Genomic DNA, 55,625 nt, shown 5'->3' on the forward strand with positions numbered 1-55,625 from the left:
GGCCATTTCCGCCATCCACGACGACGCCGGCTACCGCTACGTGCGCCAGCAGCTGGCCGAGCAGTACAACCTGGGCAACCGCGAGCCGAATATCCAGGTCTGGTCCGTCAATACGCGCGACGACCGCGCCTTGACCCTGCGCCACACGCAATTCCAGCGCCGCCCGCTGAACCAGCAGGCGGCCGAGGTGCTCAAGCACGTGGCGCGGCTGTGGGGCTTCGATGTCCACCTCGATACGGTCGACCCGCAGGGCGTCGTCCTGGGCACCCTGAATTGCCGACGGGAAAAACGCAACCGGCGCGACGACCCCGTTGTCCGGCCATGAAATGATTTGTTGATAATAATCAATGGCAAGAATATAAGCGTTTCCTATGCCGGCATAGGAATTCAGTATGGCCTGGCGGCCTCAAATGGGCCGCCAGGACCGCCTTTTTTGACCTGGGTGAAGTGGCTTCCGCACCCGTTTGGTGCGCGCGTGCCGCTAAGTGGTCTGGTTCCGAGTCAAAACATTTCCAAAAGGAAAGATTTTCCTCCAAATTTAGCGGTTTCCATATTGAATATCACGAAATATAATTCCGCCATATGGGCACATCGAAGAACTTAGCAGTGGTAGCCCAAAACGGCTGTAAAAAACCGATAAGACCGCCTTTTTTTCTGTCCGAAAGCGTGCAAAGATGACATAAGCAAGTACGTTTTCAGGGCGCAAAAGCGCCAAAAATTTAACCGGTTTTAGGCGTTAAAAATCTGTGTAAAATAAAGAATTCGTATGTATAATTCGGCGACGTCCCGGATACGGCTGGAGCTTTGTGTCGTCATTTTGGGGTTCAGTTGCAAGACAAGAGATGGTATTTGGAGAAAGCAGGCATGAATTTTTCGAACGAGAAAAGTCCCAAGAACTACACAGGCATCACTATCGTTGTCCTGCTGCACGTTCTCGCGGCTTACGGGATCGTGACGGGCTTGGGCAAGCGGTTGGTCACCAAAATGATGGAACCGGTTGAAACCAAGATTATCGAGGAAGTCAAACCGCCTCCACCGAAGGATCTTCCACCGCCACCACCGCCGCCAGAAATGAAAGCGCCACCGCCGCCATTCATTCCGCCAGTCGAGGTGAACGTGCAGCAGCCGCCGCCACAGCAAAACGTGATTGCAAATACGACTGCTGTGAAGCCAGCCACGAATGTATTGGCACCGCCAACACCGCCTGCACAGCCTGCGCCAACTCCTGGACCAGCCAAATCGGTGCGTACACCGGCTGTGGTTGACTTCAGTGTCTGCGAAAAGCCGGCTTATCCAAAGTCGTCGCAGCGCAATGAGGAAACCGGTGTGGTGACACTGTCGTTCCTGATCGGTGTAGACGGCAAGGTCGCTGATTCGAAGATCGTGAAGTCCAGCGGCTTCAGAGACCTGGACAAAGCCGCGGTGCAAGGTATCAGCCGCTGTACATTTAAGCCGGCAACAGTTGACGGCAAGCCGGAACAAGGCTGGCAGCAAATGCAATACGTTTGGTCGCTGGATTAAAACCCGAGACAGTTATCCCCTGTCTCACACTATGATTTCGTTGTCATTACGTTCAGCGATCTGTTATTTTTAATTTTGGAGGAAGCATGTTTAAGAATACCCGTTTGTCCGCATTTTTTGCCGCGGTTCTGTTGTCCGTTACCGCTACTACCGCTCTGGTAGCAGCTCCGGCATTCGCTGACGCGCCAGCATCGGCAGCAGCTACGGCTCCAGCGGCAGACGCTGCAGCAGCACCAGCGCCAGCTGCTGACGCAGCAGCTCCAGCCAAAACCGAAGAAGTCCACAACCCGTTCGGCCTGCAAGCAGTGTGGGACGGCGGCTTCGTGCCACGCGCCACCCTGATCATCCTGGCCATCATGTCGATCGGCAGCTGGTACATCATCATCACCAAGCTGATGGATCAAATGAAGATCTTCAAGCAAGCTAAAGAAACCGCTGCCAAATTCTGGAAAGCACCTTCGATCGCTGCTGGTTCGGCAACCCTGACCGAAGGCTCGCCATTCCGCTTCATCGCTGAATCGGGCACCAAGGCAACGGCTCACCATGACGGCGCCCTGCTGGAACAAATCGACCTGTCGACCTGGGTGACGATGTCGATCCAGCGCGCTTCGGACAAAGTCCAATCGCGTCTGCAAGATGGCCTGTCGTTCCTGGCAACCGTTGGTTCGACCGCACCGTTTATCGGTCTGTTCGGTACCGTTTGGGGTATTTATGGCGCGCTGACCAACATCGGCATGACCGGTAACGCGTCGATCGATAAAGTTGCAGGTCCAGTTGGTGAAGCACTGATCATGACCGCTTTCGGTCTGCTGGTCGCCGTTCCTGCCGTTCTGGGTTACAACTGGCTGGTGCGTCGTAACAAAACCGCAATGGAAGACGTACGCTCGTTCAGCGCCGATGTTCACTCGGTACTGATCTCCGGCGCAATGTCGACCAGCGAAGCTGGCCGTGCTGCCGGCGCTAAAAAGATCGGATAAGAATCATGTCGATGTCCGTCGGCTCCGACAGCGGAGATGAAGATCAAGTAATGTCAGAAATCAACACGACGCCGCTCGTCGACATCATGTTGGTTTTGCTGATCATTTTCTTGATCACCAGTCCGGTTGTCCTCAAATTGCAGAAAATCGATCTGCCGATCGAGGCCAACCAAGCCCTTCAAAGCAAGCCAGAAAACGTCAACATCGTTGTCAACAAGGATGGCGAGATTTATCTGGGCCAGAAGAAACTGAAAGATACGAGCGAACTGTTCGATTATCTGAAAGTTGAAGCAGTGAAAGTACCGCAGCCGGAAGTACACGTTCGTGGCGACCAAGAAACACGCTACGAATCGGTCGGCCGGGTTATTTACACGACCCAACGTGCCGGGATCCAGAAGGTCGGCTTCATCACCGAACCACCTGACAAGGGCTGATAGCAACTGGCAGCGGCGCCCCGGCAACAAGGGCGCGCCACTGCCGGAAGCTGACCGGGCGGCAGTTTCGCCCGGTGCTTCGTTGGACTTCTTAAAGGAAACACTATGAGTATGAATGTCGGTTCGGGAAGCGCTCCAGGCGCGGATCCGGAACCAATGATGGAACTGAACATGACGCCCCTCATCGACGTGATGCTGGTGCTGATTATCATGTTGATCATCACGATTCCTAAGCAAAACCACTCGGTGAACTTGAACATGCCGGTCGGCACCCCGCCGCCACCGACAACCGAACCAGTGGTCGTCACGATCGATGTCGATTTTGACGGTACGATCTTGTGGGACAATCAGGTCGTTCCTGACCGCGCTTCGCTGGAAGCCAAGCTGAGCAACGTCGCTGCGCAAGCAGACCAGCCGGAAGTGCATCTGCGTCCGAACAAGCTGGTGGAATACAAAGTCGTCGCCGGCGTGATGGCGTCGGCGCAGCGTCTGGGCGTGACCAAAATCGGTCTGGTCGGCAACGAGCAATTCCAGTAAGCTGCAGCAATCAGGTTCTCTTTACATCCGAATAGGCAGGACTTCCTGCCTATTCGCTTTTTACTGAAAGACTTTCTTATGTCCAAGTTTCGTCTCGCTCATCTCGGCCTCGTCATGGCCGCTATCGGTTTTACCGCAGCAACTCCCGTAATCGGCCTGGGCTCGCTGGCATACGCCGCGGACACCGTGCGTGCCGAAGTGGGCAAGCCACTGCAAGAAGCGCAAAAACTCGCTAGCAGCGGCAAAAACAAGGAAGCGCTGGCCAAGCTGCGCGAAGCTGACAGCGTCGGCGGCAAGACCGCCTTTGAAAGCTACCAGATCGAGCGCGTGCGCGCCTCGGCCGCTGCCGCCGCCGGCGACAATGGCACCGCCATCAAGGCGTTTGAAGCCGTCATCAATTCCGGCCGCCTGAGCGCCGCCGAAGCCCCCAAATTCACGCAAGCGCTGGCAGGCATGTACTACCGCGCCAAGGACTGGCCGAACACCATCACCTGGATCAAACGCTCGCTGAAAGACCGCGAAGATCCACAGATGCGTGAACTGCTGATCCAGACCTACTACGTCAGCGGCAACTACGCCGAAGCGGCGAAGGAACTGCAATCGCGCGGCGGCAACTCGGAAGCGAGCCTGCAAATGCTGGCCAACATCCAGTTGAAACAGAACGACAAGGCCGGCTACGTCGCCACCCTGGAAAAACTGGCATCGAGCTATCCGAAAACCAGCTACTGGGCCGACCTGCTGAACCGCGTTTCCGGCAAACCCGGCTTCTCGCAGCGCCTGGGCCTGGACGTCCAGCGCCTGCGCCTGGCCAACGGCCTGTTCACCAAGCCATCCGAATACATGGAAATCAGCCAGCTGGCCCTGCAAGCAGGCAATCCTGGCGAAGCGTTGGCCATCATCGAGCAAGGCTACAAAAAAGGCGCGCTGGGCACCGGCGCCGATGCCGCCCGCCACCAGCGCCTGAAAGACCTGGCCCTGAAGACCCAGGCTGACCTGAAGGCCAACGCCGCCAAGTCGGAAGCGGAATACGTCAAGAACAAGGACGCCGACAGCTTGAGCAAGCTGGGCTTCGCCCTGGTCTATGATGGCCAGGCCGACAAAGGCCTGGGCCTGATGAATGACGCCGTGAAAATGGGCACGGCCAAGTATCCGGAAGAAGCCAAGCTGCATCTGGGCATCGCCTACATCCACGCCGGCAAGAAAGCCAACGCATCGACGGCACTCAAAGCCGTCAAGGGCACGGATGGCGCGGCGGACCTGGCCCGCTACTGGGCCTTGATGAATAAATAAGATAATATCGTCAAGATATTGTCGGGCAGCTAGTCGAGTGCCCACCACCAAAAGCGTTGCCGACACCCTTGCCGGCAACGCTTTTTATCATTTCGGCAGGGAAATTACCCCTGCGGCTGCCCTGCCGGGTGTGCATCCCTGAAACAGTCCGTATAATCCCCCTTTTGGCACAGTTTTTCATCAGATTCCTATGAAGGTATTCCGCGGACTTCCCAATGCCCAGGCACGAGCGCCGTGCGCTCTGACCATCGGCAATTTTGACGGTGTCCACATCGGCCATCAGGCCTTGCTGGCGCGCGTGCGCGAAGCTGCAACCGAACTCGGCATCGAAGCGGCCGTGATGACGTTCGAACCGCACCCGCGCGAATTCTTCGCGCAGCGCGCGGGCGACCTGTCGAAGGCGCCGCAGCGCATCGCCAACCTGCGCGACAAGCTGCAGTCGCTGGACGACGCCGGCATCGACCGTGTCGTCGTCGAGCATTTCAGCGCCCAGTTCGCCGCCCTGACACCGCAGGAATTCACGGAAAAAGTCCTCGTCGACGGCTTGCACGTGAAATGGCTGATGGTCGGCGACGACTTCTGCTATGGCGCCCGGCGCGCCGGCGACGTCGCCATGCTGCAGGAAGCGGGCCGCCAATACGGTTTCCACGTAGAAACTTTACCGACGGTGATGAATGGCAGCACGCGCATCTCCTCGTCGGCCGTGCGCCTGGCCCTGGCCGCCGGCAATTTCCCGCTGGCCACGCAGCTGCTCGGCCATCCGTACGCCATTTCCGGCCACGTCATTCACGGCCAGAAGCTGGGCCGCACGCTCGGTTTCCCCACCCTGAACCTGCGCGTGGCGCACCGCCCCGCCCTGTCCGGCGTCTTCATCGTGCAAGTGCACGGCCTGGGGCCGCAGCCGCTGCCCGCCGTGGCCAGCCTGGGTGTGCGCCCCACCGTCGACGACAGCGGCCGCGTCTTGCTGGAAGTGCATCTGTTTGATTTCAATCAATCCTGCTACGGCAAGCTGGTGCGCGTGGAATTCCTGGAAAAACTGCGCGACGAAGAAAAGTACGACGACTTGCCCACCCTGACGGCCGCCATCGAGCGCGACTCGAACCAGGCGCGCGCCTACTTCGAGCAGCGCAGCGGCGCCATTACCGCCACCGACCGAATTTGACGCCGGCCAACTCCGCCGACTGGCGGCGCCCGCCGCCGCAAACCATTCAATATCATTAAAGAAGATTATGTCCGATCAAAACAAGCCAGCCACGCCCAAGCAGAACAAGAAGCCTGAAAGCAAATACCCGGTCAACATGACGGAAACCCCGTTCCCGATGCGCGGCGACATGGCCAAGCGCGAGCCGCAATGGGTACAGCAATGGCAAGACAAGAAAATCTACGAGCGCGTGCGCAAGGCTGCCGCCGGCCGTCCAAAATTCATCCTGCACGACGGCCCGCCGTACGCGAATGGCGACATCCATCTGGGCCACGCCGTCAACAAGATCCTGAAAGATATGGTCGTCAAGTCACGCTCGCTGGCCGGCTTCGACGCGCCGTATGTACCGGGCTGGGATTGCCACGGCATGCCGATCGAGATCCAGATCGAAAAACTGCACGGCAAGAACCTGCCGACGGCCGAAGTGCTGGAGAAAGCGCGCGCCTACGCCAACGTGCAGGTCGAGCGCCAGAAGAAGGATTTCATCCGCCTGGGCGTGCTGGGCGAGTGGGACAACCCGTATTTGACGATGGCGCACGGCAATGAAGCGGACGAATTGCGCGCGCTGGGCAAGCTGCTGGAAAAAGGCTATGTCTACCGCGGCCTGAAACCCGTCAACTGGTGCTTCGACTGCCAGTCGGCCCTGGCCGAAGCGGAAGTGGAATACGCGGAAAAACGCGATCCCGCCATCGATGTCGGCTTCAAGTTCGCCGAGCCGGCCAAACTGGCGGCCGCCTTCGGCCTGCCATCGCTGCCGACCGATAACGGTTTCATCGTCATCTGGACCACGACGCCGTGGACCATCCCGTCGAACCAGGCGCTGAACGTGCACCCGGAAGTCAAATACGCACTGGTGAAGACCGAGCGCGATGGCCAGCCATTGCTGCTGATCCTGGCGCAAGACCTGGTCGTGGCCAGCCTGGCGCGCTTCAAGCTCGAGGGCACAACGATCGCCACCTGCGACGGCGCGGCCCTGGCCGGCATCAGCTTCCGCCACCCGCTGCATGCGAGCGACGCTTTCTATGACCGCCTGTCGCCTTTGTACCTGGCCGAATACGTGACCACGGAAAGCGGCACGGGCGTGGTGCACTCGGCGCCAGCCTACGGCCTGGACGACTTCATCTCGTGCAAGGCGCACGGCATGAAGGACGACGACATCATCAAGCCCGTCATGGGCGACGGCAAGTTCGCCTCGACCCTGCCCCTGTTCGGCGGCATGACCATCTGGGAAGCGTCGAAGCCGATCTGCAACGCCCTGCGTGAAGCGGGCGCGCTGTTCGAAGTCAAGATGTTCGACCACAGCTACATGCATTGCTGGCGCCATAAGACGCCGATCATCTACCGCGCCACCTCGCAGTGGTTCGCCGGCATGGACGTGACGCCGAAAGACGGCGGCGCGACCCTGCGCGAGACGGCCTTGAAAGGCATCGCCGACACCGAATTCTTCCCGGACTGGGGCCAGGCGCGCCTGCACGGCATGATCGCCAACCGTCCTGACTGGACCCTGTCGCGCCAGCGCCAGTGGGGCGTGCCGATGGCCTTCATCGTGCACAAGGAAACGGGCGACCTGCATCCGCGCACGCCGGAATTGCTGGAGCAAGTGGCCAAGCTGATCGAAAAGGGCGGCATCGAGGCATGGCAGGCGCTCGATCTGAAAGACCTGATCGGCGACGAAGCGGCCATCTACGCCAAGAACAAGGACACGCTGGACGTGTGGTTCGATTCCGGCGCCACCCACCAGACGGTGCTGGGCGGCCCGCAGGGCCACGGTTCGCACTCGACGCAGCTGCAATTCCCGGCCGACCTGTACCTGGAGGGCTCGGACCAGCATCGCGGCTGGTTCCACTCGTCCCTGCTCGTGTCGTCGATGCTGAACGGCCGTCCGCCGTACAAGGCCCTGCTGACGCACGGCTTCACGGTCGATGGCGAAGGCAAGAAGATGTCGAAGTCGCTGGGCAATACCCTGGCGCCGCAAAAGATCTCGGACACCCTGGGTGCGGACATCCTGCGCCTGTGGATCGCCTCGACCGACTACACGGGCGAGCTGTCGATCTCCGACGAGATCCTGAAACGCGTGACGGAATCGTACCGCCGCATCCGCAACACCCTGCGCTTCCTGCTGGCCAATACGTCGGACTTCAATCCGGCCACGGATGCCGTGCCGGTGGCGGACATGTTCGAAATCGACCGCTATGCGCTGGCCAACATGGCATCGCTGCAAACGCAGATCGAGAACAACTACGCGCGCTACGAATTCCACCCGGTGGTGTCGAAGCTGCAGACGTACTGCTCGGAAGACCTGGGCGGCTTCTACCTGGACATCCTGAAAGACCGTTTGTACACCTCGGGCCTGACGTCGCACGCGCGCCGTTCGGCGCAAACGGCCCTGTGGCACATCACGCAAAGCCTGCTGCGCCTGATGGCCCCGGCCCTGTCGTTCACGGCAGAGGAAGCATGGGCCGTCTTTGCAGGAAGCGAAGCCTATGCCGCCAGCGATGAAACCATCTTCACGCAAACCTGGTGGCAGCTGCCGGAAGTGTCTGACGCGGCCGCCCTGCTGGAAAAATACACGGCCCTGCGCGCCGTGCGCACGGACGTGACCAAACAACTGGAAGACTTGCGCACCTCGGGCGCCATCGGCTCCTCGCTGCAGGCGGAACTGACGATCAAGGCCGCGCCGATGAAGTACAAGCTGCTGACCACCCTGGGCGAGGACTTGAAGTTCGTCTTCATCACCTCGCAGGCAAGCGTGGCTGAAGTGGCCGACGAAGCGGCCGAGGAAGTGGTTGTGGCCGCGTCGACGGCGCCGAAGTGCGAACGCTGCTGGCACTACCGTGCGGACGTGGGCACGGACGCCGCGCATGCTACCCTGTGCGGCCGCTGCGTCAGCAATCTGTTTGGAAAAGGCGAATCGCGCCGTTTCGCATAGACTGTCACCGCGGGGCGCTGCCTGCGTCCCACTTCCAACCGCCGCCTGCTGCCAGGCGGCGGCTTTATCTTCCCTGGAAAAATATGGCCACTAAAAACCGTTTTTCATCGAAATCGTCATCGTCGGCGTCGCTCGTGCCCTGGCTGGGCATCGCCGCCATCGTCATCCTGTTCGACCAGATCACCAAGATCACGATCCTGAAGACCTTCCGCTATGCGCAAGAGATGGTCATCACCTCGTATTTCAACCTGGTGCTCGCGTATAACAAGGGCGCCGCCTTCAGCTTCCTGTCCGACCAGGGCGGCTGGCAGCGCTATTTCTTCACCGGCATCGCCCTGGCGGCCGCCATCTACATCATCTATCTGCTGAAAAAGCACGCCGGCCAGCGCATGTTCTGCTGGGCCCTGGCGCTGATACTCGGCGGCGCGCTGGGCAACGCCATCGACCGCCTGATGTACGGCCACGTGGTCGACTTCCTCGACTTCCACTGGAAAAGCTGGGGCCATTTCCCCGCTTTCAATATCGCCGACAGCGCCATCTGCATCGGCGCGGCCCTGTTCATCATCGATGAACTGCGCCGGGTAAACAAATAAATACGCGGGAGAACGGCATGGAACTGTCCGGCAAAAAAATCGTCCTGGGACTGTCAGGCGGCGTCGCCTGCTACAAGGCGGCGGAACTGTGCCGCGCGCTGACAAAGGCCGGCGCCTCGGTGCAAGTGGTGATGACGGATGCGGCCAGCCACTTCATCACGGCCGTCACGATGCAGGCGCTGTCCGGCCACCCCGTGCACACGAGCCAGTGGGATGCGCGCATAGCCAACAACATGGCGCATATCGATTTGACGCGCCATGCGGACGCCATCCTGATCGCCCCGTGTTCGGCAGACTTCATGCGCAAGCTCGCGCACGGCGTGTGCGACGACCTGCTGTCGACCCTGTGCCTGGCCCGTCCTTCCCACCTGCCCCTGCTGGTGGCGCCGGCCATGAACGTGGAAATGTGGCAGAACCCCGCCACGCAGCGCAATGTGCAGCAGCTGCGCGACGACGGCATCAAGCTGTTCGGCCCGGCCGCCGGCGAACAGGCATGCGGCGAAGTTGGCCTGGGCCGCATGCTGGAGCCGGAACAGCTGCTGACGGAGCTGATCGCCGCCTTCCAGCCGAAAGTCCTGGCGGGCAAGCGCGTGCTGGTCACGGCCGGCCCCACGTTCGAAGCCATCGACCCCGTGCGCGGCATCACCAATCTGTCCTCGGGCAAGATGGGCTATGCGGTGGCGCGCGCGGCGCGCGAAGCGGGCGCCGAGGTGCTGCTCATTTCCGGCCCGACGGCCCTGGACGCGCCATTCGGCGTGCGCCGCATCGACGTGCAAAGCGCGCAGCAGATGCATGATGCGGTACTGGCCCACGTCGACGGCCAGCATGTCTTCGTCGCCGTGGCCGCCGTGGCCGACTGGCGCGTGGCCAACGCCAGCGACCAGAAGATGAAAAAACAGGCCGACGGCTCCGTGCCCGAACTGCAGTTCGCGCAAAACCCCGACATCCTCGCCACCGTGGCGGCACGCACCAACCTGGCCGGCTATCCGTATTGCGTCGGCTTTGCCGCCGAATCGGAAAACCTCGTGGAATTCGGCTCGACCAAGCGTGAAAAGAAGGGCATTCCCCTGCTGGTCGGCAATATCGGCCACAACACGTTTGGCCAGGACGACAACACCATCATCCTGTTCGACGAGGAAGGCCATACCGTGCTGCCGCGCGCCTCGAAACTGAACCTGGCGCGCCAGCTGATTTCGGAAATATCGAAGCGGCTGGCAAAAAACTCGCTCCTCAAGTAACCCCTTACGTTCTAAATTAATGAAAAATATCGACATCAAGATCCTCGACGCCCGCATGAAGGAACTGCTGCCGGCCTACGCCACGCCCGGCAGCGCCGGCCTGGACCTGCGCGCCTGCATCGACGAAGCGATCATCATCGAAGCCGGCCAGACCGTGCTCATTCCCACCGGCCTGGCCATCCACATCGGCGACCCGTCGTATGCGGCCATGATCCTGCCGCGCAGCGGCATGGGCCACAAAAACGGCATCGTATTGGGGAATCTGGTAGGCTTGATCGACTCCGATTACCAGGGCCAGCTGATGGTATCGACCTGGAACCGGGGCCAGAGCGCTTTCACGCTCAACCCCATGGAACGCCTGGCGCAACTGATTATCGTGCCGGTGCTGCAAGTGGGCTTTAACGTCGTCGAGGAATTCGGCGACAGCGAACGCGGTGTTGGCGGTTTCGGCAGCACCGGCAAACATTAAGGACTTTCTTATGCCAGGTTTCCGCCATCTGATCCCAGCCCCAACTTCGCTGCGCCGATTGGCCACTCCTTTATTGCTGGCCAGTGCGGCCATCCTCGCTGGCTGCACCACCCCGATGACGAATGTCAGCGGCCCGTTCAACGTCGTGCCGGCGCCCGATGCGCCCGCGCCGACGGCGCAGCAAAAGGCGGCGCAGGAAGAACTGGTGAAGATGGTGTCGCTGCAGGACCGCCTGTCGAAAGTCTCGGCGCCCCTGCTGATCAACAATGCGGACCTGTGCAAGACGTATGCGCGCAACCTGCTGGGCTTCACGGCGCAGAACAGGTATTCCTACCCCGGCATCTATGCCGACGCGGCGCAGGCGGCCCTCGGCTACGGCGAACAGATGCAGGTGTCCGGCGTCCTGCCGGGCAGCGGCGCCGCGCGCGCCGGCTTGCGCAAGGGCGACGGCTTGCTGGCCGCCGAAGGCAAGCCGCTGCCGGCCGGCCCGAAAGCGGAAGGCCCGTTCGGCGCCATCGTCGGCCCGCTGGCCTCGAAAAGCGCGAGCCTGAACATGACCATCGCCCGCGACGGCCAGCAGCAGGACCTGAAAATTCCCGTCACGCGCGCCTGCGCCTTCCGCGTCGCCCTGGGCAATGCGGACAATATCAACGCGTACTCGGACGGCGGACGCATCATGCTCACGCGCGGCATGGTCAATGCGGCGCAAAACGACGAAGGCATCGCCTTCGTGATCGCCCGCGAAATGGCGCACAACATCCTCGACCACGCGCGCAGCCAGCGCACGGCAGGCACGGCCGGCAGCATCATCGACAGCCTGGGGGCCGTGCAGCCCGACGTGTCAATGCTGACGGGCGCCGCCGGCATCAAGGCCATGCCGCAGGAACTCGACGTACAAGCCGACACCCTGGCCATCTACCTGCTGGCGCGCGCCGGCTACAACGTCGACAACGCCGCCCGCTTCTGGCAGCGTCTGGCCACGCAAGTGCCGGCGACGGTCGCCAACGGCTACACGGCCCTGCACCCGGGCACCAACTCGCGCATGGCGGCCGTCAACCGCGCCGTCATCGACGTGCGCGCCAAGCAGGCGGCGAAGAAGCCGTTGAAGCCTTAAACGCCAAAGGCGCCTGATGCAGCAGGTTTGCTCAGGCGCCGGGGAAGTTCGGGAAATAGGTGCCCATGACCCAGGTCAGGGCGCCGCAAAACACCACCGCCAGGAACAGGGCGATGAGCAGTTTGCCAAACTTGGGGATGCCGTCATCTTGCGTCTTTTGGTCGTTCGACATGAAAACTCTCCGCAGGCTATTGGAGAGCGTAGTATAGCCACAATATTGAAAAATATTCCATACTTTGCCGCCTGCCTGCGGCTTTCCTTCCGCGCCCCATGGACAGCATCGACCTTGAAGTTCTGAAAACCAGCGCCGCCTGGCTCGCCGCCGGCCACCGCTGCGAACTCGTCACCGTCATCAAGACGTGGGGTTCCAGCCCCCGCCCCGTGGGCGCCACCCTGGCCATCTGCGACGATGGCACGGTGGTCGGTTCCGTTTCCGGCGGCTGCATCGAAGATGACTTGATCGACACCGTGCGCGTGCACGGCATCGTGCGCACGCTGCCGGAAATCGTCAGCTACGGCATCAGCGCGGACGAGGCGCACCGCTTCGGCCTGCCCTGCGGCGGCACCATCGCACTGGCCATCGAACCGCTGCATGCGGACAGCAAGGTGGCCGAACTGCTGGCGCGCCTTGAAGCGCACGAACTGGTCGAGCGCCGGCTGGACCTGGGCAGCGGCGCCGTCACCCTGCGGCGCGCCACGCCAGGGGCCGTGCTGGCCCTGGAAGATGGCGTGCTCACCACGCAGCATGGCCCGCGCTGGCGCTTGCTGATCATCGGCGCCAGCCAGCTGTCGCGCTTCGTGGCGCAGATCGCCACGGCCATGGATTACCACGTCATCGTCTGCGACCCGCGCGAGGAATACCGGGGCGGCTGGAACGTGCCCGGCGTGCCCCTGCTGCACGCCATGCCGGACGACCTCGTGCTCGAACTCAAGCTCGATAGCCGCAGCGCCGTCGTCGCCCTCACGCACGACCCCAAGCTCGATGACCTGGCCCTGATGGAAGCGTTGAAATCGCCGGCGTTCTACGTGGGCGCCATCGGTTCGCGCGCGAATAACGCCAAGCGGCGCGAGCGGCTGCTGCAGTTCGACGTCAGCGCCGAACAGCTGGCGCGCCTGCATGGCCCCATCGGCCTGTACATCGGCAGCAAGACGCCGGCCGAAATCGCCATCTCCATCCTGGCCGAACTGACGGCCGTGAAAAATGGCGTGCCCGATGCCCTGCAGATCCAGCACGCGGCGGCCCTGAGCCCGCCCACCACCGACATCTGCGCGCTAAGGTAAAAAGCAAGAAACGCGGTGCGCCCGCATCGCCTCCCTGATACCGTCCCTGACTTTGGCCCACCATGACCCTGCTGCACTGGACCCTCCCCCTGCCCGCCGGCTACCGCCGCGACGATGTCATCGCCTTCCACAGCCGCGATGGCGAAGCCGTGGCGGAACAAGTCACGCCCACGGGACTGCGCAAGGGCATCCTGCTGCAAGGCATGCCGGTCGTGCTGGACGTCGCCTTCACGGACGACGCCGCCGTCTGCCGCGCCGAGATCGATGGCGATACCGATGCAGGCCTTCAGACACCGCTGCACGGCGCCTTGCTCAACATCCTCGGCCTGCGCATCGACCCGCAGCCGTTCGCGCAACTGGCCGCCGGCGACCCGCTGCTGGCGCCTCTGGTCAGCGTCAATCCGGGCCTGCGCATCGTGCAATCGGCCAGCCCGTTCGAAGCGCTGACCTGGGCCATCATCGGCCAGCAGATCAACCTGTCGTTCGCCATTTCTTTGCGCCGCACCTTCATTCTGCAGGCGGGGCGCCAGCACGCAAGCGGCTTGTGGTGCTACCCGGAGGCGCGCGACGTGGCACGGCTGGAGATCGAGGATTTGACCAGCCGCAAATTCTCGCGCGCCAAGGCGGAAACCGTGCTGCGCCTGGCGCGCCTGGTCGATGAGGGAGAACTGTCGCTGGAGCTGCCGCCCTCCGGTGACGTGGCGGCGATTTCTCAGGCGCTGCTGGCCGTGAAAGGCATCGGCCCGTGGACCGTCAACTACGCGCTGCTGCGCGGCTACGGCTATGCCGACTGCTCGCTGCACGGCGACGTGGCCATCCGCGCCGCCCTGCAAAAGCTGCTCGGCGAAGAGAACAAGCCGGACATGGCGCGCACGGAACAGTGGCTGCGCCAGTACGCGCCGCACCGCACCATGGCGGCGGCCCACCTGTGGGCCAGCCTGCATCCAAAAAATAATCCGCCAGCGCGGGAATAAACGGCGGGCGGCACGCGTCTATCCCTTGCAAGCCCCCAAAACCTCAAGGAGACCATCATGCGCTTCACCACTTTCGCCGCCACCGCCCTGTTCACCGCCTTGTCCGCCCCGCTGGCCTTCGCCGCCGACGTCATGCCCGCCAACGGCATGCTGGTCAACGCCAGCGGCATGACCGTCTACGTGTTCGACAAGGATGTCGCCGACAGCGGCAAGAGCGCCTGCAGCGGCGGCTGCCTGGCGGCCTGGCCCGCCGTCATCGCCACCGAAGCGGCGCCCGTCGCTCCGTATGGCAGCATCAAGCGCGAAGACAACGGCGCCATGCAGCTGACCTACAAGGGCAAACCCCTGTATCTGTACAAGGAAGACAAGAAGCCGGGCGACATGGCCGGCGACAATTTCAAGAACGTGTGGCACGTCGTCAAGCCGTAAGCAGCCCTTCCCGCCGCCACGATGGCCTCGCAAGACGATAGCCGCCAGCTGCAAGCGTGCCTGCCCGGCCTGCGCCGCTATGCGCGCGCGCTGGCGGGTGCCCTGCACGCGGACGACCTGGTGCAGGACACCGTGGAGCGGGCCTGGCGCAAGCTAAACCAGCGCGGCGGCGAGATGCGGCCCTGGCTGTTCTCCATCATGCACAACCTGCACGTGGATCAATTGCGCCGTCCCGGCCTGGCGCTGCGGGAACTCGACGACGACGCCCTGCTGGCCGCGCCCGAGCACACGCCGGGGCAGTCCATCGCCATCGGCGAAATGGATGCGGCGCTGGCCCGCTTGCCGCTGGGGCAGCGTGAAGTGATACTGCTCGTCGCGCTCGAACAGATGCCGTACGAGCAGGTGGCGGCTACCCTGGGCATCCCCGTCGGCACCGTGATGTCGCGTTTGTCGCGCGGGCGCGACCGGCTGCGCGAACTGCTCGACGGCCGCCCCGCCGGCAGCCATGGCGCCCCCACCCTGAAAGTCGTGAAATGACAACGCAAGCCATCAGCGAAGCGCAATTGCACGCCCTGGCCGACGGCGTCCTGCCCGAGGAACAGCGCGCGGCCATCGACGCCCACCTGCGCGCGCATCCCGACGATGCCGCCAGAGTCGGCGCCTGGCGCGAACAGAACCGGCAACTGCGCGCCCTGTTCGATCCCGTGCTGGACGAAGCCGTGCCGCCAGCGCTGCTGCAAGCGACATCGCCACCGGCGGCGAACGGCGCCTGGCAGCGCCCCGCCATGCAGGCGGCAGCGGCCGTCGTGCTGGTGCTTGCCGGCGGCATGGGCGGCTGGCTGCTGCGCGGCGACGCTGGCGACAGCATGACAGCCAGCGCCAGCCCGATGTCCCTGGCGCGCAGCGCCGCCATCGCCCATGCCGTCTACACGCCCGAAGTGCGCCACCCCGTCGAGGTAGGCGCGGAACAGGAGGCGCACCTGGTGCAATGGCTGTCGAAACGCCTGGGCACGAAATTGCAGCCGCCCGCGCTGTCGCCGCTCGGTTATCACCTGATCGGCGGGCGCTTGCTGCCCGGCGATGGCGACGGCCCCGTGGCGCAATTCATGTATGAAGATGGCGGCGGCAAGCGCCTGACCCTGTACGCGGCGAAAGAACGGGCCGGCAGGCAGGAAACGGCTTTCCGCTACACGCAAGAGCAGGATTTGAGCGTGTTTTACTGGATCGATGGCCAACTCGGTTATGCCCTCTCGGCGAACCTGCCCAAGCAGGAACTGGGCAAGATCGCCAGCGCCGTGTACGCGCAGCTGGAACAGCCGCGCTGAAGCAAGCCGGCATGAAAGCAGCCGGTGGCCGACATCGTCCCCACGCCCTGCAGCACGGGGCGGCTGATGCTACCATCCCATACTGATGAGCTAATCCGTTTGGCGGATGGCCGTCGCGCGTCCCGCACCATCCCCACCAAGGAATACACATGACGACCCTGACCATCAATGGCAAACAGCACGAGCTTGCCCTGCCTGAAGACACGCCACTGCTGTGGGCCTTGCGCGACGAACTGGGCATGACCGGCACCAAATTCGGCTGCGGCATGGCCCTGTGCGGCGCCTGCACCGTGCACCTCGACGGCGAAGCCATCCGCTCCTGCGTGACGCCGATGTCGGCCGCCGCCGGCAAGAAGATCACCACCATCGAAGCCGTGGGCGAAGACAAGGTGGGCCTGGCGCTGCAACAAGCGTGGCAGGAACACGGCGTGCCCCAATGCGGCTACTGTCAGGCCGGGCAGATCATGTCGGCCACGGCCCTGCTACACAAGACGCCCAAGCCGAACGACCAGCAAATCCGCGAAGCGATGAGCGGCAATATCTGCCGCTGCGGCACCTACACGCGCATCCACGCGGCCATCAAGCAGGCCGCCACCAGCATCAACGCAAAAGGAGCGGCCAAATGAGCATCCATGACACTCCCGCCGTCCATTCGCCCGCGCGGCGCAACTGGCTCAAGGCCGCCGGCGCGCTGGCCAGTTTGACTTTGGTAGCCGGCCCTTCCGGCCTCGTGATGGCGGCCGACGCCGTCAAATACGGCGGCGACAAGATGGCCGGCGGCGTGGTGGACGACAGCCTGGTCTTCCTGTCGGTGGCCGCCGACGGCATCGTCACCATTGTTGTGCACCGCTCCGAAATGGGCCAGGGCATCCGCACCAGCCTGCCCATGGTGGCGGCCGATGAACTGGGCGCCGACTGGGCGCAGGTGCGCGTGCAGCAGGCGCCCGCCGACGAAGCGCGCTACGGCAGCCAGGATACGGACGGTTCGCGCAGCATGCGCCACTCGTTCCGCGCCATGCGCCACGTGGGCGCCACGGCGCGCCTGATGCTGGAAACGGCGGCCGCCGTGCGCTGGGACGTGCCCGTCACGGAAGTCAAAGCCGTCAACCATGCGGTCATGCATGCGGCCAGCGGTCGCTCGCTGTCGTTCGGCGCGCTGGCCGAGGAAGCGGCCAAATTGCCGGTGCCGCCACGCGCGCGCATCAGCCTGAAAACGGCGGACGAGCTGCGCTACATCGGCCAGACCAGCACGCGCGGCATCGACCTGCGCGACATCGTCACGGGCAATACCCACTTCGGCATCGACACGCGCCTCGATGGCATGGCGTATGCCGTCATCGCCCGTCCGCCCGTCTTCGGCGGCAAGTTGAAAAGCGTGGACAAGACGGCGGCCCTGAAGGTGCCGGGCGTGCTGCGCATCGTCGAACTGGCGGGCAGCCCGCCGCCGGCCATGTTCAATCCGCTGGGCGGCGTGGCCGTCATCGCGCGTAACACCTGGGCCGCCATCAAGGGCCGCGAAGCGCTGGTGCTGGAATGGGAAGATGGCCCGAACGGCAGCTACGATTCGAAGGCCTTCCGCAAGACGCTGGAAGCGGCCGTGCGCCAGCCGGCCAGCCCGGCGCGCGACCAGGGCAAGACGGTGGCCACCCTGGCCGCCGCTCCCGCCGCGCGCAAACTGAGCGCCGAATACTATCTGCCCCACCTGGCCCACGCCACCATGGAGCCGCCCGCCGCCACCGTGCGCATCGCCGGCGGCAAGGCCGAAGTGTGGGCCTGCGTGCAGGCGCCGCAGGCAACGCGCAGCAACGTGGCCAAGGCCCTGGGCTTGTCGTACGACGACGTCACCGTCCACGTGACCTTGCTCGGCGGGGGCTTCGGGCGCAAATCGAAACCCGATTTCGCCGTCGAGGCGGCGCTGCTGTCGAAAGCCATGGATGGCGCGCCCGTCAAGCTGACGTGGACGCGCGACGACGACCTGCAGCACGACTACCTGCACACGGTGTCCGTCGAACGGCTGGAAGCGTCGCTCGATGCGAAAGGCATGCCGACGGCCTGGCTGCACCGCACGGCCGCGCCCACCATCACATCGACCTTTGCCGCCGGCGCGAACAGGCAGGCGCCGTTCGAGCTGGGCATGTCGGCCATCAACGTGCCGTTTGCCATCGCGAACATCCGCGTCGAAGTGCCCGAAGTGCCGGCCCATACGCGCATCGGCTGGTTCCGTTCCGTGTCGAACATCCCGCACGCGTTCGCCATCCAGTCGTTCACGGCCGAACTGGCCCACGCGGCAAAGAAAGACCACCGCGACTACCTGCTGGCGCTCTTGGGCCCCGCGCGCAGGATCAACCCGGCCGACCTGTCCGATGGCTGGAACTATGGCGAAGACCCGGCGAAGTATCCGGTCGATATCGGCCGCATGCGCCACGTGATCGAGCTGGCGACAGCCAAGGCGGGCTGGGGCCGCAAGCTGCCCAAGGGACGAGGACTGGGCCTGGCCGTGTCCTACAGTTTCGTCACCTATGTGGCGGCCGTGATCGAAGTGGAGATCAATGCGGCCGGCGAAGTCATCGTGCCGAGGGTCGACATCGCCATGGATTGCGGTCCGCAAATCAACCCGGACCGCGTGCGCTCGCAAATCGAAGGCGCCTGCATCATGGGCCTGTCGCTGGCCATGAGCGGCGAGATCAGTTTTAAAAATGGCCGGGTCGAGCAAAGCAATTTCCACGACTACGCCGTGCTGCGCGCCGCCGACGCGCCGCGCGTGATCCACACGCATCTGGTGCCGGGCACCCTGGACATGGAGCTCGGCGGCGTGGGCGAACCGGCCACGCCACCGATCGCCCCGGCCCTGTGCAACGCCATCTTCGCCGCCACGGGCAAGCGCATCCGCGCCCTGCCCGTGGGCATGCAGCTGGCGAAAAAGGCTTAAGTCCGCCGCGCGGCAGGCCACTGCAGCAGCAACGCAGCGGTGGCGACCAAGGCGGCGCCGGCCGCCAGCAGCCACATCGGCCAGTTGAGCAAGAGCAGCACTCCGCCCATGGCGGCGCCGATGGCGCTGCCCAGGTACAGCGCCGACTCGTTGAGGGCGATGGCCAGGTTGCCGTCGCCCTGCCGCGCGCGCACGGCCAGCAACTGCTGGTTTTGCGGCACTTGCAGGGCCCAGCCAGCCGCGCCCCACAGCATGATCGGCGCCAGCATCAGCCAGGCCGACCAGCCGGCCGCCAGCGGCAGCGCGCACAAGGCCAGCGCCAGCAGCAGCAAGATGAGCCAGGTCAGTTTCGGCGCCGCCGCCTTGTCCGCCCATGGCCCGACCAGCACGCTGCCCACGATCCCTCCCACGCCCCATGCCCACAGGAAGGGCGTGGCGGACATCGCCGCCCCCTGCGCGGACCACGCCAGCAGCGGCGCGATAAACGTGTACATGCCCAGGCTGGCGATGGCCGCCAGCAAGGACACGAGCAAAATGGCCAGCACCTGACCATCGGCCAGCAAGGCCAGCTTGCGACGCAGAGAAATCGCCGGTGCCGCCGGCAGCGCGGGCAGCTGCCACAGCAAGCCCGCCAGCGCCAGCCCGCCCAAAAGAGTCACCAGCCACAGGGCCGCCGTCCAGCCCAGCTGCTGCGCCAGCAGCAAACTCAATGGCACGCCCAGCACCGTGCCGCCCGCCATGCCGCCCATGATCACGCCGATGGCCTTGCCGCGCTGCCGCGGCGCCGACACGCCCGCCGCCGCCGCGATGCCCAGCGCCAGGTAGACGCCCGCACCGATGCCGGCAATGGCCCGCCATGCGAGCAGGCTGCTGAAACCGGACGCCAGCGCGCTGGCCCCATTCGCCAGCACGAACACGGCCAGCGCGATCAAGAGGCCCGAGCGCTGCGCGCGCGCCGGCAGCAAGGCCACGGCCAAGGGCGAGCCAAGACCATAGGCCAGGGTGAACGCCGTCACCAGTTGCGCGGCCATCGCCAGCGAGATGGAAAACGCGCCGGCGATCATCGGCATCAAGCCCGCCGTCACATACGACGCCATGCCCAGCGCGAACGCGCCCACGGCGATCAGGTAGACGGTGGCGGGAAGCGCGGTAGTGTCAACTACGGGGGTGCTGCGGAAAGAGTCAGACATGGGCAAGCCTTCGGAAAGAAAGCAGGCATTCTGGAATACAATATAAACAATTACAATTTTACTGTTTATGCTATTACTGATAGCAACAGGCTTACCGGAAAGACAGCACCATGCGCACTTTGCAACGCACCCGCCACGAACTGGCCGCCTACCTGCAGGCGCGGCGCGCGCGCCTGTCGCCGGAAGACGTGGGCTTGCCCGGCGGAGGACGGCGGCGCACGCCCGGCTTGCGCCGCGAAGAAGTGGCGGCGCTGGCCGGCGTGGGACTGACCTGGTACACCTGGCTGGAACAAGGGCGCGACATCGGCGTCTCGAGCGCCTTTCTCGACAAGCTGGCCGAAGTGCTGAAACTGGACGCGGCAGAACGCCGCCACCTGTTCCTGCTCGCGCATGCGCGCCCGCCGGCCGAAGAAGGCAAGACGTTTTGCGTGGTGCCGCCGCCGGTGCGCCGCCTGATGCACGAGCTGGCGCATCCGGCCTATGTGCTCAACCTGCGCTGGGACGTACTGGCGTTCAATGCGGGCGCCGACGCGCTGTTCGGCTTCGGCGCGCATGCCGCATCGCGCCGCAATCTGCTGTGGCTGTTGTTTACCGATCCGCTGCTGCGCGCACGCTTCATGGCCTGGGAAGAGCAGGCCCCGCTGATGCTGTCGAGCTTTCGCCGCGACTATGCGCGCGCCACGCAGGAAGCGGACATCCACGCGCTGGTGGAAGAACTGGAAAAAGTCTCGCCCGAATTCAAGCTATGGTGGCGCCGCCACGACGTGCATGCGCCGTGTGCAGGCGTGCGCCAGCTGACAATCAACGGCGAGCAGGTCGCCTATGAGCACACCTCGCTGACCATCGATGCGGACCGCCACTTGCGCCTGATCGTGTATGCGCGCCAGGCGCCGGAGTAAACGGGGCGCACAACGAAAAAACCGCTGGCCCTCTTGCGAGGAACCAGCGGCTTCGAATTGGTTGCGGGGACAGGATTTGAACCTGTGACCTTCGGGTTATGAGCCCGACGAGCTGCCAGACTGCTCCACCCCGCAGGCGAATTATATACCAGTTTGCTGCACTGCGGGGAGCTAATCGCGGCAGGCGGCTGCAAGACCTGCGTGGGCGGCTTGAGAATGAAAAAAGCCGCTGATCTTTTGCAAGAATCAGCGGCTTTCCGGTATTGGTTGCGGGGACAGGATAAGTGTCCGGCGCCAAGAAATTCTCGCTAGTTCCCCTACGAAAACGGGGCAAATGTATCACCGGTTGCGGGATTAAAAAGGTGTGCCAGCGAGTGTATCACTTGGACGGCGCTACAAAAAGCTTTGGAGCATCTTCCAGTGAACTACTGGGCCTTGCGAAAAATCAATTCGGCACCTTTCTGTGCGAAGACAGGTCCCAGTTGAAGCTTGCCGTTCACCAGTTCGTAAGGGAAAAACACCACGACAGAGTATTTGTCTACATGGTCGAGAGCCACCGCAATCGCATCGGACTTTTTATTCGATGAGGGCGGCGTTACTTTGACATCGTAGACGAGTGCCGTCGCTTTGTATTGCTTAGCGGCGGCAGCTTTGGCGAAAGCCGATTCAAGCAATTTGATGATATCTGCTGATGGTGGATGCTCACGACCGTCGTATCCAGCTACATCCACGATCTCGCCGGATGGCTTCATGGCGGCCCCGAACGGGAAGAATTCACCGTGCTGTTCAAGGAGTTTTTCAGCCATCGGCAGCACTGCATTCATAAGTGTCTCACTCTCCTCTTTCGCAGAGCCGGCACTATGCGCCGCTGTTGAAAACACCACTGATAACAAAAATGCGATAAATCGCTTGGCTTTCATCGGGGTCTTTCAAGTTGTTTTTGACGCATGAATTTACCATACCATCTGATTGCCTATAAATATCAATGGCTGGACGGCAGTGGGCGCGATTGTATCAAGCGTTCGTTTTTGAGATCGTATCTACATATCTGCTGCAGGAGGATAGTGATGAACGATAGCGAAGAACAAAAGCGTGGCGGAGGTGGAAAGATCCCAAAGACGATCCGAGTCCATGATGATGTGTGGAAGGCATGGGGGGACGCCGCGCAGCAAATGGGAATGACCCGATCGGCTTTTATCAAACAGGCCACTGCAATGGCCGCTGAGCTAGTAGCAAGTGGCGGGCGCTCGTATTTTGTCATGTGCCCGTCGGGCACTAGACAAAATACGCGCACCAACCTTTTGGAACAAAAGTCCACGTCAGTGGAGGTGCGTGCGAGTGGCGCCAAAGGCGTTGCGTCAGCAAAACGAGCGCCGACGAAAGCCCCGATTAGCCGAAACCCGAAGGGTTGAGGATCATCCGGGGATTGAGGAGGAGTGGACGTGCCAAGGCCGACTAAGCGAACGACGACCATCACGCAAGCGGACATCGTCCGGTTGCACGATGTCGTCCGTTCGGCGCGGGAGGACTTGAAGAAAGCTGCGCCGCTCGCCAAGAATTCGCAGAGCGAATACGCAAGGCGAGCGGCGCAGCTTTCGCGTGGCTGGGACATGGCGAAGGCGACGAAGAACGAGCGCTATGCCATGCGGGCGGCGGGAGTGTGGGAGTATCGGCGCCAGATCAAAGCGGCGCTGCGCGAGGCCGATAAGGCCACGCGCAGCCAAGATTTTTTGGCACCCGTGCGTCAGTTGATGTGGGCGGAACAGGTCAAGAAGGCTGAGGGGCTGATGGCGGAGCTGGATGCGTTTCGGGCGCTCCCGTGGACCGACTTCACACACGCGCGCAAGCAGGAGGCGGATCACAAGAAGTGCGCCGCCACCGACGCGCAGCTTGAAGCGTTCTTCGATGCTGTCGGCACCTCCGAGTTCCGTCAAGCCTTCTTGCTGGTCGAGTTCAGTGGCTGCCGTGGTCAAGAGCTCGGCAACGGCGTGCGTGTTGAAGCGAAAAAAATTAACGGCGCGCCTGCTCTTAGCTTCTTCGTTGAATCAGTGAAGGCGGACGGCAAGAAAAAAGGGTTGGACCTTCGCGAAGTGGTCAGCCAGTTCCCGAAAGACGCTGCGCCAGGGGTGCAGAGGCGCTGGTTGGAACTTGCGAAGCAGGTTGCGGAGAACCGTCGACCGCTGGTCGTGAGAGTCGATGCCACTGAGGGACTGTCGGCGGGGCAGCGTTTCACCAAAAATTTCTGCTACTTCGCTAAAAAAGCGGGGCAGCCGATTTCCGCATACTCCCTTCGGCATCGTGTTTCAGCGCAGTCCAAAGCATCGGGCGATTCGGCAAGCGTGGCGGCGGTGCTTGGGCATCAGACCACAGAGACGCAACGCTACTACGGGCGTGCGAAGCGGGGAGGCGGTGCCGTGTCGCCAGTGGTGATCAGCGGAGTCAATCACTCTGGCGCCACGATCAGAGGACCCGCACAGCGAACTGGCCCCCACGCCGGATACAAAACCCGAGCCACATTGAAAGCCACAACACCGCAAGCACAAACGAGCCGCCCGACAATGAGGCCTAGACTATGAGATTTATATTTCAGAATGGCGGCAGGACGGGCGCCAAAAATATAGAGGCTTTGGGTGGTGCCTTGGCTGGATATGTTTGCGCGGAGCCGGGTGCGCGAAATGTCGAGCTGGTGCATGGTGAGCTTGTGCCCTTCCGGGATGAGGCAACGCTCATGCGGGAGCTTGCTCAATGCCGCCAAGAAGTGCAAAACCGCCAGCAACAGCAAGGCGGCCAGTTCGATCAAAACGATCTATACGAGGCGCTGCAAGTCCTCGCTGCCACCTATTGGGCGGAAGCCGAACGCATGGACATGGAAAGGTCCACACCGGCCGGCGCCCCCAAGGGCACCGCGCGCATTTGAGGCGGCGAGCCAGTTAGCCAAAGGCCGGAACCCGCAGGAGCACCATTTGGAGCCTATGGCGCCGCATCTTTATCGGCGGCCCAGTTGTTTCGGTCGGCTATGAAGGCGGAAAAACGCCCGTTATATCGCAATGCCAGCAAGTCAATGGGCCACGCAAGCTTGTCAACGATGGGTTTTAGGTCGGGCAAATCACGGACATAGCCCCAATGCACCGCGTGGCCGCCCCCATCGTCGTGTCCAACGATCTTCATGACCTTGGCCGTGTTGGAATCGTTGTTGTGCATCTGGGTGATGACATTGACGCGGAACGAATGGAAGCTGGTCTGTGGCGCCTTGATGCCCCGTGCGCGCTGATGTTTGAGCATCGCCGCCGACAACTCCTTGGAATAACTGTGGTTGATGAGCAGTCGGTGTGGGAACAGCCGCTCGGCGCCAGCCGCTCGGCACTCCTCGGCATAGTCCAAAAAGCCAAGGGCGATCAGCGCATCCGAGATCGGCACGTTGCGAATGCCGCCCGGCGTTTTGCTCTTGTAGACATGGATGTAGTGAATGCCATTGTCGGGGGCTTGATGGACATCGACGCAGCGAATCTGGGTTACCTCGCCGATCCGCATGCCCGTGTGTATCCCAAGCAACGGCCCCCAGAACAAATCGGGAGCGTCGCCCATCGCCGCCAGATAGCTCTCTGGCTCAAAGAACTTCGCGAGAGCCTCGGTGGTGAAGGGCTGATAAGATTTTGTGGTCTTTGCGCGCGACTTTTTCGTCTGGATGAACATGCCATCGACGGGATTCATTTCCAAGCCTGTATGCAGGCCATGGCCAATAATGTATTTGAAGAAGTCGTGGAGGCTGTTGAGCTTGTTGTCGATGGTCTTCGGCGTTTGGGGGATAGCCAGCAGGGCGTCTTTGTATTCCACCAGCGTTTGCTTGCCGATGGTGTTGACTTCGATGTCGGCGCTCGCATGGCGTCCGGCGGCCTTGTTGTCTTCAAGCGCCCGCAGCGCCTTTTTCTTGTTGAACTCGACTTTTTCATGCTCTGCGAGCCAGCGCTCGACGGATTCCACCAGCGGGAACGAGAGCGCAAGGAAGTCTTTGATGTGGTAGACCTTCGTGTCCACGGTCCGCGCTCCGTTCCTTCCAGAGCAGTTGGCGAGCCATTTGTCTACGGCAGATGTCAGAGGCTCCGACTTGGCGGACTGGATGCTGGCGGAGCGCAATGGACGGTCGGCGCTGTCGATCATGCCAAGGCGGTCTATTGCCTCCATCATCCGTTTGTGGTCAGCAGCACCATCAGCCTTGAGCACGCCGTTTTTGAGGTCAATTTCGTAGCGGCGTATGGCCTCGAGGTCGAAATTGAAGTCCGATAGCTTGGGGTTGCTCATTGCTCGCTTTCGTTCTAGATCAGCGTTCAGGTGTAGCGCAATTATAGCGGCGGTGGCTGGGCACTTGGTCCGCAGGCTGAAACGGCGGTCGGACTCGGCGGTTTTGATGCGGAAGTAGAAGACGCCGCAGCGGTTGCGGAAAAGGCGAGGGGTCTTGATCTGCACAGGTGGCTCACAAAGTGGCGCACCGGAAAAAACAAAAGTCCTTGATTCACGAAGGGAATCAAGGACTAGCGATGTTTGGTTGCGGGGACAGGATTTGAACCTGTGACCTTCGGGTTATGAGCCCGACGAGCTGCCAGACTGCTCCACCCCGCACAAGAATTATAAGGGCAAACGGGTGGCTTAGGCAATAGCTATCTCAAATTCAACCGTAATAGACCAATCTAATGAATACGCGGGCGGCATGAGCGGCAGCCAATCGTGCCTGCGCAGCTCGCCACGCGGCACGCAATCGGTGTACAGTAAGCGTTACACCAGACATCTCTTATCCTAAGACTGCCCATGAAATTCTGCTCCGAATGCGCCCATCCTGTCAGCCTGTCCATTCCGGAAGGCGACAACCGTCCCCGCTATGTGTGCGCCAACTGCGACGCCATCCATTACCAGAACCCGAAAATGGTGGTCGGCTCGATTCCCGTGTGGGAAGAAGATGGACAGCTGCAGGTCTTGCTGTGCAAGCGGGCCATCGAGCCGCGCCTCGGCTACTGGACCTTGCCGGCCGGCTTCATGGAAAACGATGAAACGACGTCCGACGCGGCCGAACGCGAAACGGTGGAGGAAGCGGGCGCGAATATCGAACTGGGCCCCCTGTTTTCGCTGCTGAACGTGCAGCGCGTGCACCAGGTGCACCTGTTCTACCTGGCCCGTTTGCTCGACCTCGATTTCGCGCCGGGCATCGAAAGCCTGGACGTGCAGCTGTTTACGGAAGCGCAGATTCCCTGGGATGACCTGGCCTTCCCCACCATTCGCGCCACCTTGGAACTGTTCTTTGCCGACCGCGTGAAAATCCGCGAAGGCGGCAGCTACGGCGTCCATACGGGCGACATCACGCGTCCGATGGCCCGCGCGGACGCAGAATAAGCAACCGCCGCATGATTCCCTGGCTCGACATCCACACCCCGTTCCCCGACGTCTCGCACGCCCTGACCGACGAGGCGCCCGGCCTGCTGGCGGCCGGCGCCGACCTGTCGCCCGCGCGCCTGCTCGACGCCTACCGGCGCGGCATCTTCCCCTGGTTTTCCGAAGGCCAGCCCATACTGTGGTGGAGCACCGATCCGCGCATGGTGCTGATGACGGAAGACTTCAAGGTGTCCGACAGCCTGGCCAAGGCGATCCGCAAGGTCGAGCGCAGCGCCGCCACGGATGGCCGCTGGCAGCTGCGCTTCGACGGCGATTTCGAGGCCGTCATGCGCGCCTGCGCGGCGCCGCGCAAGGATGGCCCGGGCACCTGGATTTCGGACGAGATCATCGCCGGCTACACGGGCTTGCACAAGCTGGGCTACGCGCATTCGTCGGAACTGTGGCTTGACGGTGAACTGGTGGGCGGCGCGTATGGCGTGTCGATCGGGCGCATGTTCTATGGCGAATCGATGTTCGCCCGCGTTTCCGATGGCTCGAAGATCGCGCTGGCCCACCTCGTACGGTTTTTGCAGGCGCGCGGCGTGGCCATGATTGACTGCCAGCAAGAAACGAAACACCTGGCCTCGCTGGGCGCGGCGCCCATTTCGCGCGCGCGCTTCCTGGCCCATGTAAGGGTCGCCATTGAAGCAGCGCAAATCACCGATTGGCATGCTGCGCCACCGGCGTAAAAAAGCTATGATAGCTCAAGGCACACCGCCGCGGACAGACCAGACAGGATCAGCATGACGCACCTGAACGAACTACCGTTTGCCACCCTGCAGTTCTATACGACGGCACCGTACCCGTGCAGCTACCTGGACGACCGCCAGGCCCGCTCGCAGGTGGCCACGCCTTCGCACCTGATCAACAGCGACGTGTATTCGGAACTGGTGCGCAACGGCTTTCGCCGCAGCGGCATTTTTACCTACCGCCCGTATTGCGACGGCTGCCAGGCCTGCATCCCCGTGCGCGTCGTGACGCAATCGTTCACGCCCAACCGCAACCAGCGCCGCGCCTGGAGCAGGCACGCCGGCCTGCAGGCGGGCGTGGCCACCCTGTCCTTCCTCGACGAACACTACGAGCTGTATCTGCGCTACCAGAGCACGCGCCACGCGGGCGGCGGCATGGACCAGGACAGCCGCGACCAGTACGCGCAATTCCTGCTGCAAAGCCGGGTCAACACGCGCCTGGTGGAATTTCGCGATGCCAACGGCATCCTGCGCATGGTCAGCATCATCGACGTGCTGGCCGATGGCCTGTCGTCCGTCTACACGTTTTTCGATCCCGACGTGCCGGGCGCCTCGTACGGCACCTACAACGTGCTGTGGCAGATCGGCCAGGCGCGCGAGCTGGGGCTGCCGTATGTGTATCTCGGCTACTGGATCGCGCAGAGCCCGAAGATGGCTTATAAAATCAACTTCAAGCCGCTGGAAGCGAGAATCAAAGGACAATGGATTGTGATGTAGGTCGGATTAGCGCGAAGCGCGTAATCCGACAACACCAGCGGCGCCAACAATGTTGTCGGATTACGGCGCTACGCGCCTAATCCGACCTACGCCTTGTTACCTGCTCTTGTCCGGAAACGCCGGACGCTTGGGCCACACGGGCGGATTCTTCGCCAGTTCGGCCTGGATCACCTCGATCGCTTTTTCCAGCTGCGGATCGCGGCCCGCGATGACGTCGGCCGGCGTTTGCTCGACTTCGATATCGGGCGGCACGCCTTCGTTTTCCACGCCCCATCCGTTCTCTCGCGTCCAGAACGCCAGGTTCGGCGCCGTGATGAAGCCGCCATCCATCAGCACGGGGAAGCCGAGTACGCCCACCAGGCCGCCCCACGTGGTCTTGCCGATCAGCGGGCCCATGTTATTTTTGCGGAACATCCACGGCAGCAGGTCGCCGCCCGAACCGGCCGTCTCGTCGATCAGCATGGCGCGCGGACCCTGGATCGACGCGGACGGCGTCTTCATGTCGGCGCCGTAGCGCATGGTCCACCAGGCGATTTCCTTCTTCTGCAGGATCTCGATGTAGTAATCGGCCACGCTGCCGCCGCCATTGAAACGCTCGTCGACGATGATGGCCTGCTTGTCCGCCTGCGGGAAGAAATAGCGCTTGAAGTAGGTGTGGCCCAGCCCCGCCGTATTGGGCACGTACACGTAGGCCACCTTGCCGCCCGTGGCCGCATTGACCTTGCGCATATTGCCTTCGATCCAATCGCGGTTGCGCAAGGCGTCCTCGGTCGGCACGGGCACCACGGTGATCGTGCGCGCGCCCTTGCCGTCGGCCGATGGCCCCACAGTCAGGTCGATGGCCTTGCCGGCCGTGTTCTCGAAGGCGCTGTACAAGTTGGCGGGCGGCGCCAGCGGGCGGCTGTCGACGGCCAGCAGGTATTCGCCCGCCTTGACGTTCAGGCCCGGCTCCGTCAGCGGCGCGCGCAGGGCCGGATTCCAGTTCAAGCCGCCATACACTTTCTTGAAACGGTAATGGCCGTCGCTCACGTCATAGTCGGCGCCCAGGAGTCCCCCCGGCACCTTCTTCGCCTCGATAAAATCGTCGCCGCCACCACCGCGGTGATGGCCCACGGCCAGTTCGCTGCACATCCACTGGATCAGGCGATTCAGGTCCGCGCGGCTCGACAGCTCGGGCAGGAACACGGCGTACTTGTCGCGCATGGCTTTCCAGTCCACGCCATGCATGCCAGGGTCATAAAAATAATCGCGGTTGATGCGCCACACTTCATTGAAAATCTGCGTCCATTCGGCGCGCGGATCGGCTTTTACTTCGATGGCGTCGACCTTGATCTTGCCCTCGCCCGGCGCCAGCAGCTTGCCCGTGCTTGACCCCATGGCCCAGTTGTCCTTCTGGCGGTACAGCAGCTTCTTGCCGTCGGCCGACACTTCGAAATCATCGGCTTCCGCCACCACGGTTTCCGCCTTGCGCTCCTTCAGATCGAAGCGCTGCACGGCCTTCTTGCCGTCGCTTTCGCGCAGCAAAAAGATCTGCCCCGCGGCGCCGGCGGCCAGGCTGGAAAACTGCGCGGCCGGCAGCGGCAAGTCGACGATGCGCGTGGCGATGCCGTCGAAGTCGATGCTGATCGGCGCCACCGGTGCGACTACCACTTTCGGATCGTCGCGGCCCGTCTTCGGATCGATCTTCGGTTCAGTCTTCGGCTCCGCTTCCGCCTTCGCCGTGTCTTTTTTGGCGTCCGCGCTGGCGACCTTTTCCTCGTCGCTCTCCTTGATCAGGGGCGACGGCAAGTCGCGCCGCAACACGGCCATCCACACGGTGCGCGTCACCAGGTTGTCTTCGTTCTGCTGCGAAAACCAGTTGTTGCTGGGCCCCGCATTCGTCGAAGCGAAGAAGTACAGGTACTTGCCGCTCTTGTCGAACACAGGTTCGGCCACGTCGGACAGGCCATCGGTCACCGGCATCGACTTGTTCTGCTCGACGGAATAGATGTAGGCGCTGCGCGTGTAGGTGGGCGAATTGAGCGTGTAGGCCAGCCAGCGCGAATCGGGCGCCCACGCGGCGCGCATGCTCTTGTCGACGCCATACATCGGCTCCGTGGCGACCTTCTGCACCTTGCCCGTGCCGACGTCGATCACGTACATGCTCCAGCCATTGTCGGCAAACGCGATCTTCCTGCTGTCGGGCGACCAGACGGCGTTGTCATAGAAGCCGCTGCCATTGAGCTTGAACTTGCGCACGGCGCCCTTGCCATCCTGCGCCCGCACATGCAGTTCATATTCGCCCGACTCGTCCGAGAAATATGCGACCGAGCGGCCATCGGGCGACCAGATCGGCGTGCGCTCGTGGGCGCCGGCCGTCTGCGTCAGGTTGCGCACGTCGCCCTTGTCGGCGGGGATGGTGACGATCTCGCCCCGGTACTCGAAGGCGATGCGCGCACCGGACGGCGAGATCGACGCGTCGCGGATGTATTTCGCGTTCTTGACCCAGCGTGGGCGCGTCTGTCCCAAGTCGCTGGCCACGCCGATGGTCAGCTTGTGCGCCTGGCCGCTCGCCAAGTCCAGGCTATGCAGATAGCCGGCCTGCTCGTAGACGATGGTGCCGTTCGCGGCCGACGCGTTGAGCACGGGGAAATCCGCATGCCGCGTCAGCTGGCGCACGGCCTTGGTTTTCACGTCGTAGGCAAACAGGTTGAATTCGCCATTGCGGTCGGAGCGGAAGTACACGGTATCGCCTATCCACATCGGGTCGACGTCGTTCGAGCGCGTCGGCTGCTGCGGGATTTTTTCAATCGACTTGTCACTGGACGAGAAGAGCCACAACCAGGAATTGGTGCCGCCCCGGTAGCGCTTCCACTGCTTGAAGGCGGGCGCCAGCGGGTTGTACGCGATGCGCTTGCCATCAGGCGAATACGTGGCGCGCGAGGCATTCGGAATTTCCAGCTGGGTTTCCACGCCGCCCGCCACCGGCACCGTAAACAGCTTCTGGAAGCGGTTGTTGAAGGCGGCGCGGGGCGAAGTGAACATCACGGCCTGGCCATCGGGCGTGAACGACTGCGCCAGGTCCGCGCCCGGGTGGAAGGTCAGGCGGCGCGGCACGCCGCCCGCCGCCGCGATCACGTACACATCGACATTGCCGTCGATATTCGCGCTATACGCGATCTGGCTGCCGTCGGGCGAGAACACGGGATTCGATTTGTCGCCCAGGTCCGACGTCAGGCGCCGCGCGCCGCCGCCGTCGAGGTTCGACAGCCACAGGTCGCCCGCATAAATGAAGGCGATGTGGCGGCTGGAGACGGCCGGCTCGCTCAGCATGCGGGTGTCTTGCGTATTGGGCAGGGCCAGGGCCGGGTGGCTCAGCAGCAGTGCGCTGGCGGCCGCGATGGCGGTCAGGATGCGTGTCTTTTTCAATCGATGTCTCGCTTATGAAGTCAACAGAACAGAGAAAAAACAGGAAGGTCCGCGGCCGAATGCAAATTATCAAGGAATCAATGTTGCATTAGACCAAATAGAACTATACACCCGGCAGCCGCGCGGAACACGGTAAAATACGGCACTTATTTCGCGCGCCGCCAGCCCTTCCCGGCGGCCCGCACACCTACTCAAAGCGCCCCCATGTCTGAAAAATTCCTGTATTCCCTCGCCCGCCCGCTGCTGTTTTCGATGGATGCCGAAGCGGCCCACCATCTGACCCTGCCCGCCCTGAAACGCGCCAGCGCGCTGGGCCTGACGAAGCTGGCCGGCAAGCCGGCGCTTGATCCGCGCACGGTGATGGGCATCACCTTCCCCAATCCCGTCGGCCTGGCCGCCGGCCTGGACAAGGATGGCGCCTACATCGACGCGCTGGCCGACCTGGGTTTCGGTTCGATCGAAGTGGGCACCGTCACGCCGCGCGCGCAGGCGGGCAATCCGAAACCGCGCATGTTCCGCCTGCCGCAGGCGCAGGGCATCATCAACCGCATGGGTTTCAATAATGGCGGCGTGGACGCCTTCGTGGCCAATGTGCAGGCGTCGAAGTTTTACCAGGAGCGCGCCGGCGTGCTGGGCCTGAACATCGGCAAGAACGCCGACACGCCCATCGAACGGGCGGCCGACGATTACCTGCTGTGCCTGGAAAAAGTCTACCCGTATGCCAGCTATGTGACGGTAAACATCTCGTCGCCGAACACCAAGAATTTGCGCCAGCTGCAGGGCGCGTCCGAACTCGACGCCCTGCTGTCGCAACTGAAGGATGCCCAGGCGCGCCTGGCGGACAAGCACAAGCGCTACGTGCCGCTGGCCCTGAAAATCGCACCGGACATGGATGGCGAGCAGGTGAAAAGCATCGCCGGGTCGCTCACGCGCCACCAGATCGACGGCGTCATCGCCACCAACACGACCCTGTCGCGCAGCGCCGTCGAAGGCATGCCGCACGGCGCCGAAGCGGGCGGCCTGTCGGGCGCGCCCGTGTTTGAGCTGTCGAACAATGTCATCCGCTTGCTGAAGGCGGAACTGGGCGACGCGCTGCCCATCATCGGCGTGGGCGGCATCATGCAGGGCAAGGATGCTTTGGCCAAGTTCGAGGCGGGCGCGCAGCTGGTGCAGCTGTACAGCGGCCTGATTTACGCGGGCCCCGCCCTGATCAAGGATTGCGCGCGCGCGCTGCGCGGCAAACAGGCGAAATGATCGCCAAGGTCAATCTGGGCGCCAGCAGCCTGGAAGTGAGCACGATCTGCCTGGGCACGATGACATTCGGCGAACAGAATAGCGAAGCCGAAGCGCACAGCCAGCTCGATTACGCGCTGGAACGTGGCATCAACTTTATCGATACGGCCGAGATGTATCCGGTGATGGCCAGCGCGCAAACGCAGGGCAGCACGGAGCGCTACATCGGCAGCTGGCTGAAAAAAAGCGGCAAGCGCAGCCAGATCGTCCTGGCCAGCAAGGTGGCCGGGCCGAACTCGCGCATGCACTGGATACGCAATGGCAAGACGGACCACGACGCGGCGAACATCCGCGCCGCCGTCGAGGACAGCCTGCGCCGGCTGCAGACGGAGCACATCGACCTGTACCAATTGCACTGGCCCAGCCGCAATCTGCCCATCTTCGGCGCCAGCGTGTATAACCCGCGCAAGGAACACGCGTCGGTCGCCATCGACGAGACGCTGGCCGTGCTGGGCAAGCTGATCGAGGAAGGCAAGATCGGCCACATCGGCGTATCGAACGAGTCGTCGTGGGGCGTGTGCGAATACATCAAGCAGGCCGAACTGAAAGGCTTGCCGCGCATCGTTTCGATCCAGAACCTGTACAACCTGACGGCGCGTCATTTCGAAACGAGCCTGCTCGACGAAACCTGCCACCGCGAGAACGTCGGCTTGCTGGCCTACAGCCCGCTGGCGTTCGGCCAGCTGACGGCGAAATACCTCGACGATCCGCAGGCCCAGGGGCGCCTGACGCGTTTTCCGGCCGGCTGGAGCCCGCGCTACGTGCGCCCCGCCACCATAGCGGCGGCCGGCCAGTATGCGGCGCTGGCCCGCGCGCACGGCTTGACGCCGGCGCAGCTGGCGCTGGCCTGGTGCTACTCGCGCTGGTTCGTCGCCTCGACCATCATCGGCGCCACCAGCGTGGCGCAGTTGCAGCAAAATATCGATGCGCATGACATCGAATTGTCGCCGGAACTGGTGGCGGCCGTCGACGCCATCCACGCCAACTTGCCCAATCCGGGGCAGTAAGCCCCGCCGCCTGGCGGCGCGTGCCGCCGCCAGGCTCCCCCACTCATCACAGATAGTCGTATTTATACAACAGCTGGCAATTTACTGCTGTGCAGCATTGCGGCCTTGCCGTGCCCGGTCGTATGCTGGAAACGAGGCCATATGCGCTACGCGCGCCATGTTGACGTCTTTCAGATATTTATTGCATATCGATAGACAGAACGATTCGTAAGCACGCCGCGTGCCCACTGTTAATCTGATTGCATCACCGGACCGCCATGGTCCGCGCAACCACAACCGAAGAGATATCGTCGATGAGTTCAAGCAACGCCCGCTCCCAGCTTCCCGCCCTCCCCGTAAAAACCGTGATCGCCGCCAGCCTGGTCGCCTGCTTCAGCCTGCCGATGCATGTGCAAGCGCAGCAAGAGCTGCCGGCCGAAGGCGAATTGCAATCGGTGGTCGTCACCGGCACCTTCGCCAAGAACCGCCGCACCATCGATTCCGAATCGCCGATCGACATCCTCACTTCGCGCGACCTGCAAAGCACGGGTTCGGGCGAACTGGCCACCGTGCTGGCGCGCCTGCTGCCATCGCTGAACTTTGCCCGTGCCACGGGCGCCGACGCCAGCGACGCCGTGCGTCCGGCCCAGTTGCGCGGCCTGTCGCCCGACCAGACCCTGGTGCTGGTGAACGGCAAGCGCCGCTATACCTCGGCCGTCGTCAACGTCAACGGCTCGCTGGGCCGCGGCTCGGCGCCCGTCGACCTGAACGCCATTCCCCTGGCCGCCATCGACCACGTGGAAGTGCTGCGCGACGGCGCGGCGGCCCAGTACGGTTCCGACGCGATTGCCGGCGTGATCAACATCATCCTGAAAAAAGGCGCGGCCGGCGGCGATGTCGAAGTGGGTTATGGCCAGACGCAGGAACGCGACGGCAAGCAAAAATCCATCAAGGGTTCGGCCGGCTTCGCCCTGGGCGACGACGGCTGGGTGCGCGTCTCGGCCGAAGTGGCGGAACGCGACCCGACCAACCGCGCCGGCGCCGATTTCCGCAACCCGCTGGAACCGCGCTACGGCAAGGTCAACCAGCGCTATGGCGACCCGGAAAGCAAGCCGGCGACGATTTTCCTCAACAGCGAATACCACATCAGCGACAACCTCGACTGGTATGCCTTCGGCAACTACGGCAAGCGCGACACGTCGGCCGCCGCCACCTGGCGCACGGCGCTGATCACGGACCCGAATAATTCGAAGCAGTTCGTCCAGCGCACGCCGCTCTTCCCGGAAGGCTTTTTGCCATTGCAAAACAGCACCCTGACGGACCAGTCCCTGGTGACTGGCTTGCGCGGCGAGACGGCCGGCTGGCGCTGGGATGCCAGCCTGAACTACGGCAGCAACAAGTTCGAACTGGACCTGGACAACACGGTCAACCAGTCGCTGGGCGCCAACAGCCCCACGCATTTCTATGCAGGCTCGCTGAAAAACGAACAGACCGTCTTCAACCTCGATGCGGCGCGCGAATTTCCTGTCTCTTTCTTTACGGGCCCCCTGACGGTCGCCGTCGGCGCCGAAGCGCGCCATGAAAAATACAGCATCGGCGCTGGCGACGAAGCGTCGTACACGGGCGGCGGCTCGCAAGGCTTTGCCGGCTTCCGTCCCGCCAACGCCGGCAGCCACTCGCGCCACAACGAGTCGATCTATGTGAACCTGGAAGCGGAAGCGACGAAGAAACTGTCGGGCGGCGTGGCCCTGCGCCATGAGCGCTACAGCGATTTCGGCAGCACCACCTCGGCCAAGGGTTCCGCGCGCTATGCGTTCACGGACGCCCTGTCCCTGCGCGGTACCGTGTCGAGCGGCTTCCGCGCGCCATCCTTGGCGCAGCAGTACTACACCATCACCACGACCAACTTCCAGGTCGTCAACGGCATCAACACACCGATCGAGACGGGTACCTTCGCCGTCAACACGCCGCAGGCACGCGCCCTCGGTGCACAGGATCTGAAACCGGAAAAGGCCCGCAACTACAGCCTGGGCCTGCAGTTCCAGCCTAACCGCAACTTCACGACGACAGTAGACGCCTACCGCATCGACATCGACAACCGCATCCTGTTCTCGGCCAATCTGGTCCTCAACAATGCCTTGAAAAGTATCCTGGCCGCGCAAGGCACGCCTGTGGGCTCGGGACGCTACTTCACCAACGCCGTCGATACGCGCACGGAAGGCGTGGACATCGTCAGCACCTACCGCATCGACCTGCAGGACAAGGACCGCCTCGATCTCACCGTGGCCTACAACCACAACAAGAGCACGGTACGGAAAATCGCCGATAATCCGGCCATCCTGACGGCCAACAACCTGAAACTGATCGACCGCCAGAGCATCGACCGCATCACGGTGGCCTCGCCGAAGGACAAGTTCAGCCTGGCCGCCGACTATGGCTTCGGCATCTGGAATGCGCACGGCGTCGTGACGCGCTACGGCAGCTTCACCGTGCCGCAGAACGACGTCAAGCTGGACCAGACGTACGACCCGCAATGGGTGCTGGACGTGTCCGGTTCCGTGAAACTGGGCAAGAACTGGCGCCTCGTGGCCGGCATCGACAACGTGACCAACCGCTACCCGGCGCAAGTGACGAGCGCGGGCAACCTGAACGTCAACGGCACCCAGCCCTACAGCATCTTCGCGCCGAACGGTTTCAACGGCCGCTACTACTACGCCAAGGCTGGCTATAGCTGGTAAATAGCGCTCTGCCATGCAAAAAGCCCGCGCATCTTCCGATGCGCGGGCTTTTTTTCATGTCTTGCGCCCGCAGGCGCTGCAGGCTCAGGCGCGGCGGCGGCGCGCGGCAAAACCGACCAGGCCCAGGCCCAGCAGCATCATGCCGTAGGTCGCTGGCTCAGGCACTGCCGAGACCGAGTTGAACGCGCGGAAATTGCTCAGGCCGCGCGGCAGGTTGCTCAGGCTGAAAACCGTATTGGCGGCCAGCGGCGTATCCCAGTGGAACAACAATTCGCCACGGCCATAATGCACGGCCAGGTAGTCAAAGCTGGAGTTGACGGTGAACGAACCGGATTTGCTGCTGGCTATGTCGCCCTGGGCGGCCAAGACCAGCGAACCGGCGCCGCTCGATGGCAGACCGAATTTGCTGCTGACCAAACTCTGGATGGCGGCCGCACTTTGCGCGCCGGATGGGTTGGCGCCGTCAAAGACCCAGACCGAGTCCGCTGCCACGCTGCCGTAGGTGACGGTCTTGCTGCCCACCGCGAAGCCGCTCATGGCGGGATCGGTGATTTCCACCCAGCTCGCAGCCTGGGCCAATGGCGCCAGGCAAGCCGAGACAGCAAGGCAGAGACCCAGTACGGCACGTTTAGTCATATTCATAGTTTCCCCTATTAATAAATTTCAAAAATTACAATGTTGTTTATATTTTTATTACATTTCCTTGCGATTGGACAAAAGATATCATTCAGGAAATCAAAATGCAATAAAAGAAACATCTTCAGCCATTGAAAATTTCAATCGGTCTCATGCATTGATTACATGAGCCCGCTTTGCGCAGTGCCATGCGTCGCACACCTGGGCCATGAAATGGGCGGGCCCGACTGAAGTGTTGTTAATTTACACAGGCGCAGGCGCCGTTCAGACAAGCCCGGCCGACGTTATCGCACGCCGTCTTGCGCCAGCGCAGACAAGCGCCATGCTTGCTGCCGGACGGCCCGTCGCCGCGCCCTATCATGCATGCTCCTGCCGACATCCATCACGGAGCACGCCATGCTGACTTTAAGCAAATTGAGTCCCTCCATCACCGACATGATCCGCTTCGACCATAGTCACGTGCTGCTGGCCTTTCACCAGTACACCACCAGCAAAAAGCCTGCCGTCAAAAAAGCGCTGGCCGAAACCATCTGCAGCGCGCTGGACATCCACGCGCAGCTGGAAGAGGAAATTTTCTATCCCCAGATGCGCCTGCTGGACGGCGACGCCACGGTACGCCAGAAAAGCGTGCCCGAGCACCAGGAAATGCGCCGCCTGATCGCCGAATTGCGCGCAACCGATGCGGCGACCACGCGTCATGACACCCTGTTGCTGGAAATGATGCGCGGCGTGCTGCACCATGTGGCCGATGAAGAAACCGTGCTGCTGCCGGAAGCCGAGACGCAGCTGACAGCAAGACGCTTGAGCGAGCTGGGCGCGCAGATGACACAGCGCCGCATGGCCCTGGTCAAGCCGCAAGCGGGCAAGATCGCCGCCAATACGCTGATCGGCTTTTCCAGCAGCACCACGGCCTGGGTCATGGGCGCGGCCGGCGTGCTGCTGGCGGCCAGGCTGTTTGCCCGCAAAACGGCCTGAGCCGACCTAGCGAGTAGCCAGGCCGGCGGGCAATCAGCTACCATGGGAGCTCTTCGACTCCGATGACGGACCACCATGCCCAGCTGGCACCTGGCCGACGCCGCCGAACTGGCGGCGCGCCATCCCTACACTTTTTATAAATCGCCGCCCGAGGCCATCGCCCAGGTGCGCCCCGGCGAGGTGGTCAAGCTGATCTTCGCCTTCCACAGCGACGACCCGCAAGCGCCAGGCGCCGAGCGCATGTGGGTGCTGATCGATACGGTCGAGCCGCATGGGCACTTCACCGGCAAGCTCGACAACATGCCCGGCTACATCGCCGATTTGCAGGCCAAAGACCCCATCGTCTTCGCGGCACGCCACATCATCAATACACAGCACGACGATGACGATAACCTCGTCAACCGCTACGCGGGCCTGTGCTTCGTGACGAAAAAAGTGCTGGAAGACGGCGCGCCCGTCGGCTATCTGTACCGCGAGGAACCGGACAACGACGACGACAGCGGCTGGCGCTTCACGGCCAACGACGAAAGCGACGACTACATGAACGACAGCGCCAACGTGGCCCTCGTGTCGCTGGGCGCCGTGCTCAGCGTGGACGACCGTTTCATCGGTCTGCTCGACTCTCCGGCCGGGTCGGCCTATGCCTTCGATCACAACACGCAACAATTCATGGCAGTTGACGAATGACAACAGATGAACTGAAGCAATTTTGCGCGGCCCTGCCCGGCGCGCAAGCCGTGCTGTATGGCCCGCCGTCGAACATCCTCGTGTGTGAAGTGAGCGGCAAGAAATTTGCCTATTTCAAGACCAGCGCACCGGAACAGTGGCGCTTCAGCCTGCGCGTCAGCGCCGAGCGCTTTATCGAACTGACGGACATGCCCGGCGTCAAACCGGCCCGCTACATGGGCCGCTTTCACTGGGTGACCATCGTCGACGTGGCGCGCTTCCCCGCCGATTACCTGGCGGAACTGGTACGCGATAGCTACGCGCGCGCCGTGGCCAGCCTGACGCGCGCGCAAAGGGCGGCCATCGCCTAGAGGGCTTCCTCGCCCGCCATGGCGCGGTCGATGTCTTCGCGCGTCAGGTCCGGCGCCAGTTGCAGGATGAACTCGTAGGCGTAGGCGCGCAGGTAGGCGCCGCGGCGCACGGCCAGGCGCGTCGTGTTGGTGGCAAACAGATGCGACGCTTCCACGGCCCTTAAACCCTTGTCGCGGCCATGATCGAAGGCCATCGAAGCGACGATGCCCACGCCCAGGCCCAGCGCCACGTACTGCTTGATGACGTCCGAATCCATGGCCGTCAAAATGATGTCGGTCGTCACGCCCGCCTTGGCGAACGCATCATCGATATGGCCGCGTCCCGTGAACCCCTTGTCGTAGGTAATCAACGGATATTTCGCCAGGTCTTCCAGGCGGATCGGCGAGTGCTCGAGCAGCGGGTGGCCGTCCGGCACGACGATCAGATGGCTCCAGCGGTAGCACGGGAACGACACGAGGTCGGGGAACTGGCTCAAGCCTTCCGTGGCGATGCCGATATCGGTCTTGCCCGACAACACCCATTCCGCGATATGCTCGGGCGCGCTTTGCTGCAGCGCGATGCGCACCTCGGGGAAGGCGGCGCGGAAGCCCTGCACCACTTTCGGCAGCGCATAGCGCGCCTGCGTGTGCGTGGCCGCCACGGATAACGTCCCGCTGGTCTGGCCGCTGTATTCGAGACTGGCCTGCTGCAGGTTTTCCGCCTCGATCAACAGGCGGTCGACGATCTTCAGGATGCCCTTGCCCGGCTCGGTCAAGCCCGTCAAACGCTTGCCGTTGCGCTCGAAAATCACCACGCCCAGCTCGTCCTCGAGTTCGCGGATTTGCCGGCTCACGCCCGGCTGTGACGTGAACAGGGCGTTGGCCACTTCCGTCAGGTTATAGCCGCGGCGGGCCGCTTCGCGGATCGAACGCAGTTGTTGAAAATTCATAGTGTTCCAGCCTCTCAGGTTCTTGTCGGTTCAACGAACACGTGTAATCGTTTCGGGCGGACAACTAACGTCTCCCCTTCCTTCAGCTGCAGATGGGTAAAACGCTCGTTCGACATCACTGCTTCGATCAGCTCGCTGTTATCGACGCGCTGCAAGTCCAGCTGGGCCAGCGGGCCGATCGCATGCGCGCGGCTCAGCTTGACGACGATGCCTTCCGCGCCCTGCGTGTAGCGGTCGATTTCCAGGTCGTGCGGCCGCACATAGGCCGTGCCCTTGCTGTCGCTCACGCCCGCATAATCGGGGACCTCGAAGCTGGCGTCGCCGGTCGCCATCACGCCGTCATGCACGCGGCCGTGGAACAGGTTGACGTTGCCGAGGAAGCCGTAGACGAACGGGGACGCCGGGTGGTTGTAGACTTGCTCCGGGGAACCCAGCTGCTCGACGGTGCCCTTATTCATCAGCACGACCTGGTCGGCCACTTCCAGCGCCTCTTCCTGGTCATGCGTGACGAAAATGCTGGTCACGTGCAGATCGTCATGCAGACGACGCAGCCAGCGGCGCAATTCCTTGCGCACCTTGGCATCGAGAGCGCCGAACGGTTCATCGAGCAGCAGCACGCGCGGCTCGACGGCCAGGGCGCGCGCCAGGGCGATACGCTGGCGCTGGCCGCCCGACAGTTGCGGCGGATAGCGGTCGGCCAGCCAGTCCAGCTGCACCAGTTCCAGCAAATCTTTCACTTTACGGCGGATCTGGTCTTCCGACGGCCGTTCGCTGCGCGACTTCACGCGCAAGCCGAAGGCCACGTTTTCGAATACCGTCATGTGCTTGAACAGCGCATAGTGCTGAAAGACGAAACCGACTTGCCGCTCGCGCACGTGGCGGTTCGACGCATCTTCCGCGTCCAGCAGCACTTGCCCGCTGTCCGGATGTTCGAGGCCGGCAATGATGCGCAGCAAGGTGGTCTTGCCGCAACCGGACGGACCCAGCAGGGCCGTCAATTCGCCGGCGGGAAAGTCCAGCGAGATATTGTCGAGGGCGACGAAATCGCCGAAGCGCTTGTGGATGTTGTTAACTGCGATGGTCATATCAGTGCTCCGTAGAACGTAAGGCGGAATCGTCGGCGTCGCTCTCGTTCAAACGCCACTCAATGAAAGCTTTCAAGGCCAGGGTCACCAGGGCCAGCAGGGCCAGCAGGGAGGCGACGGCAAATGCGGCGGCGAAGTTGTACTCGTTGTACAGAATCTCCACCTGCAGCGGCATGGTGTTCGTTTCGCCGCGGATATGGCCGGAGACCACGGACACGGCGCCGAACTCGCCCATGGCGCGGGCGTTACACAGGATCACGCCATACAGCAGACCCCACTTGATGTTCGGCAAGGTGACTCGGCGGAAAGTGTTCCAGCCCGACGCGCCCAGCACGATGGCGGCCTCTTCCTCTTCGCTGCCTTGCGACTGCATCAGCGGGATCAGTTCACGCGCCACAAACGGGAAGGTGATGAAGATGGTGGCCAGCACGATGCCGGGCACGGCAAACAGAATCTTGATGTCGTGCGCCTGCAGCCACGGGCCGAACCAGCCCTGGGCGCCAAACATCAGCACGTAGATCAGACCGGAAATGACGGGCGAGACGGAAAACGGCAAGTCGATCAGGGTCAGCAAGATGCTCTTGCCGCGGAATTCGAACTTGGCGATGCACCAGGAAGCGGCCACGCCGAACACCAGGTTCAGCGGCACGGCGATGGCGGCCGTGATCAGGGTCAATTTAATCGCGGAAATCGCGTCCGGATCGATGATGGCGGCGATATACGCTTCCCAGCCCTTCTTGAACGCTTCCGCAAACACGGCCACCAGGGGCACGATGAGGAACGCCGTCAGGAACAGCAAGGCGATGGTGATCAAGACCGTGCGCACCCACAATGGTTCCAGCACGACGGGCCCGACATTCGGCTCGAAGCGCCGCGCTGTCGGCAGCGCCTTGTCCACGCCAGCGGCGGCAATCGTATTCGTACTCATGATTTCTTCGCCTTTCCGCGCGCCCATGCTTGCAGCAGGTTAATCGTCAACAACAGCAGGAAAGACACCACCAGCATCACCACGGCGATGGCCGTGGCGCCTGCGTAATCGTATTGTTCCAGCTTGGTAATAATGAACAGCGGCGTGATTTCCGACACCATCGGCATATTGCCGGCGATAAAGATTACGGAACCGTACTCGCCCGTGGCGCGGGCAAAGGCCAGCGCAAAGCCCGTCAGCAGCGAAGGGAAAATCGTGGGGAAGATGACGCGGATAAACGTTTGCAATGAACTGGCGCCCAGGCTGGCGGCCGCTTCTTCCAGTTCCTTTTCCGCGTCTTCCAGCACCGGCTGCACGGTGCGCACGACGAAGGGCAGGCCGATGAAGGTCAGCGCCACCACCACGCCCAGCGGCGTGAACGCCACCTTGATGCCCAGCACGCCTTCGATGAACTGGCCGAACCAGCCATTCGACGAATACAGGGCCGTCAGGGTGATGCCGGCCACGGCCGTCGGCAAGGCGAACGGCAAGTCGACCAGCGCGTCGATGATGCGCTTGCCGGGAAACTTATAGCGCACCAGCACCCAGGCCAGGATGCCGCCAAACACCACGTTCAACAGGGCCGCGATCAGCGAAGCGCCAAACGTCAGGCGGTAGGACGCCATCACGCGGTCGGACGTGACGGCGCTGAAGAAGGCGTCCCACGTCATGGTGAAGGTCTTCAGGAACACCGACGACAGCGGGATGAGAACGATCAGGGCCAGGTAAAAGAGCGTGAAGCCCAGTGACAGCTTAAACCCCGGCATGACCCGAAACGGCGCTCCGCGCGCCTTGAGCGGTGCTGCTGATGCTGCAGACATAGAAACCCCTTCTTATTACATTTTTGAGTTATAGGGCGCAATAATCACATGCAACCGTTATAAAAAGAACTAACCATTTCTCATTTGCTTAGATGGATTTTGCATACCTGCTGGCCGTATCTACGGATGAAAAAAAACGCACCGGACAGGTGCGTTTTTATGAAAGCTGAAACGTTTATTTATTGGGCTGCGGCGTCAGACGAAGATAAGGTTTCGCGGCCGTAAAGCCCTTCGGATACTTCTGCTTGATCACGTCCGGGTCTTGCACGGTCAATGGAATGATGACGTCGTCGCCGTCTTTCCAGTTGCCTGGCGTGGCCACCGTATAGCCGTCCGTCAGTTGCAAAGCGTCGATGACGCGCAGGATTTCATTGAAGTTGCGGCCCGTGCTCAGAGGGTACGTGAGGATCAGCCGCACCTTTTTGTTCGGGTCGATGATGAAGACGGAGCGCACGGTGGCCGTGACGGATTGCTCCGGATGGATCATGTCGTACAGCACTGACACTTTCTTGTCGACATCGGCGATGATGGGGAAGCCCACGACCGTGTTTTGCGTCTCTTCGATATCCTTGATCCAGCTCTTGTGCGACTCGGCCGCGTCCACGGACAGGGCGATGGCCTTCACGTTGCGCTTGTCGAATTCCGGCTTGAGCTTGGCCGTCAAGCCCAGTTCCGTCGTGCACACGGGGGTAAAGTCGGCCGGGTGGGAAAACAGCACCACCCAGGAATTGCCCGCCCACTCGTGGAACTTGAGCGGGCCGATCGAGCTGTCTTGTTCAAAATCAGGGGCGACATCGCCCAGGCGTAAAGTCATCGTGATCTCCTTGAGAGGTTGTGTGGCGGGATGTTCGTCGTATCAGGCTGCCTGACGGTGGCGCTTGTCGCTTTGCGCCAGGTCAAACAGCGTTTGCAGTTGCGCCTGGCCATAGACCCAGTCGCCAAGGCGCGACTCGGCGTTGATATGGCCCAGCGCACCGCCATCAATATACTTGCAATTCCAGCGCCGTGCCCACTGCGCCGCGTGTTCGGCCGTCATCCACGGATCGGTCTGGCTGGCGATCAGGATGCTGGGGCAAGGCAGCCGCTTTTGCGGCAATGCCTTCGCCACGCCAAACTTGTCGGGATCGGCCGGCCCCACCAGCAGCACGCCGGCCACGCCCTGCGGGTCGCGGGCCAGGCTGTGCGCCGTCGTCAGGCAGCCGAAGCTGTGGGCGACGATCAGGGTGGGCCGCGCATCCTGCCGCCGCACCTGGTCCAGGCGCGCCGACCAGCTGGCCAGATCGGGCGCGTTCCAGTCGTCCTGCTCGACCCGCTCGAATTGCGGATACAGGCGCTGCCAGCGGCTCTGCCAATGCTCGGGACCGCTGTTATGCAAGCCCGGCACGATCAGTACCCGGTAATCGGAAAAGCTGCGCAGCGCCATGCTGTGTCCTTTTAGTAACGATCTGGCCATCGTGCCATCCGGTATTACTTAGGCTGGTAGATCTGGTCGAAGATGCCGCCGTCGGCAAAGTGCGCCTTCTGTGCGGCCGTCCAGCCGCCCGCCACTTGCTCGATGGTGAACAGCTTGACTTTGGCGAACTGCGACGCGTATTTCTTCGCCGCCTTGTCCGTTGCCGGACGGTAGTAATTCTTCGCGATGATGTCTTGCGCCTCGTCCGTGTACAGGTAGTTCAGGTAAGCCTCGGCCACCTTGCGCGTGCCATGCTTGTCAGCAAACTTGTCGACGACGGCGACGGGCGGCTCGGCCAGGATGCTGACGGACGGCGTGACGATGTCGAACTTGGTCGGGCCCAGTTCCTTGACGGCCAGATAGGCCTCGTTTTCCCAGGCGATCAGCACGTCGCCGATGCCGCGCTCGACAAAAGTGGTGGTGGCGCCGCGCGCGCCGGAATCGAGCACGGGCACGTTTTTATACAGCTTGCCGAGGAAATCCTTGGCCTTCGCCTCGTTGCCGCCCGGCTGGCGCAGCGCATAACCCCACGCGGCCAGATGGTTCCAGCGGGCGCCGCCCGAGGTTTTCGGATTCGGCGTGATGACGGAGACGCCCGGCTTGATCAGGTCGTTCCAATCCTTGATGCCTTTCGGGTTGCCCTTGCGCACCAGGAAGACGATGGTCGAGGTGTACGGCGAGCTGTTGTGCGCCAAACGCTTTTGCCAGTCGGCGGCCAGCAGCTTGTGCTCGGCCAGCGCGTCGATGTCGTAGGCCAGGGCCAACGTCACCACGTCCGCTTCCAGGCCGTCGATGACGGCGCGCGCCTGCTTGCCGGAACCGCCATGCGATTGCTTGATCTTGACGTTGTCGCCCGTCTTGCCTTTCCACTCCTTGGCAAATGCCGTATTCACATCCTGGTACAGCTCGCGCGTCGGGTCGTACGACACGTTGAGCAGGGTGATATCGGCAGCCTGCGCCGTTTGCAGAATGGCAAACGCGCTGATGGCGGCGGCAATGATGATTTTTTTCGACAGCATCTCAGATCCCCGTATGGTTGAACTTGCAGAGCCACCAGATTACGGCGCCATGGCCGCAAAGAGAACGAAGCGTTTCGCCGTTTGATATGCGTTTTTCACATATGGACGGCGCGCAATGGGGATTTAGCAGTTAATAAAAACGGTTAAATAAAATGACGGCCCAGGTGGCGAAGGCCAGGATGCAGGTCAGCAGCACGGCGGCGCTGCCAAAGTCCTTAGCGTTTTTCGACAGCGGATGGCGTTCGAGCGAAATGCGGTCGACCACGGCTTCAATTGCCGAATTGATCAGTTCGACGATCAGCACCAGCAGCAGCACGCCGATCAGCACCAGTTTTTCAAACGCGGAGATGCGCAGCAGCAAGGCGATCAGCGTGCCGGCGACGAACAGGCCCAGTTCCTGGCGGAACGCGTGTTCATGGCGCCAGGCCGCTTTCAAGCCATCGAGCGAGTAGAAAAAGGCGGAGAAAATCCGTTTCAAGCCGCTTTTGCTCTTGAATTCATTGACAGGTTGCATAGTTTTCCATGGTTCAAAGTACATGCTATCCACGCATTATGACGGGCACAATAGGGATTGTGACAATTTATTCGCTATCTATCTCGGAACATTTCACTATTTTTTCACATCATGGTATAAAGAAGGATGAATACTGCATTGCACCAAATCCATCATGAAAATTGAACCGGTCGCTGCCCCGAAGACGACGATCCAGGTGATCGAACGCATGGTCGCCCTGCTCGATGCCCTGGCCAAATATTCCGACCCGGTCAGCCTGAAGGAATTGTCGAAAGTATCGGGCCTGCACCCCTCGACGGCGCACCGCATCCTCAACGACATGGTGCTGACGCGCTTTGTCGACCGCATCGAACCGGGCACGTACCGGCTGGGCATGCGCTTGCTGGAACTGGGCAATGTGGTGAAAAGCCGCCTCAGCGTGCGCGAAGCGGCGCTGGACTTCATGCGCCAGCTGCACAAGAAAACCCAGCAAACGATCAACCTGTCCGTGCGCCAGGGCGATGAGATCGTCTACATCGACCGCGCCTTTTCCGAGCGCTCGGGCATGCAGGTGGTGCGCGCCATCGGCGGCCGCGGCCCGCTGCACCTGACCTCGACCGGTAAACTGTTCCTCTCCGTGGACGAGCCGAAAGCCATCCGCGCGTATGCCACGCGCACGGGCTTGGCCGGACACAACAAAAATTCCATCACGGATCTGCAAAAGCTCGAGCGCGAACTGAGCCTGGTGCGCGAGCGCGGCTATGCGCGCGACAATGAAGAGCTGGAACTGGGCGTGCGCTGCATGGCCGCCGGCATCCGCGACGATACGGGCAAGCTGATCGCCGGCCTGTCGATCTCGGCGCCAGCCGACCGCCTGCAGGACGAGTGGCTGGTGGACCTCGTCGAAACGGCGAACCAGATTTCAGTGACGCTGGGTTTTATGCCCCAAGACTAAACCACTGCCGCATAAAAATGCTCAGGGCAAGGCGCACTAACGAAGACCGTACGATGAGTACGGCGAGTTGGTGCAACGCCGCCATGGGCATTTTTAGCCGCCGGGCAGGCTCATGTTGGCAGGCTTGAGGGCCTCCAGCCACTTGCGCATGCGGCCCGCATCGGCCGTGCGCGACTGTTTTCCCTTGGAATCGAGGAAGACCATGATCACGGCCCGTCCTTCGATGACGGCCTGCATCATCAAGCAACGTCCCGCCTCATTGATGAAGCCCGTCTTTTGCAGGCCGATCTCCCAGCCCGGATTCGCCACCAGGTGATTCGTATTGCCAAACTGCATGGGTTGGCCACTGGCTTCGACGATGGCTTTCGGGTCCGTCGAGTACTCGCGCAGCAGCGGATGGCGGAAGGCGGCCATGGCCAGCTTGCCCAGGTCGCGCGCGCTGGCCACGTTCATTTTCGACAAGCCGCTGGAATCGACGTAATGCGTATCCATCATGCCCAGCTGGCGCGCCTTGCTGTTCATGGCGTCGACAAACGCCGACAAGCCGCCCGGATAATTGCGTCCCAGCGCCGAGGCGGCGCGGTTTTCCGAGCTCATCAAGGCGATGTGCAGCATATTCGCGCGCGTCAATTGCGAACCCACTTTCAGGCGCGAGCTGCTGAACTTGGCGCGGTCGACGTCCTCGTCCGTAATCGTCAGCAGTTCATCCATGTCCTGATGCGCTTCGACCACCACCAGGCCCGTCATCATTTTGGTGATGGAGGCGATGGGCAGGGCCACATTCGAATTCTTTTCAAACAGCACTTCCGAATTGGCCTGGTCCAGCACCAGCGCCACGCTCGACTTGAGGTCGAGCGGATCGCGCGTGAGGTTCAGGCCGGCCAGGTCGCCCATGGTCGGCATCGGTGCGGCCATGGGCACGGCCACGCTGCTGATTTTTTGATAGATGACCTTGCGTTTGCCGCGCACCATGACGACCCGGCGCACGGTCTTGTCGCGCGGCGCGGCCGTCGCGCTCTTGCGCAGCACGACTTTGACTTTCTTGGTGTTCTGTTTCTTGGAGGCTGAGGATTTGCCGTTCGCTTCCTTGGCGTGCACGGCCGCAGCCGGCGCCAGCGCAAACAGCAGGGAAGCCAGGATACCCAGCGCAAGTTTAAACTTAGCCATTCGATAATTCCCCGTGAAGCTGTTGCCTTATTGCAGTGTAGCGAAATGCAGAGTATTCGCAAGCCTATTTAACAGTTAGGACAGTATTTATTGCAGTACTGAAATACAAATCGTTAGCGATCAGCAAACAAGCTCATCCTTGACCGGTTATTTGCTGGTGCACATCGCGGGGATGTCTATTTGTCCATGAATTTAACAAAGCCGGCCAGCGGCTCGCGTTCCGTGCTCAGACGGTTCTCGACCTTGCCCGGGTCGGCATAGCCGAGGGCCATGCCGCACACCACCATTTCGCTGGCCGGCACGCCCAGCTCGTCGCGGATGATGTCATGGTAATGGATGAAAGCCGCTTGCGGGCACGTGTCGAGTCCCCGCGCGCGCGCCGCCAGCATGATATTTTGCAAGAACATGCCGTAGTCGAGCCAGGAACCCTGCTCCAGCACCCGTTCGATGGTAAAGATCAGTCCGACGGGCGCATCGAAAAACTGGAAATTGCGTCCATGCTGGGCCGCCATGCCGGCCGTGTCGCTCCGCTCCAGTCCCAGCAGCTGGTACAGGTCCAGGCCGATCTTGCGGCGGCGCTCGATGAACGGCGCCGTCCACTGGCGCGGGTAATAGGTATACGACGCCGTGCGCGCGGGCGCATCGGGCGCCTTCGGTGCGGCATAGACGTCGAGGATGCGGCGCGACAGCCGCGCGCGCGCCTCGCCCGACAGCACATACACTTTCCACGGCTGCATGTTGGCGCCCGAAGGCGCGCGCGCCGCCACTTCCAAGATGCGCGCGATATCGTCCTGCGCCACCGGCGTGGGCAAAAAAGCGCGGATGGAACGGCGCGACAGAATGACGGCGTCGACGGCTTGCTGCGCCGCCTGTGTTTCAAATGCTTGCTTGTTCACTGCCCTGCTCTCCCGCTATCTCTATTTCTTGACGACAAACACGACGCCGACCACGGCCACCAGCATGCCGGCGATGCCCAGCATATTGAACGCTTCGCCGAACATCAGCCAGGCCATCACGGCCGTCGTGGGCGGCGTCAGGTACAGCAAGCCCGTCACTTTCGTGGCGTCGCTGCGACGGATCAGGGCGAACAGCAGGAAGATGGCGCCGATGGACAGCACGAGTACCGACCACAGCAAGGCGCCGATGAAATTCGCCGTCCATTGCACATTGCTGAAATGCAGGTCCAGCCCTTCGTAATACAGGGCGAATGGCAAGACCACGACGATGGAGGCGGCAAACTGCACCACCGTGCCGGTGCGCAAGTCGAATTGCGGGCAGTGGCGTTTTTGGTACATGGTGCCGGCCGTCATCGACAGCAGCGCGAACACGCACAGCAGCACGCTTTCCACCGTCAGGCCCACGAGGTTGATCTTCGCATACACGACGAGGGCCACGCCCAGCAAGCCGAAGAACAGGCCCAGCCACTGGCGCGGGCGCACGGATTCGCCGATCAGCGGCGCGGCGCAGGCCGTCAGCACGGGCTGCATGCCCACGATCAGGGCGGACAGGCCGGCCGGCATGCCCAGCTTGATCGCGCACCAGACGCCGGCCAGGTAGCCGGCCTGCATCAAAATGCCGGCCACGGCGATCTGGCGGAACTGTCCCACGGGCCACGGTGCGCGCAACAGCAGCACGAGCGGCAGCAGGATCACCAGCACGCCCAGGAAGCGCAGCAGCAAAAAGGTCAGCGGGGGCGCGTACGGCAGGCCGAACTTGGCCACGATAAAACCTGTGCTCCATAACAACACGAAGAAGCCAGGCAAGGCCATCGGCGTCAGAGTGGTCAGGAAAGAGGCTTTGCCGCTGGCGCCAGCCGCGGCGGGAAGATTGGACATGGTATCAACTCGGAAACGGGATCGGCACCAGGTGCTGCGCCAGTGCGGGAGGCAAAGTCTAGCATGCTGCGCCGCGGTCGTCCCCGCAGCCGCTGGAAACGATAGTTTAGATATAAACCATTGACACCCAGAAATCAAATATTTCTCTTTAGAAACAATGACTTTTGATCCAAATCTATTCAATTGTTGCATCGCACAAGAATCGCTTGACTTCGTTTTTTTTCACCGTAGAATAGGGTTTGTTGCGTTGCACAATTCTTGTTCAGCTTGAAAAATTTAGATTCACCTGCTTTCCCAAACGGTACACGCAGCATCAAATTAACCAGATTTCGATTTTTTGGAGATTTATATGTTTTCAATTCCTGAGCAATTTTCGTCCGCTACCAAAGCCAACCTGGAAGCCCAATTCGCCCTGTTCACGTCGCTGACGGGCAAAGCCTTCGAAGGCATCGAAAAGATCGTCGAACTGAACCTGACCGCTGCCAAAGCGACTCTGGAAGAATCGACCGCCGCCGCCAAGCAATTGCTGTCGGCAAAAGATCCACAAGAATTCTTCTCGCTGAGCGCTGCTCAAGCCCAGCCTAGCGCCGAAAAAGCCATCGCTTACGGCCGTCACCTGGCTGCCATCACGTCGGGCACCCAAGCCGAGTTCAGCAAAGCTGCTGAAACGCAAATCGCTGAAACCAACCGCAAAGTCCTGTCCCTGGTGGAAGAAGTCACCAAGAACGCGCCAGCCGGTTCGGAAAATGCCGTCGCCATCCTGAAAAGCGCCATCGGCAACGCCAATGCAGGCTACGAGCAGTTCTCGAAAACCAGCAAGCAAGCCGTCGAAGCCATCGAAGCGAACCTGACCTCGGCCGTGAACCAGTTCACGCAAGCCGCTGAAAAAGTCGTGCCACGCGCTGCCGCCAAGTAATTCCTGCGCGACCGCTCCGGCGGTCCGCTGTACCAGCTCCTCCAGGCATCCATCCCGCACTTCCCCGACGGATGCCATTATGCCCCAGCCCAGCTGGGGCATTTTTTATGCACGGTTACTCTCCCAGATACGCCGCCTTCACGCGCGGATCGTCGAGCATGGCGGCCGCGTTGCCGCCCATGGTGACGAGGCCGGAATCCATCACATAGCCGCGGTGCGCCGCCTGCAGGGCCAAACGGGCATTCTGTTCGACCAGCAAGATCGTGATGCCTTCGGACGACACCTTGCGGATCACCTCGAAAATTTTCTCGACCATGATGGGCGACAGGCCCATCGACGGTTCGTCGAGCAGCAGCAGCGTCGGATGACTCATCAGCGCCCGCGCCATGGCCAGCATCTGCTGCTCGCCTCCAGACAAGGTGCCGGCCATCTGCGCCGCCCTTTCCTTGAGGCGCGGAAAGACGTCGAACCAGCGGGCGATATCGTCCTCGACACCCGCCTTGTCCGTGCGCGTGTAGGCGCCCATCATGAGGTTTTCGCGGATCGACATGCGGGTAAACACGCCCCGTCCTTCCGGCACCATGGCCAGCTTCCTTTCCACCAGGTGAAACGACTTCGTGCCCTTGAGCGACTCGCCCAGGTAGCTGATCGTGCCTTCGACCTTGCAGGCCGGCAAAGTGCCCGTGATGGCTTTCAAGGTCGTCGTCTTGCCGGCGCCGTTCGCGCCGATCAGGGCGATCAGCTCGCCTTCGTTGACTTCCAGGTCGATGCCTTTCACGGCCTTGATGCCGCCGTAGGCCACGTGCAGGCCCGATACCTTCAATACATTCTTGTGCAAGCCATCGTTACTCATGCGTGCGATCCTCCCAGATAAGCCTCGATGACGGCCGGGTTTTGTTGTATTTCGGCCGGCAAGCCTTCGGCGATGCGCTTGCCATATTCGAGCACCGTGATGCGGTCGCACAGTCCCATCATCAGTTTCACGTCGTGCTCGATCAGCAGCACGGTCTTGCCTTCAGCCTTGATTTTCACCAGCAACTCGCGCAGGGCCAGCTTTTCCGTCGCATTCATGCCGGCCGCCGGTTCGTCGAGGGCCAGTAGTTGCGGGTCCGTGGCCAGCGCGCGGGCGATTTCCAGGCGCCGCTGGTCGCCATACGACAAGAAGCGCGCCGTGCGGCTGGCGAACTGGGCGATGCCAACGAAGTCGAGCAGCTCCATGGCCCGCTTGCGGATGGACGCCTCTTCCTCGCGCGCCGCCTTGTGGCGGAAGATGGCGCCGAACACGCCTTGGTGCGAGCGCACATGGCGCCCCACCATGACGTTTTCCAGCGCCGTCATGTCGCCAAACAAACGGATGTTCTGGAAGGTGCGCGCAATGCCCGCCTTCGCCACCTTGTGCGGCGCGGATGGCGAATACGGCTTGCCGGCCAGCTCGAAAGTGCCCGTGTCGGGCTGGTACAGGCCGGTAATGACGTTAAAGAAGGTGGTCTTGCCGGCGCCGTTCGGGCCGATCAAGCCGTAGATCTGGCCTTGCCGGATGGTGATGCCCACGTCGGTGAGCGCCTGCAAGCCGCCAAAACGTTTATTCACGCCGGCAATATTGAGAATGATCTGTTCGCTCATGCTATCCCTCCCTTAAGCGGACACGACGCCGGTGGATTTATTGGGCTGGTCGACATCGTGGTCGGGCCGGTCTTCATGCTTCGGCGATGGCCACAAGCCGGCAGGACGGTTGAGCATGATCAAGACCATGGCCAGGCCGTACAGCAACTGGCGCAGCACTTCCGCCTCGATCACCACGTGGCCGAACAGCGCCTGCTGGGCCGGTTCCACCACGTGGCGCAGCACTTCGGGTATCGATGCAAGGATCACGCCGCCGAGGATCACGCCGGGGATGTGGCCGATGCCGCCCAGCACCACCATGGCCAGCACGGCGATCGATTCCGTCAAGGAAAACGATTCCGGCGAGACAAAGCCCTGGAAGGACGCAAACATGGCGCCGGCCACGCCGCCGAACGAGGCGCCCATGGAAAAGGCCAGCAGTTTGACGTTGCGCGTGTTGATGCCCATGGCCTTGGCGGCGATCTCGTCTTCGCGGATGGCGACCCAGGCGCGGCCCAGGCGCGAATGCTGGAGCCGCTTGGTGACAAACACGACGGCGATGCACAGGAAGAGGAACAAAAAGTAATAGGCGTTCACGGACGGCATGGAAAATCCGGCCACCGTCACGGTGCTGTTGGTGCCCGCCTCACCCGCCAGGTTGACGCCGAAGATGCGGATCGGGTCGATCAGATTGATGCCCTGCGGCCCGTTCGTGAAATTGATCGGGTCGTTCAAGTTGTTCATGAAGATGCGGATGATCTCGCCAAAGCCCAGGGTCACGATGGCCAGATAGTCGCCGCGCAACTTGAGCGTTGGCGCGCCCAGCAGGGCGCCGAACAGGCCGGCAACAAAAGCGGCCAGCGGCACGATGATCCAGATCGACAAATGGATGCCGTTTTCGCGAATTTCCGGCCCCATCAGCTGCACCAGGGTTTCGCCCAGCACAGGATATTGATTCACCACCGATTCGAGCAGAATGGCGAACTGGGGCGACGCCAGCAGGGCCGTCAGGTAGGCGCCCACGGCGTAGAAGGCGATATAGCCGAGGTCGAGCAGGCCGGCAAAGCCGACGACGATGTTCAAGCCCAGGGCCAGCATGATGTACAGCAAGGCCATGTCGATGATGCGTACCCACGAGTTACCGAACTGGGCGGCAAAAAACGGGAACACCATCAGCAGCGCGGCCAGGCCCAGCATGCCGGCGTAGGCCTTGGCCGGATTTTTCTTAGCGTCAAAATCGAGTAGTGCCATGATTTAATCTCCCAGTTTTACATCAGGCACGGTCGGCCACGCGTTCGCCCATGATGCCGGACGGGCGCAGGGTCAGCACGATGATCAGCACGACGAAGGCAAAGATATCCTGGTAGTGGCTGCCCAGGAAGCCGCCCGTGATGTCGCCGATATAGCCGGCGCCCAGGCTCTCGATAATGCCCAGCAAGATACCACCCAGCATGGCGCCGTAGATATTGCCGATGCCGCCCAACACGGCCGCGCAGAACGCCTTCAGGCCGGGGATGGCGCCCATGGAAAATTGAATGGAGGCATAGTTGGCGCCCCACATCACGCCGGCCACGGCCGCCAGCGCGGCGCCGATGGCAAAGGTGGCCACGATGACCTTGTCGGAATCAACGCCCATCAGGCCCGCCACGCGGGGGTTTTCCGCCGTGGCGCGCATGGCGCGGCCCATGCGGGTTTTTTCCACCAGCAACACCAATCCGCCCATCGACAGCGCGGCCAGGGCCAGCAGCAACACTTGCGTTTGCGAAATCACGGCGCCGCCTATGTTGATGGGGTCGGTCGACAGCAATTGCGGGAAGGGCAAGGGATTGCGCGTCCAGATCATCATGGCGAAGGTTTGCAGCAGGATGGAAACGCCGATGGCGGTAATCAGGGGGGCGAGGCGGGGGGCGTTGCGCAGGCGGCGGTAGGCGACCCGCTCGATGATGATGTTGACCAGAATACAGATGGGGATGGCGCCGAGGATGGCGGTGGCCAGTTTCAGATAGCCGGGCCAGTCGGGCACATAAATGCCCAGCAGCTTGAGAATGGTCAAGCCCACCATGGCCCCGATCATGAGCACGTCGCCGTGGGCGAAGTTGATCAGGTTCAGCACACCGTACACCATGGTGTAACCGAGGGCGACTAAGGCATACATGCTGCCCAACACCAAGCCGTTAATGATCTGCTGGATGAATGTATCCATGATTGCCCTATCAAATATGCATTTTTCGGGAACAACTTCCGCCAGAATAGGTCGCTGATACAAAAACGGCACCGGAGGAAGAATTCCTGCAGTGCCATCCCTGGACCGTTCTCACCAGCATGGTGCACGCACTGAAAACGGGCGTGACCTTGCTTAGTCATAACGACAACATATTCAAGCTTGAGGCAATCATAACGATCTTTTGCAAAAACTAAGCTTGGAATAAATCAATCATTTCCGAATTAAATTCGGTTTTGGGGTAACTCCTCATCGATACTCAGCAGCCGTACAGCCTCAGGCGACGTCGCGCTTGATGCCGTCGAGGCCTTTCGGCATCGGGAACGTGACGGCTTCCTGCACGCCATCGAGCGGACGCACGCTCTTCACGCCGCACTCTTTCAAGCGGTCGATGACGGCTTGCACCAGCACCTCGGGCGCCGAGGCGCCAGCCGTGACACCCACGCGCAGCTTGCCTTCCAGCCAGGCGGGATCGATCTGCGAGGCATTGTCGACCATGTAGGCGGGCGTGCCCATCTTGTCTGCCACTTCGCGCAGGCGGTTCGAATTCGAGCTGTTCGGGCTGCCCACGACGATTACCACTTCCACCAGCGGCGCCATGAATTTCACGGCTTCCTGGCGATTGGTGGTGGCGTAGCAGATGTCGCCTTTTTTCGGCTCGGCGATATTCGGATATTTCGCTTTCAAGGCCGCAATAATGTCGCTGGTGTCGTCAACTGACAACGTTGTTTGCGAAACATAGGCCAGGCTCTCCGGATTAGCGACCTGCAATTTCGCCACATCGTCGAGCGTTTCCACCAGATGCATGCCCATATCGGCCTGGCCCATCGTGCCTTCCACTTCGGGATGGCCATCGTGGCCGATCATGATGA

At 62.0% G+C, this 55,625-nt stretch carries 56 protein-coding genes and 2 tRNA genes (2 of these 58 running past the window's edge); 34 read left to right on the top strand and 24 right to left on the bottom strand.

Annotated features, from left to right (window positions below; all coding sequences use genetic code 11):
* The 12 genes from IGS55_RS09640 to IGS55_RS09695 form a co-directional block, all read left to right on the top strand.
* A protein-coding gene (locus IGS55_RS09640; protein WP_046686270.1) for a SpoVR family protein crosses the window boundary here: on the top strand, positions 1-325 show its 3' end. The gene continues 1,277 nt to the left of window position 1, outside the view; only the last 325 of its 1,602 coding nucleotides appear in the window; its start codon lies beyond the left edge, outside the window; its stop codon occupies positions 323-325.
* Between the two features lie 539 nt (positions 326-864).
* Positions 865-1,521, top strand: a complete 657-nt coding sequence (locus tag IGS55_RS09645) for an energy transducer TonB (RefSeq protein ID WP_230517207.1) — start codon at positions 865-867, stop codon at positions 1,519-1,521.
* Positions 1,522-1,607: 86 nt separating this feature from the next.
* Positions 1,608-2,498: a MotA/TolQ/ExbB proton channel family protein gene (locus IGS55_RS09650; protein ID WP_230517206.1), complete on the top strand. Its 891-nt coding sequence runs from the start codon at positions 1,608-1,610 to the stop codon at positions 2,496-2,498.
* 5 nt (positions 2,499-2,503) lie between these two features.
* Positions 2,504-2,932 (top strand): ExbD/TolR family protein, encoded by a 429-nt coding sequence (locus IGS55_RS09655; protein WP_128142174.1) that lies wholly within the window; start codon positions 2,504-2,506, stop codon positions 2,930-2,932.
* A gap of 105 nt (positions 2,933-3,037) precedes the next feature.
* Positions 3,038-3,469, top strand: coding sequence for an ExbD/TolR family protein (locus IGS55_RS09660; protein WP_176741207.1), 432 nt, complete (start codon positions 3,038-3,040; stop codon positions 3,467-3,469).
* 78 nt (positions 3,470-3,547) lie between these two features.
* Positions 3,548-4,759 carry a tetratricopeptide repeat protein gene (locus IGS55_RS09665; protein WP_230517205.1) on the top strand — a complete coding sequence of 404 codons (1,212 nt, stop codon included), beginning with the start codon at positions 3,548-3,550 and terminating at the stop codon, positions 4,757-4,759.
* Positions 4,760-4,949: 190 nt separating this feature from the next.
* Positions 4,950-5,921: a bifunctional riboflavin kinase/FAD synthetase gene (locus IGS55_RS09670; protein WP_230517204.1), complete on the top strand. Its 972-nt coding sequence runs from the start codon at positions 4,950-4,952 to the stop codon at positions 5,919-5,921.
* A gap of 67 nt (positions 5,922-5,988) precedes the next feature.
* Positions 5,989-8,889, top strand: a complete 2,901-nt coding sequence (gene ileS, locus IGS55_RS09675) for an isoleucine--tRNA ligase (RefSeq protein WP_230517203.1) — start codon at positions 5,989-5,991, stop codon at positions 8,887-8,889.
* An 83-nt stretch (positions 8,890-8,972) separates the two neighbouring features.
* The gene (lspA, locus tag IGS55_RS09680) at positions 8,973-9,482 is read left to right on the top strand and encodes a signal peptidase II (RefSeq protein WP_034754175.1); all 510 of its coding nucleotides are present in this window, start codon (positions 8,973-8,975) and stop codon (positions 9,480-9,482) included.
* 17 nt (positions 9,483-9,499) lie between these two features.
* Positions 9,500-10,720, top strand: a complete 1,221-nt coding sequence (gene coaBC, locus IGS55_RS09685; RefSeq protein WP_230517202.1) for a bifunctional phosphopantothenoylcysteine decarboxylase/phosphopantothenate--cysteine ligase CoaBC — start codon at positions 9,500-9,502, stop codon at positions 10,718-10,720.
* A 19-nt stretch (positions 10,721-10,739) separates the two neighbouring features.
* Complete coding sequence (gene dut / locus IGS55_RS09690; protein WP_230517201.1) at positions 10,740-11,189, top strand: dUTP diphosphatase; 450 nt, start codon at positions 10,740-10,742, stop codon at positions 11,187-11,189.
* Positions 11,190-11,199: 10 nt separating this feature from the next.
* A complete protein-coding gene (locus IGS55_RS09695) occupies positions 11,200-12,303 on the top strand; it encodes a M48 family metallopeptidase (RefSeq protein WP_230517200.1) in 1,104 nt (367 codons plus the stop codon).
* Between the two features lie 31 nt (positions 12,304-12,334).
* Here IGS55_RS09695 and IGS55_RS09700 read toward each other — a convergent pair whose 3' ends face one another.
* On the bottom strand, positions 12,335-12,475 hold the full coding sequence (locus IGS55_RS09700; protein ID WP_162995759.1) for a hypothetical protein: 141 nt from the start codon (positions 12,473-12,475) through the stop codon (positions 12,335-12,337).
* Positions 12,476-12,573: 98 nt separating this feature from the next.
* Here IGS55_RS09700 and IGS55_RS09705 point away from each other — a divergent pair, with 98 nt between their 5' ends.
* The 7 genes from IGS55_RS09705 (at position 12,574) to IGS55_RS09735 (ending at position 19,241) form a co-directional block, all read left to right on the top strand.
* Positions 12,574-13,584, top strand: coding sequence for an XdhC family protein (locus IGS55_RS09705; RefSeq protein WP_230517199.1), 1,011 nt, complete (start codon positions 12,574-12,576; stop codon positions 13,582-13,584).
* A 62-nt stretch (positions 13,585-13,646) separates the two neighbouring features.
* On the top strand, positions 13,647-14,558 hold the full coding sequence (locus IGS55_RS09710; RefSeq protein WP_230517198.1) for a DNA-3-methyladenine glycosylase family protein: 912 nt from the start codon (positions 13,647-13,649) through the stop codon (positions 14,556-14,558).
* A 57-nt stretch (positions 14,559-14,615) separates the two neighbouring features.
* Positions 14,616-14,987: a COG4315 family predicted lipoprotein gene (locus tag IGS55_RS09715; RefSeq protein ID WP_230517197.1), complete on the top strand. Its 372-nt coding sequence runs from the start codon at positions 14,616-14,618 to the stop codon at positions 14,985-14,987.
* Positions 14,988-15,008: 21 nt separating this feature from the next.
* Positions 15,009-15,524 (top strand): RNA polymerase sigma factor, encoded by a 516-nt coding sequence (locus tag IGS55_RS09720; RefSeq protein WP_230517196.1) that lies wholly within the window; start codon positions 15,009-15,011, stop codon positions 15,522-15,524.
* Positions 15,521-16,312 (top strand): anti-sigma factor family protein, encoded by a 792-nt coding sequence (locus tag IGS55_RS09725; RefSeq protein ID WP_230517195.1) that lies wholly within the window; start codon positions 15,521-15,523, stop codon positions 16,310-16,312. Before IGS55_RS09720 ends, IGS55_RS09725 begins: the two co-directional genes overlap by 4 nt.
* 149 nt (positions 16,313-16,461) lie before the next feature.
* Positions 16,462-16,938, top strand: a complete 477-nt coding sequence (locus tag IGS55_RS09730; RefSeq protein ID WP_230517194.1) for a (2Fe-2S)-binding protein — start codon at positions 16,462-16,464, stop codon at positions 16,936-16,938.
* Positions 16,935-19,241: a xanthine dehydrogenase family protein molybdopterin-binding subunit gene (locus tag IGS55_RS09735; protein WP_230517193.1), complete on the top strand. Its 2,307-nt coding sequence runs from the start codon at positions 16,935-16,937 to the stop codon at positions 19,239-19,241. The genes IGS55_RS09730 and IGS55_RS09735 overlap by 4 nt, the downstream gene beginning before the upstream one ends.
* Here the strand turns inward: IGS55_RS09735 and IGS55_RS09740 are convergent.
* Positions 19,238-20,431 carry an MFS transporter gene (locus IGS55_RS09740; RefSeq protein ID WP_230517192.1) on the bottom strand — a complete coding sequence of 398 codons (1,194 nt, stop codon included), beginning with the start codon at positions 20,429-20,431 and terminating at the stop codon, positions 19,238-19,240. The genes IGS55_RS09735 and IGS55_RS09740 overlap by 4 nt on opposite strands.
* A 110-nt stretch (positions 20,432-20,541) precedes the next feature.
* Between IGS55_RS09740 and IGS55_RS09745 the strand changes: the two genes are divergently transcribed.
* Positions 20,542-21,330 carry a helix-turn-helix transcriptional regulator gene (locus IGS55_RS09745; RefSeq protein ID WP_230517191.1) on the top strand — a complete coding sequence of 263 codons (789 nt, stop codon included), beginning with the start codon at positions 20,542-20,544 and terminating at the stop codon, positions 21,328-21,330.
* Between the two features lie 58 nt (positions 21,331-21,388).
* Here IGS55_RS09745 and IGS55_RS09750 read toward each other — a convergent pair.
* Together IGS55_RS09750 and IGS55_RS09755 are read right to left on the bottom strand one after the other, a co-directional pair.
* Positions 21,389-21,465: transfer RNA gene (locus IGS55_RS09750), tRNA-Met, on the bottom strand.
* Between the two features lie 290 nt (positions 21,466-21,755).
* Entirely contained in the window at positions 21,756-22,250 is a 495-nt protein-coding gene (locus IGS55_RS09755) for a hypothetical protein (RefSeq protein ID WP_230517190.1), read from the bottom strand.
* A gap of 147 nt (positions 22,251-22,397) precedes the next feature.
* Between IGS55_RS09755 and IGS55_RS09760 the strand changes: the two genes are divergently transcribed.
* The 3 genes from IGS55_RS09760 to IGS55_RS09770 are packed head-to-tail and all read left to right on the top strand — an operon-like array spanning position 22,398 to position 24,247.
* A complete protein-coding gene (locus IGS55_RS09760; protein ID WP_230517189.1) occupies positions 22,398-22,742 on the top strand; it encodes a hypothetical protein in 345 nt (114 codons plus the stop codon).
* 30 nt (positions 22,743-22,772) lie between these two features.
* Entirely contained in the window at positions 22,773-23,906 is a 1,134-nt protein-coding gene (locus IGS55_RS09765; protein ID WP_230517188.1) for a hypothetical protein, read from the top strand.
* Positions 23,903-24,247 (top strand): hypothetical protein, encoded by a 345-nt coding sequence (locus IGS55_RS09770; RefSeq protein ID WP_230517187.1) that lies wholly within the window; start codon positions 23,903-23,905, stop codon positions 24,245-24,247. Before IGS55_RS09765 ends, IGS55_RS09770 begins: the two co-directional genes overlap by 4 nt.
* 53 nt (positions 24,248-24,300) lie before the next feature.
* On the opposite strand, the gene IGS55_RS27965 is transcribed toward IGS55_RS09770, so the two are convergent.
* Together IGS55_RS27965 and IGS55_RS09780 are read right to left on the bottom strand one after the other, a co-directional pair.
* On the bottom strand, positions 24,301-25,794 hold the full coding sequence (locus IGS55_RS27965) for a site-specific integrase (RefSeq protein ID WP_230517186.1): 1,494 nt from the start codon (positions 25,792-25,794) through the stop codon (positions 24,301-24,303).
* Positions 25,795-25,870: 76 nt separating this feature from the next.
* Positions 25,871-25,947 (bottom strand) — tRNA-Met (locus tag IGS55_RS09780).
* A gap of 186 nt (positions 25,948-26,133) precedes the next feature.
* On the opposite strand from IGS55_RS09780, the gene IGS55_RS09785 reads away from it, so the two are divergent.
* From IGS55_RS09785 to IGS55_RS09795, 3 genes are read left to right on the top strand one after another with little or no spacing between them, the layout of a single operon-like run.
* A complete protein-coding gene (locus IGS55_RS09785) occupies positions 26,134-26,712 on the top strand; it encodes an NUDIX hydrolase (RefSeq protein WP_230517185.1) in 579 nt (192 codons plus the stop codon).
* Between the two features lie 11 nt (positions 26,713-26,723).
* Positions 26,724-27,440 (top strand): leucyl/phenylalanyl-tRNA--protein transferase, encoded by a 717-nt coding sequence (gene aat, locus IGS55_RS09790; protein WP_230517184.1) that lies wholly within the window; start codon positions 26,724-26,726, stop codon positions 27,438-27,440.
* A gap of 54 nt (positions 27,441-27,494) precedes the next feature.
* On the top strand, positions 27,495-28,217 hold the full coding sequence (locus IGS55_RS09795; protein ID WP_230517183.1) for an arginyltransferase: 723 nt from the start codon (positions 27,495-27,497) through the stop codon (positions 28,215-28,217).
* A 96-nt stretch (positions 28,218-28,313) separates the two neighbouring features.
* Here the strand turns inward: IGS55_RS09795 and IGS55_RS09800 are convergent, their stop codons facing one another.
* Entirely contained in the window at positions 28,314-31,625 is a 3,312-nt protein-coding gene (locus IGS55_RS09800; RefSeq protein WP_230517182.1) for a S41 family peptidase, read from the bottom strand.
* Positions 31,626-31,829: 204 nt separating this feature from the next.
* On the opposite strand from IGS55_RS09800, the gene IGS55_RS09805 reads away from it, so the two are divergent.
* From IGS55_RS09805 to IGS55_RS09815, 3 genes are all read left to right on the top strand, one after another.
* Positions 31,830-32,879: a quinone-dependent dihydroorotate dehydrogenase gene (locus IGS55_RS09805; RefSeq protein ID WP_230517181.1), complete on the top strand. Its 1,050-nt coding sequence runs from the start codon at positions 31,830-31,832 to the stop codon at positions 32,877-32,879.
* Entirely contained in the window at positions 32,879-33,925 is a 1,047-nt protein-coding gene (locus IGS55_RS09810) for an aldo/keto reductase (RefSeq protein ID WP_230517276.1), read from the top strand. The genes IGS55_RS09805 and IGS55_RS09810 overlap by 1 nt, the downstream gene beginning before the upstream one ends.
* Before the next feature lie 293 nt (positions 33,926-34,218).
* Positions 34,219-36,642, top strand: a complete 2,424-nt coding sequence (locus IGS55_RS09815) for a TonB-dependent receptor plug domain-containing protein (protein WP_230517180.1) — start codon at positions 34,219-34,221, stop codon at positions 36,640-36,642.
* 84 nt (positions 36,643-36,726) lie between these two features.
* Here IGS55_RS09815 and IGS55_RS09820 read toward each other — a convergent pair whose 3' ends face one another.
* Positions 36,727-37,284 carry an FxDxF family PEP-CTERM protein gene (locus IGS55_RS09820; protein WP_230517179.1) on the bottom strand — a complete coding sequence of 186 codons (558 nt, stop codon included), beginning with the start codon at positions 37,282-37,284 and terminating at the stop codon, positions 36,727-36,729.
* 390 nt (positions 37,285-37,674) lie between these two features.
* Here IGS55_RS09820 and IGS55_RS09825 point away from each other — a divergent pair, with 390 nt between their 5' ends.
* From IGS55_RS09825 to IGS55_RS09835, 3 genes are all read left to right on the top strand, one after another.
* Entirely contained in the window at positions 37,675-38,253 is a 579-nt protein-coding gene (locus IGS55_RS09825; RefSeq protein WP_230517178.1) for a hemerythrin domain-containing protein, read from the top strand.
* Positions 38,254-38,328: 75 nt separating this feature from the next.
* Positions 38,329-38,940 (top strand): immunity protein Imm33 domain-containing protein, encoded by a 612-nt coding sequence (locus IGS55_RS09830; protein WP_230517177.1) that lies wholly within the window; start codon positions 38,329-38,331, stop codon positions 38,938-38,940.
* Positions 38,937-39,290 (top strand): MmcQ/YjbR family DNA-binding protein, encoded by a 354-nt coding sequence (locus IGS55_RS09835; RefSeq protein WP_230517176.1) that lies wholly within the window; start codon positions 38,937-38,939, stop codon positions 39,288-39,290. The genes IGS55_RS09830 and IGS55_RS09835 overlap by 4 nt, the downstream gene beginning before the upstream one ends.
* Here the strand turns inward: IGS55_RS09835 and IGS55_RS09840 are convergent.
* The 8 genes from IGS55_RS09840 to IGS55_RS09875 all read right to left on the bottom strand — a co-directional run bounded on the left by IGS55_RS09840 (position 39,287) and on the right by IGS55_RS09875 (position 46,078).
* On the bottom strand, positions 39,287-40,219 hold the full coding sequence (locus tag IGS55_RS09840) for a CysB family HTH-type transcriptional regulator (RefSeq protein ID WP_070301441.1): 933 nt from the start codon (positions 40,217-40,219) through the stop codon (positions 39,287-39,289). The two genes, IGS55_RS09835 and IGS55_RS09840, sit on opposite strands and share 4 nt — an antisense overlap.
* A 14-nt stretch (positions 40,220-40,233) precedes the next feature.
* A complete protein-coding gene (locus IGS55_RS09845) occupies positions 40,234-41,304 on the bottom strand; it encodes a sulfate/molybdate ABC transporter ATP-binding protein (protein WP_072455473.1) in 1,071 nt (356 codons plus the stop codon).
* 1 nt (position 41,305) lies between these two features.
* Positions 41,306-42,259 carry a sulfate ABC transporter permease subunit CysW gene (gene cysW, locus IGS55_RS09850; RefSeq protein WP_442908154.1) on the bottom strand — a complete coding sequence of 318 codons (954 nt, stop codon included), beginning with the start codon at positions 42,257-42,259 and terminating at the stop codon, positions 41,306-41,308.
* The gene (gene cysT, locus IGS55_RS09855; RefSeq protein ID WP_230517174.1) at positions 42,229-43,038 is read right to left on the bottom strand and encodes a sulfate ABC transporter permease subunit CysT; all 810 of its coding nucleotides are present in this window, start codon (positions 43,036-43,038) and stop codon (positions 42,229-42,231) included. Before cysT ends, cysW begins: the two co-directional genes overlap by 31 nt.
* A gap of 229 nt (positions 43,039-43,267) precedes the next feature.
* The gene (locus IGS55_RS09860) at positions 43,268-43,906 is read right to left on the bottom strand and encodes a peroxiredoxin (protein WP_034747512.1); all 639 of its coding nucleotides are present in this window, start codon (positions 43,904-43,906) and stop codon (positions 43,268-43,270) included.
* 42 nt (positions 43,907-43,948) lie between these two features.
* Positions 43,949-44,515: an RBBP9/YdeN family alpha/beta hydrolase gene (locus tag IGS55_RS09865; RefSeq protein WP_230517173.1), complete on the bottom strand. Its 567-nt coding sequence runs from the start codon at positions 44,513-44,515 to the stop codon at positions 43,949-43,951.
* 44 nt (positions 44,516-44,559) lie between these two features.
* Positions 44,560-45,564: a sulfate ABC transporter substrate-binding protein gene (locus tag IGS55_RS09870; protein ID WP_230517172.1), complete on the bottom strand. Its 1,005-nt coding sequence runs from the start codon at positions 45,562-45,564 to the stop codon at positions 44,560-44,562.
* A 130-nt stretch (positions 45,565-45,694) separates the two neighbouring features.
* Positions 45,695-46,078, bottom strand: a complete 384-nt coding sequence (locus IGS55_RS09875; protein ID WP_230517171.1) for a diacylglycerol kinase — start codon at positions 46,076-46,078, stop codon at positions 45,695-45,697.
* 154 nt (positions 46,079-46,232) lie between these two features.
* Between IGS55_RS09875 and IGS55_RS09880 the strand changes: the two genes are divergently transcribed.
* A complete protein-coding gene (locus IGS55_RS09880) occupies positions 46,233-47,012 on the top strand; it encodes an IclR family transcriptional regulator (protein WP_230517170.1) in 780 nt (259 codons plus the stop codon).
* 93 nt (positions 47,013-47,105) lie between these two features.
* Here IGS55_RS09880 and pbpG read toward each other — a convergent pair whose 3' ends face one another.
* From pbpG to IGS55_RS09895, 3 genes are all read right to left on the bottom strand, one after another.
* Positions 47,106-48,179 carry a D-alanyl-D-alanine endopeptidase gene (gene pbpG, locus IGS55_RS09885; RefSeq protein ID WP_230517169.1) on the bottom strand — a complete coding sequence of 358 codons (1,074 nt, stop codon included), beginning with the start codon at positions 48,177-48,179 and terminating at the stop codon, positions 47,106-47,108.
* A gap of 176 nt (positions 48,180-48,355) precedes the next feature.
* Positions 48,356-49,075, bottom strand: coding sequence for a nitroreductase (locus tag IGS55_RS09890; RefSeq protein WP_230517168.1), 720 nt, complete (start codon positions 49,073-49,075; stop codon positions 48,356-48,358).
* A gap of 21 nt (positions 49,076-49,096) precedes the next feature.
* Positions 49,097-50,014, bottom strand: coding sequence for a DMT family transporter (locus tag IGS55_RS09895; protein ID WP_046685994.1), 918 nt, complete (start codon positions 50,012-50,014; stop codon positions 49,097-49,099).
* A gap of 349 nt (positions 50,015-50,363) precedes the next feature.
* Between IGS55_RS09895 and IGS55_RS09900 the strand changes: the two genes are divergently transcribed.
* Complete coding sequence (locus IGS55_RS09900; RefSeq protein WP_230517167.1) at positions 50,364-50,930, top strand: phasin family protein; 567 nt, start codon at positions 50,364-50,366, stop codon at positions 50,928-50,930.
* A 115-nt stretch (positions 50,931-51,045) separates the two neighbouring features.
* Here IGS55_RS09900 and IGS55_RS09905 read toward each other — a convergent pair whose 3' ends face one another.
* The 5 genes from IGS55_RS09905 to ispH all read right to left on the bottom strand — a co-directional run.
* Positions 51,046-51,768 carry an ABC transporter ATP-binding protein gene (locus tag IGS55_RS09905; protein ID WP_230517275.1) on the bottom strand — a complete coding sequence of 241 codons (723 nt, stop codon included), beginning with the start codon at positions 51,766-51,768 and terminating at the stop codon, positions 51,046-51,048.
* 11 nt (positions 51,769-51,779) lie between these two features.
* The gene (locus IGS55_RS09910) at positions 51,780-52,553 is read right to left on the bottom strand and encodes an ABC transporter ATP-binding protein (protein WP_034747484.1); all 774 of its coding nucleotides are present in this window, start codon (positions 52,551-52,553) and stop codon (positions 51,780-51,782) included.
* A 12-nt stretch (positions 52,554-52,565) separates the two neighbouring features.
* Positions 52,566-53,783, bottom strand: coding sequence for an ABC transporter permease subunit (locus tag IGS55_RS09915; RefSeq protein ID WP_034747480.1), 1,218 nt, complete (start codon positions 53,781-53,783; stop codon positions 52,566-52,568).
* 22 nt (positions 53,784-53,805) lie between these two features.
* On the bottom strand, positions 53,806-54,735 hold the full coding sequence (locus IGS55_RS09920) for a branched-chain amino acid ABC transporter permease (protein WP_034747477.1): 930 nt from the start codon (positions 54,733-54,735) through the stop codon (positions 53,806-53,808).
* 294 nt (positions 54,736-55,029) lie between these two features.
* Positions 55,030-55,625: the 3' portion of a 4-hydroxy-3-methylbut-2-enyl diphosphate reductase gene (gene ispH / locus IGS55_RS09925; protein ID WP_034747471.1), read on the bottom strand. It continues 352 nt past the right edge of the window; only the last 596 of its 948 coding nucleotides appear in the window; its start codon lies beyond the right edge, outside the window; it ends in the stop codon at positions 55,030-55,032.

Source organism: Janthinobacterium sp. EB271-G4-3-2, assembly GCF_020858035.1.
Classification (GTDB): domain Bacteria; phylum Pseudomonadota; class Gammaproteobacteria; order Burkholderiales; family Burkholderiaceae_D; genus Janthinobacterium; species Janthinobacterium aestuarii.

Excerpts from the sequence above, each read along its gene's own strand:
- IGS55_RS09645 (WP_230517207.1), top strand. The coding sequence starts at position 865 with ATGAATTTTTCGAACGAGAAAAGTCCCAAGAACTACACAGGCATCACT.
- IGS55_RS09650 (WP_230517206.1), top strand. The coding sequence starts at position 1,608 with ATGTTTAAGAATACCCGTTTGTCCGCATTTTTTGCCGCGGTTCTGTTG.
- IGS55_RS09655 (WP_128142174.1), top strand. The coding sequence starts at position 2,504 with ATGTCGATGTCCGTCGGCTCCGACAGCGGAGATGAAGATCAAGTAATG.
- IGS55_RS09660 (WP_176741207.1), top strand. The coding sequence starts at position 3,038 with ATGAGTATGAATGTCGGTTCGGGAAGCGCTCCAGGCGCGGATCCGGAA.
- IGS55_RS09665 (WP_230517205.1), top strand. The coding sequence starts at position 3,548 with ATGTCCAAGTTTCGTCTCGCTCATCTCGGCCTCGTCATGGCCGCTATC.
- IGS55_RS09670 (WP_230517204.1), top strand. The coding sequence starts at position 4,950 with ATGAAGGTATTCCGCGGACTTCCCAATGCCCAGGCACGAGCGCCGTGC.
- ileS (WP_230517203.1), top strand. The coding sequence starts at position 5,989 with ATGTCCGATCAAAACAAGCCAGCCACGCCCAAGCAGAACAAGAAGCCT.
- lspA (WP_034754175.1), top strand. The coding sequence starts at position 8,973 with ATGGCCACTAAAAACCGTTTTTCATCGAAATCGTCATCGTCGGCGTCG.
- coaBC (WP_230517202.1), top strand. The coding sequence starts at position 9,500 with ATGGAACTGTCCGGCAAAAAAATCGTCCTGGGACTGTCAGGCGGCGTC.
- dut (WP_230517201.1), top strand. The coding sequence starts at position 10,740 with ATGAAAAATATCGACATCAAGATCCTCGACGCCCGCATGAAGGAACTG.
- IGS55_RS09695 (WP_230517200.1), top strand. The coding sequence starts at position 11,200 with ATGCCAGGTTTCCGCCATCTGATCCCAGCCCCAACTTCGCTGCGCCGA.
- IGS55_RS09700 (WP_162995759.1), bottom strand. The coding sequence starts at position 12,475 with ATGTCGAACGACCAAAAGACGCAAGATGACGGCATCCCCAAGTTTGGC.
- IGS55_RS09705 (WP_230517199.1), top strand. The coding sequence starts at position 12,574 with ATGGACAGCATCGACCTTGAAGTTCTGAAAACCAGCGCCGCCTGGCTC.
- IGS55_RS09710 (WP_230517198.1), top strand. The coding sequence starts at position 13,647 with ATGACCCTGCTGCACTGGACCCTCCCCCTGCCCGCCGGCTACCGCCGC.
- IGS55_RS09715 (WP_230517197.1), top strand. The coding sequence starts at position 14,616 with ATGCGCTTCACCACTTTCGCCGCCACCGCCCTGTTCACCGCCTTGTCC.
- IGS55_RS09720 (WP_230517196.1), top strand. The coding sequence starts at position 15,009 with ATGGCCTCGCAAGACGATAGCCGCCAGCTGCAAGCGTGCCTGCCCGGC.
- IGS55_RS09725 (WP_230517195.1), top strand. The coding sequence starts at position 15,521 with ATGACAACGCAAGCCATCAGCGAAGCGCAATTGCACGCCCTGGCCGAC.
- IGS55_RS09730 (WP_230517194.1), top strand. The coding sequence starts at position 16,462 with ATGACGACCCTGACCATCAATGGCAAACAGCACGAGCTTGCCCTGCCT.
- IGS55_RS09735 (WP_230517193.1), top strand. The coding sequence starts at position 16,935 with ATGAGCATCCATGACACTCCCGCCGTCCATTCGCCCGCGCGGCGCAAC.
- IGS55_RS09740 (WP_230517192.1), bottom strand. The coding sequence starts at position 20,431 with ATGTCTGACTCTTTCCGCAGCACCCCCGTAGTTGACACTACCGCGCTT.
- IGS55_RS09745 (WP_230517191.1), top strand. The coding sequence starts at position 20,542 with ATGCGCACTTTGCAACGCACCCGCCACGAACTGGCCGCCTACCTGCAG.
- IGS55_RS09755 (WP_230517190.1), bottom strand. The coding sequence starts at position 22,250 with ATGAAAGCCAAGCGATTTATCGCATTTTTGTTATCAGTGGTGTTTTCA.
- IGS55_RS09760 (WP_230517189.1), top strand. The coding sequence starts at position 22,398 with ATGAACGATAGCGAAGAACAAAAGCGTGGCGGAGGTGGAAAGATCCCA.
- IGS55_RS09770 (WP_230517187.1), top strand. The coding sequence starts at position 23,903 with ATGAGATTTATATTTCAGAATGGCGGCAGGACGGGCGCCAAAAATATA.
- IGS55_RS09785 (WP_230517185.1), top strand. The coding sequence starts at position 26,134 with ATGAAATTCTGCTCCGAATGCGCCCATCCTGTCAGCCTGTCCATTCCG.
- aat (WP_230517184.1), top strand. The coding sequence starts at position 26,724 with ATGATTCCCTGGCTCGACATCCACACCCCGTTCCCCGACGTCTCGCAC.
- IGS55_RS09795 (WP_230517183.1), top strand. The coding sequence starts at position 27,495 with ATGACGCACCTGAACGAACTACCGTTTGCCACCCTGCAGTTCTATACG.
- IGS55_RS09805 (WP_230517181.1), top strand. The coding sequence starts at position 31,830 with ATGTCTGAAAAATTCCTGTATTCCCTCGCCCGCCCGCTGCTGTTTTCG.
- IGS55_RS09815 (WP_230517180.1), top strand. The coding sequence starts at position 34,219 with ATGAGTTCAAGCAACGCCCGCTCCCAGCTTCCCGCCCTCCCCGTAAAA.
- IGS55_RS09820 (WP_230517179.1), bottom strand. The coding sequence starts at position 37,284 with ATGAATATGACTAAACGTGCCGTACTGGGTCTCTGCCTTGCTGTCTCG.
- IGS55_RS09825 (WP_230517178.1), top strand. The coding sequence starts at position 37,675 with ATGCTGACTTTAAGCAAATTGAGTCCCTCCATCACCGACATGATCCGC.
- IGS55_RS09830 (WP_230517177.1), top strand. The coding sequence starts at position 38,329 with ATGCCCAGCTGGCACCTGGCCGACGCCGCCGAACTGGCGGCGCGCCAT.
- IGS55_RS09835 (WP_230517176.1), top strand. The coding sequence starts at position 38,937 with ATGACAACAGATGAACTGAAGCAATTTTGCGCGGCCCTGCCCGGCGCG.
- IGS55_RS09840 (WP_070301441.1), bottom strand. The coding sequence starts at position 40,219 with ATGAATTTTCAACAACTGCGTTCGATCCGCGAAGCGGCCCGCCGCGGC.
- IGS55_RS09845 (WP_072455473.1), bottom strand. The coding sequence starts at position 41,304 with ATGACCATCGCAGTTAACAACATCCACAAGCGCTTCGGCGATTTCGTC.
- cysW (WP_442908154.1), bottom strand. The coding sequence starts at position 42,259 with ATGGGCGCGCGGAAAGGCGAAGAAATCATGAGTACGAATACGATTGCC.
- cysT (WP_230517174.1), bottom strand. The coding sequence starts at position 43,038 with ATGCCGGGGTTTAAGCTGTCACTGGGCTTCACGCTCTTTTACCTGGCC.
- IGS55_RS09860 (WP_034747512.1), bottom strand. The coding sequence starts at position 43,906 with ATGACTTTACGCCTGGGCGATGTCGCCCCTGATTTTGAACAAGACAGC.
- IGS55_RS09865 (WP_230517173.1), bottom strand. The coding sequence starts at position 44,515 with ATGGCGCTGCGCAGCTTTTCCGATTACCGGGTACTGATCGTGCCGGGC.
- IGS55_RS09870 (WP_230517172.1), bottom strand. The coding sequence starts at position 45,564 with ATGCTGTCGAAAAAAATCATCATTGCCGCCGCCATCAGCGCGTTTGCC.
- IGS55_RS09875 (WP_230517171.1), bottom strand. The coding sequence starts at position 46,078 with ATGCAACCTGTCAATGAATTCAAGAGCAAAAGCGGCTTGAAACGGATT.
- IGS55_RS09880 (WP_230517170.1), top strand. The coding sequence starts at position 46,233 with ATGAAAATTGAACCGGTCGCTGCCCCGAAGACGACGATCCAGGTGATC.
- pbpG (WP_230517169.1), bottom strand. The coding sequence starts at position 48,179 with ATGGCTAAGTTTAAACTTGCGCTGGGTATCCTGGCTTCCCTGCTGTTT.
- IGS55_RS09895 (WP_046685994.1), bottom strand. The coding sequence starts at position 50,014 with ATGTCCAATCTTCCCGCCGCGGCTGGCGCCAGCGGCAAAGCCTCTTTC.
- IGS55_RS09900 (WP_230517167.1), top strand. The coding sequence starts at position 50,364 with ATGTTTTCAATTCCTGAGCAATTTTCGTCCGCTACCAAAGCCAACCTG.
- IGS55_RS09910 (WP_034747484.1), bottom strand. The coding sequence starts at position 52,553 with ATGAGCGAACAGATCATTCTCAATATTGCCGGCGTGAATAAACGTTTT.
- IGS55_RS09915 (WP_034747480.1), bottom strand. The coding sequence starts at position 53,783 with ATGGCACTACTCGATTTTGACGCTAAGAAAAATCCGGCCAAGGCCTAC.
- IGS55_RS09920 (WP_034747477.1), bottom strand. The coding sequence starts at position 54,735 with ATGGATACATTCATCCAGCAGATCATTAACGGCTTGGTGTTGGGCAGC.